Source organism: Nocardia sp. NPDC059228 (genome assembly GCF_042754245.1).
GTDB lineage: Bacteria > Actinomycetota > Actinomycetes > Mycobacteriales > Mycobacteriaceae > Nocardia.
Genome location: NZ_JBHZAL010000032.1, coordinates 1 through 56969, shown reverse-complemented (window position 1 = coordinate 56969; position 56969 = coordinate 1). Strand labels below are relative to the sequence as shown.

Genomic DNA, 56969 nt, shown 5'->3' with positions numbered 1-56969 from the left:
TGCAGATGTCCGGCGAGCAGTGCACTGATGCGCACCGGTTGCCCGGCGCTCCGCGCCAGGCGGATGATCTCGGAGTCCGGGCGGAACCGGCTGCAGGCGGCGTCGACCTCGGCGAGGTGGGCGCGGATCAGGGTGCGCGCCGGGCGCAGCGCCGCCGGGTCGGTGACGACCACGCGCGCGGTGGTGCTCCATACCGGCCATTCGGCCGAGGCCGTGCGGTCGGGGGCGGCGGTCACGAGCCGCTCGATCGGGCGTGGACGCGACCGGTACCCGAGCGCAGCGCCGGGGTGGGGTCGGTGGTGACGTTCGCCGGGGTGCCGTCGGAGGTCGCCGTGGCGTCGGGGGTGGCGGATTGGGTTACGCTGCCGCCGCTCTGGAGACTGCCGTGGTTGTCGGCGTAGGCCAGCGCGGTCGCGGTGAGCGTGCCCGCCGCGGTCACCGCGAGCAGGGTCGCGGTCGCGGTACGCCCGGCCCGCAGGCTCGGATGTGACGGCATGCTGATTCCTGTTCGCTCGGATCACCGGGGCGCTCCCGGTATGGGCTCGAACCTCAGCATGCGAACCGGCACTGTGAGGGCGCTGTGAAGCAGGGTCCTAGATGCTGCGAATACGCCGGGAGCCGGCGCTGCCCCGTCCTGGCCGCTTTTGTGTTTGTTCCTTAAATTCGAACAACGTTCGGACATGCACATGTCTGCATGCGAACATTTCATCATTGGGCAGACCCGGGCGTCTGCCGCCTAGCCTGCGGCGACGACCGCGGCCAGCCGCTCGATATCGGCGGGCAGCACCCGGCAGCATCCACCGACGATGGCCGCACCCAGCCCCGCCCACTCCTCCGCCAGGCCGGCCGGGAACCGCGCCTCCCCCGTCCAGCACCGTTGCCCGGCGTCCCATTTCTCCCCGCTGTTCGGGTAGACGATCACCGGTTTCCCCGTCACCCCCCGGGCCAGGGCGATCGCCGCCGCGACATCGTCCGGCGCACAGCAGTTCACCCCTACGGCCACGATCTCCGGAACCGCGGCGGCGATCGCGAACGCGTCCCGCAGCGGCTGCCCGGCCCGGGTCAGGGTGCCGTCGATGGTGTAGCTGAGCCAGGCGGGCACGCCACTGCCATCGAGCAGTCCGGCCAGCGCCTCCGCCTCGTCGATATCCGGAATCGTCTCCAGCGCAAGCACATCCGCCCCGGAATCGGCGAGCACTTCCAGCCGCGGCAGGTGCCAGCGCTTCAGCTCGGCCAGGGAAAGCCCGTAGCGGCCGCGGTATTCGGAACCGTCGGCCAGGGCCGCACCGTAGGGGCCGATCGAGGCGGCGATCCAGCGCTCACGGCCGTCGTCGATCTCGTCTCGTGCCGTACGCGCGAGCGCGACACTGCGCCGCAGCAATCGGGCGGTCTGTTCTCGATCGATGCCGCGCGCCGCGAATCCCTCGAACGAGGCCTGGTAGCTCGCGGTGGTCGCGATGACCGCGCCCGCCCGGAAGAACGCGGTGTGCACGGCTCGGATCTCGTCGGGCGCGTCGACGAGCAGTCGCGCCGACCACAGCGCGTCGGACAGATCGTGTCCGCGCGCTTCGAGTGCGGTCGCGACTCCTCCGTCGGCGACGGTCACCTCGCCCACCGGGATTCCGAACTCGGCCATCGGCCTCCAAACTGAAACCTGTTCTACTGTGGGTGGCGTGGATGTCACCTATGAGAGCACCCGACGCGAAATCGCCACCGACAAAGGCGTCCTGCGCTACCACGAGGCCGGCGACGGTCCTCCTCTGATTCTGCTGCACGGCTCCGGAATCGGCGTCAACGGCTGGCGCAACTTCCGCGGCAACCTCGGCTTCTACGCCGACCATTTCCACTGCTACGTCCTGGAATTCCCGGGCTTCGGCGTCAGCGATCCGGTCCCCGGGCACCCGGTCCTCACCGCCGTCGACTCCGTCGTCCGGTTCATGGATGCGTTGCACATCGACTCCGCCGCCATGATCGGCAACTCCATGGGCGGCGTCGTCGCGGTGAATGTCGCCGTGCACCATCCGCAGCGGGTCGAGAAGATCGTCGCCATCGGCGGTGTCGGCCACAGCCTGCTCGCCGCCAACCCCAGCGAGGGCACCCGGCTGCTGTCGGAATTCGCCGACCAACCCAGCCGCGAGGGCCTGGAGCGCTGGCTGCGCTGCATGATCTACGACCCCAAGATGATCACCGACAGCCTCATCGAGGAACGCTGGACCGCGGCCACCGAACCCGCCGCGCAGGCCAGTCTCAGGGCCATGTACGGGTCCGAAGCACTTGCGCTGCAACAACAGTTCCTGGAGAACTCCCCCACCCCGCCCTACTGGTCCATGCTGCACAAGATCAAAAGCCCGGTGCTCATGACCTGGGGCGCCGACGACCGCCAATGCCCCACCGATATGGCGCTCATCCCGCTGCGGCAGATCCCCAACGCCGAACTGCACGTGTTCCCCAAGTGCGGACACTGGGTCATGTACGAGGCCAAGGAGGCCTTCGAACGCGTCACCCTCGAATTCCTGCACCGCTGAAGCGGATTCCCGGGTGGGCTCACCGGCCCACCCGGGCGGCGGGTCAGCGGTCGCCGAACACGGCCAGCTGGCAGGCGTTCAGCAGCGTCACCAGCTCCTCGCCCTCCTTGTCGTCGAGGACCGCGAACGCCGGTGCGATCAGATCCTCGGTGATCGACTCCGCCTGCATCCAGCGGCCCTTCAGCTCCGCGGTGATCTCGTCGAACGGCTCCGGCCAGCCGAAATTGCGGGCCTGATCCGGACCCGGCTTCAGCGGGGAGCCCGCGATCAGCACCGCCTGCAACGGGGTCAGGCCACTACCCAGCACGCCGATCAGGTGCAGGCCGCCACGCAATTCCCGCAGCACATGGATCAGCTGCAGCACCAGGCCCGGCCCGTCCTCGGCCTGCGGCAGCGCACGCCAGCCCGCGAACAGCGGCGTGCCCACCGGATCCGCGGCCGCCACCACCCGCTGGAGCAGCTCGGCCAGGCGCCCGGAGTCCTCGAAGGAGGCCAGCTTCCGGCGGCCGAAGTCCTGGCACGCCGTCAGATATCCCTGCGCTGCTGCCGCGGCCGGCATCGAGGCCGTGGCCTCCCACGCCTCCCGGATCGCCTCGGGACGGAAGAAGCCGAAGGCCGCGGTCACCACATCGGCATCCACATCACCCAGAACGCCGGCGCGACCGCGGGTGTAGCCGGGCATGAAGCCGGGGACACCGGTGCTGTCGGCGAAGGCTCGGGCTTCCCGGGAGAACATGAATCCCCCACCGATCGTCTGGATCTGATCCTTCACCGCGGACGCTACCGACATGTCCGTTCCTCTCTGAGCGGAAAGCGCAATCGATCCGAGACTATTTCAGGCCGCCGACCGGCCGCACACGGGCCACCCGAATGTGACCGGGAGAGCACTCCCAACACCAAACCGACTGTCCTGAAACATATTTGCCTCGCGGTACCGGAATCCGCTGCCCAGCAAGGTCCCTCACCGCACCACGCAGCCGGAAAGACCTGTCGGTTACATCCGCTAACCTTCAAGCGGTGCTAGGACATTCACATGCGACCAGCGGCGCGCTCGCCTGGTCGGCGGCGGCCGCGGCGCTACCGTTCACCGTCTTGACCTATCCCGCAGTGCAATCCGGGGCCATCGGCTCCGTCGATCTGGTGATGGGCACCTTCCTCACCGCGGGCGCCGCGCTGCTGCCCGACGCCGATCACCCCTCCGGCACCATTTCCCATGTACTGGGGCCGATCTCGCACTACGCGTGCAAGTTCATCTCGTGGATCTCCGGCGGGCACCGCCACGGCACCCACTCCTTCGCCTTCGTCGCCGCCGTCACCTACGGCACCTGGGCCGGCGAACACCTGCTCGGCCGCTACTTCACGCTCTCGCTGGTGTTCTTCCTGCTCGCCCTCGCCATCAAGGCGCTCGGTCTCGCACCCACCGGCGACGGACTCAAATCCTGGGGCACCGTCGTCATCCTCGCCGTCTGCGGCACCTTCGCCATCGACCACTGGATCAGCGACAAACCCACGTGGCTGCCCTTCTCCGTCGGACTCGGCGCCCTCGCCCACCTCGTCGGCGACTGCCTCACCGACCGCGGCTGCCGGCTGCTGTGGCCGCTGAAGATCCGCACGCGCGTCCCGATCATCGACCGCACCGGCAACAAGATCGAGACCATGGTGCTGGTGCCCCTGTTCGCCCTCGGCACCCTCGCCCTGCTCTGGTACACCCTCACCCACCATCCGTGAGCAGAACGGCGCCGGACCGGGCAACGACCGGCAACCCGGCTCGTATGATCCGAAGACCACCGCAGCGGGCAGAACGGAGTCGGGCATGAGCGATCGCGAGGAACTGAGCTGGGAACTGTTCGGGGACGCCAGCCGCGAACTATCCCAGGCCATCGCCGACGACGGCTTCGAACCCGACCTCATCCTGTCGATCGCCCGCGGCGGGCTCTTCGTCGCCGGCGCCCTCGGCTACGCCCTCGACGTCAAGAACCTCCACGTCATGAACGTGGAGTTCTACACCGGCGTCGATCAGCGCCTCGACATGCCGGTCATGCTGCCGCCCGTCCCCAGCGCCGTCGACCTCACCGGCGCGACCGTCCTGGTCGCCGACGACGTCGCCGACACCGGCAAGACCCTGAAACTCGTGCGCGACTTCTGCTCCCACCACGTCGCCGAGGTGCGCTGCGCGGTCATCTACCAGAAGCCGCATTCCGAGGTCGACTGCGAATACGTGTGGAAACGCACCGACAAGTGGATCAACTTCCCCTGGTCCGTGCTCCCGCCCGTCGTCAAACGCGAAGCGCGCGTCCTCGACGCCTGACCCGAAAACCACTACGCGCCAACGACAACGGCCCGGAACCATTCGGTTCCGGGCCGTTTGTCCAGTTGCCGCAGGGACTGATCAGACCAGTTCGGCGGACAGGATGGTGATCGGCTCGACCGGCACATCCTGGTGGCCGGCCTTGTTGCCGGTGCGCACACCCTCGATGGCGTCCACGACGGCGGTGCCGTCGACGACCTTGCCGAACACGGCGTAGCCGAAGCCGTCCTGGCCCGGGTAGTTCAGGAAGGCGTTGTTGCTGGTGTTGATGAAGAACTGCGCGCTGGCCGAGTGCGGGGCCGAGGTGCGCGCCATGGCGACGGTGTACTTGTCGTTCTTGAGGCCGTTGGCAGCCTCGTTCTCGACAGTCTGCTTGGCAGCCTTCTGCTGCATGTCGGCGGTCAGGCCGCCGCCCTGGATCATGAAGTTCGGGATCACCCGGTGGAAGACGGTGTCCGCGTAGTGGCCCGCCTTGACGTAGTCGACGAAGTTGGCGACGGTCTTGGGTGCCTTGGCCTCGTCCAGTTCCAGGGTGATGTCCCCGGCGGAGGTCTTCAGGAGCACTTTGGTCATGCGGACCATCGTATGGGAGCCCCCAACCCAGCGACCGAGCGGCATCGAATAGCCCTTCCCCTCTTCGAGGTTGGGTGGCGATGGGTGTGGTCTGGCGGGTTTGCGCAGTGGTGAGCGCCGGAGTCTGCTCGAAACGGAGCAACATGCTTAGATGCGCATATTTCCATTTTTTGATGTTCAATATAGAAAGCCTCCGACGGAGGCCCTGACCTCAGGCTTCGTACAGCTCGAGCGGCAGGCCGTCCGGATCAGCGAAGAATACGAACCGCTTCCCCGTGTACTCATCAACCCGCACCTCTTCCACCGCCACTCCCCTACCCCGCAACTCGGTGACCGCCTTTCCCACATCCGCTACCAGGAACGCCAGATGCCGCAACCCAGCAGCCTCGGGTCTCGACGGTCGCGCCGGCGGCTCCGGAAACGAGAACAACTCCACCTGCCCACCATCGGGCAACGCGAGATCCAGCTTGTACGAACACCTTTCGGCCCGATAGTTCTCCGCAATCACCCGCAACCCGAGAATCTCGGTATAAAACGCCTTCGATCTCTCAAAGTCCGACGCAATGATCGCGACATGATGAATCCGCTGCAGCTCCACTCCCCCGACGCTAGCCCACGGCCAATCCCACCAAGCAGAGGTTGCCGCAACAAATGCCTGCTTCGACCGTCCGATGAGGCTTCCAAGATCCAGAAGAAGCGGGGCTTCCGTGTCGGGCCGCCCGGCCGGTAACCATCGGCCCCTCCGGCCGGGCACGAGTCCTCTCTTCGGAACCGTCACGCGGGGCGCACGCTCGGCACATGGAGAATCGCAAACCTGCAGTCAGCATCGTTTTCGCTTCGGCTCAGGGTCGCCCCGGGAGATCGCCGAATACATCGGCAACGATCTCGCCGCCCGGGGTGCGACCGTCGAGGTCGCCGACGCCGAGCACGCACCGGACCTGTCGCGTTTCGACGCCGTGGCCATCGGCAGCGCGGTGCACGATATGGCCCTGCTGCCCACCGTCGCGGAGTACGTGGCATCCCACCGCAACGAACTCAGCGCTCGGCCGGTCTGGCTCTTCAGTGTCGGCATCGAACCGGCGCTGCGCGGACCGATCGGACATCGGATCGACCGCATGGTGCCGAAACGCATTGCCGCCGTGCGTGACTCGATCAGTTCGCGCGAATATCAGGCCTTTGCGGGGCACTACGAGCGCGTCGGCGTTTCCCTCGGCGCACGCGTCCTCTACCGCCTCCTCGGCGGCGGTCGCTACGGCGACCTGCGGGATTGGACCGCTATCAGCACCTTTTCGGATTCCATCGCGCAGGGTCTGAATCTGCACGCACCGCACATCATTCCGATTCATCCCTGACGGCCACACGGACACAGGATTCGACCGCGTCGATCCCACAATGGTCACGGCGAGGTTGCGTGGCCGCTCGGCCGACAGCCGAGTCGGTGGCATCACGCAGACCGACCATCCTGGCGTGGGCAGTGCTATCGGTCGGCCGAGTCGACCGGTTGCAGCGGGTGAACCACATCGTCCAGCGCGAGGCGCGGGCTGGCCGGGACCGGGTCGGCGCTGGTTGCCGCCCAGCCCATTCGGATGATCACTTGCGGGTGGCCGAAGCCGCCGAGGATGTTCGTGCGGATTTGTTCCCGGATGGCCGGCAGCTCCAGAGGTTCGGTGAGAGCACAGGTGGCCAGGCCGCGGACAGTCGCGGTCAGCAGGGCGGCGCTGGTGGATTCGCCGGCGCGCAGCCACGCCAGGGGATCGTCGGACCCGGTGCTGAGCAACAGCATTCGCGAGAATTCGTCGGTGTCGCGAACCACGGCTTCGGGGAGCCGAGGATCGGAGAACGGACGTACCGTCGGGTCCGTGGGGACCACGGCGTTGCGGGCGGGGACGCCGGATGGTGCGGCATGGTGGCCGCTCCAGGCATGCAATTCCGCGATGTAGTCCGGGTCTTGGGTGTGGCTCGCCGACGCTTGTTCGAAGGCCTGCGCCAGTGTCCCACGCGCCTCGAGGGCGTCGACGTCGCGAATTTCCACGCCCACGACGCGGGCGGCGTCGATGACCTTGTCCGCGTGCACGGCGGGCACCTCCCAGGAGGTGAAATGCCGCCGGTCGCTGCGGCGTCGAGCGATGGCCTGCGCCAGCTGCACCGTGGTGGGATCGGTGACCCCGGAGTGAAATTCGATCGCGGCCAGATGTCGCGGATCCGCGCGATTCGGGAGCCGATGCACGATCGTCTCCCATCCGACCGCGCCGATCGCCACCCGCAGGTGATGCAGCGCGGCGCCGCAGCTGAGCACCAGCTCGCGGCGGTCGGGGTCGGTGTGCTTCAGCCAGCGGGTGTCGTCGGCGTACAGATGCAGGGTGCTCTCCCCGATACGCCACTGCCAGGGTTGCGTGTTGTGCACCGACGGGGCGCGCACGGCCAGGGCCAGTGCCGCGCGGATGGTCTCGGTATCGGGATGCGTGCTCGACATCGCCATTCCTTCCTCGGGATTCGCAGCTTCGTACTGTTCAGCATGTCCCGGTGGGTGGCCGTTGGTGACGGCCGAAAGTCACCGATACCGAGGGCTGACGCCATGCCTTCGGTCGGCGCTTCGGGTGCTCCGGAGAGTCGCAGCACGGCGGCACGGACGGTCCGCCGGAACGGCACCCCGCTATCAGCAATCCAATGTCTCGGAGGGTGTCGTGGGACCAACGACTCTCCCGGCCGGCGACAACCGGTTCTGCCGGTGGCGGTCGGTGGCTGTGAAGATGGAAGTACCTGCCTCAAGGAGGTTTCGATGGTCTTCGAGGATCGTGCCGAGGCGGGCCGTCTGTTGGCTCGCGCTGCCGCCCCGGATCCGCGGCCACAGCCGGGACCGGTCGCGGATCCGCCGCTGCGCGACGGCGAGGTGTGTGTGCGGGCCGGGGAAGCCATGCTGTCAGGGTGTCTCACCATTCCAGAGCATCCGATCGGTGTGGTGGTGTTCGCGCACGGTAGCGGCAGCGGACGCCACAGCCCGCGCAACCGCTACGTCGCCGAGGTCTTGCAGCAGGCCCGACTCGGCACGCTGCTGTTCGACCTGCTCACCACGGCCGAGGAAATCAACCGCGCCAACGTGTTCGACATCGACCTGCTGGCCCGGCGGCTGGTGGCGGTCACCGACTGGTTGAGCGGACAGGAACACGCGGCGGGGCTGCCGATCGGGTATTTCGGGGCGAGTACCGGTGCCGCCGCCGCCCTGCGCGCCGCAGCCGATCCGCGCGTGCACGTGCGGGCGGTGGTGTCTCGCGGCGGGCGACCCGATCTGACCGGCCACGCACTGTCGGCGGTACGGGCGCCGACTCTGCTGATCGTGGGCGGTCACGACTACCTGGTCATGGATCTGAATCGCCAGGCGGCCGCGGCAATGTCATGTGAGACCGCGCTGGCCGAGGTGCCCGGCGCGACCCATCTGTTCGAGGAACCGGGCACCCTGCGTAAGGCCGCGGAGCTCGCGCGGGACTGGTTCATCGCCCGGTTGCCCACGACGACGGCCGAGCCGGAGGGGCCGGCGTGAGCGGCCCGGAGGCCGGGTATCGGTTCCGGATGGGCACAGGTGCGCTACCGGCCGATTCGTGGTCGCGTAGTTCATCATGCGGGCAGCCAGGTCCTGTGCGGGGACTTCCGGCCCTACCCGGGGATCGCATGGCATTACCACGATGGAGATTCCAGACACGAGTTTCCGGCCGCGGATAAGGAGGTCGTTCGATGCGAGCACAACCAGGGGACTGGCTGATCGTCGAAGGACGCGCGGTCGGAGGCGTGGTCCGTCGCGGTCTCATCGAAGAGGTGCACGGCACGGACGGCGCACCGCCGTATCTCGTGCACTGGACCGACACCGGGCATCGGGCCTTGACCTTTCCGGGCCCCGACGCGTATGTGCGGACCAGCGCGGAACTGCGCGCCCAGGAGGAGATCGCCGCCGCACGGTACTCGTCGATGCAGCACGTACCCGCCTCCCGCTCCGATGCGGACAGCCGGGGCTGACCGATCTCGCCACTGACTTTCCGACCCGGGCACTCCGGCCCCGTGCCGAGGACCTTCGACGCTGTTGGCGGGCGCGCCGCGCCGCCCAGACTGGAATCGAACGACGCGCGAGAACGGAGGCTTCCGTGACCATCGGCGACACCGTGACGATCGACCGCGACGGGCTGGACCGGCTCGTCGTGGTGTTGCGGGAGAACGGATATCGGGTCATCGGCCCGACGACGCGCGACGACGCGATCATCCTCGACGAACTCGACACGCCGGCCGCACTGCCCGCCGGGTGGGGCGTGCACACCGAGCCGGGCCGGTATCGCGTATATCGCCGCACCGACCAGGCGGTCTTCGCGCATTCGGCCGGGCCGGGATCGTGGAAGCAGTTCCTGCATCCACCGCACCGCCTGATCGCACGACTCGACGCCGACCTGAATCTCGTAGCGGCCGGAGATGGTCCGACGCCGACACCGGCGACCGAGCCGTCGTCGCAGCCACCGCAACCGAATCGCCCCGCCGCATTCCTCGGTGTGCGCGGCTGCGATATGGCCGCCATCCGCATTCTGGAGCGGGTGCTCGGTGGAGATGCGTACCCGGACTCGGCTTTCGCGGCCCGCTGCGCCGGTCTGTTCATCGTCGGCGTGAATTGCACCGAGCCGGGCGGGGTGTGTTTCTGCGCGTCGATGGGCACCGGGCCGGGCGTCTCGGCCGGATACGATCTCGCGCTCACCGAACGCATCGACGACAGCGGGCATCGGTTCCTGGTCGAGGTGGGCAGTGCGGCGGGCGAACGCATACTCGCCGAGCTCCGCTCACACCCGGCGACCCAGGCCGAGATCACGGACGCCCGCGCCGAGGTGGCGGCCGCAGCGGGTCGCATGGGCCGCAGCATGCCGGATGCGGACCTGCGCACGGTGATTCGCGAATCCCACGAATCACCGCAGTGGGAGGACGTGGCGAGCCGCTGCCTGACCTGTGGCAACTGCACCATGGTCTGCCCCACCTGCTTCTGCACCACTACCGAGGACGTCACCGATCTCGCCGGCGACCATGCCGAACGCTGGGAGCGCTGGGCGTCGTGCTTCGAATTGGATTTCTCCCATGTGCACGGCGGCAGCGTCCGGCAGTCGGGCGAGAGCCGGTATCGGCAGTGGCTCAGCCACAAACTCGGCACGTGGTACGACCAGTTCGGCAGCTCCGGCTGTGTGGGCTGCGGACGCTGCATCGCATGGTGCCCGGCCGGTATCGATCTGACCGCTGAGATGGGCCGGCTCGTCGAACTGCGCGAGGAGGCCGGCGATGGTCACCGCTGAGGAACTGTCCGCGTTCGCCTCGCTGGCAGCACTCGACCGCGCGAAGCTGGAAACGCTGGCCCGGGCCGGGCATGCGGTGCACTATCCGGCCGGGCAGCGCCTGATCGTGGAAGGCCAACGGGCCGACCGCTGCTGGCTCATTCACGAGGGACGGGTGGTGCTGGACGCCGGGGTGCCGGGGCGTGGCGATGTCGTGGTGCAGACGCTCGGCCCTGGCGATCTGCTCGGCTGGTCGTGGCTGGTTCCGCCGTACCGATGGCATTTCGGCGCGATTACCGCCGAACCCGTGCAAGCGATCGAATTCGATTCGACTCGGCTGACCGAATTCGCCGACGCCGACCCGAGTTTCGGCCATGCACTGACGCTGCTGCTGTTCGAGGCGCTCCTCGAACGATTGCAGGCCACCCGCGCCCGGTTACTGGATCTCTACCGCAATCCCACCGAAACCTGTACCGCCACACCGATACGCCTGGGCACGTCAGGTGACGGCCGATGATCGCCGAGGCCCGCGCCGGCGCGTCCGCGGATACCATGCTCCCGTATCGGGTGGCACGCCGCATCCTGCAGACCAGCGATACCGCGACCCTGGTGCTCGCCCCGATCGACGCTGCCGCGCAACGGTTCCGGGCCGGGCAGTTCATGATGCTCTACCGCTTCGGCGTGGGCGAGGTCGCCATCTCGGTCAGTGGAAATCCCTGTGTCGCAGTCGATTTCCTGGAGCACACCATCCGCTCGGTCGGGGCGGTGAGCGCGGCCCTGCACGACGCTCCGGTCGGCGCGACGATCGGAGTGCGCGGACCGTTCGGGACCGGTTGGGATCTCGGCTCCGCCGCCGGGCGCGATCTGGTGATCGTCGGCGGCGGAGCCGGGCTGGCGCCGCTGCGGCCGGTCGTGCTGGAAGCGCTCGCGCGGCGCACCGAATTTCGGAGGATCGTCCTGATCACCGGTGCTCGCACACCCGATGACATCCTCTTCCGGGACGACCAGCAGATCTGGGCTCGCGACGGCCTGCTCGAACTGCACCAGACCGTCGACCATCCGGGTCCCGGCTGGACGGGACCGATCGGCTTCGTCACCGAACCGCTCGCGAAACTGGTCGTCGATCCGGGCAACACCACGGCATTCCTCTGCGGTCCCGAACCGATGATGCGGTTCTGCGCGAACGCCCTGCTGCGCAAGGGCGTCCCGCCCACCGATATCCGGGTCACCCTGGAACGCAATATGCAATGCGGTGTCGCCCGCTGTGGCCATTGCCAGCTCGGTCCGCTGCTGCTGTGCCGTGACGGCCCGGTCGTGGACTACGCGGTGGCCGAACCCCTGCTTTCGGTACGGGAGCTCTGATGACGACACCCACTCTCGCGGTCTGGAAGTTCACCTCCTGCGACGGCTGCCAGCTCACCCTGCTGGATTGCGAGGACGAACTGCTCGCGCTGGCGGGCCGGGTCCGCATCGCTCATTTCATCGAGGCGAGCAGCACGGTCGAGCCCGGGCCCTATGACGTCTCGCTGGTCGAGGGTTCGGTCAGCACGCCCGACGAGCAGCGCCGCATCCTCGAGATCCGCGCGCAGTCACGGATTCTCGTGACGATCGGCGCCTGCGCCAGTCACGGCGGCATCCAGGCGCTGCGCAACTTCGCCGACATCACCGAATTCGCGTCGGTGGTATATGCCAGCCCGCAATACATTTCGACGCTGGACACCGCAACGCCGATCGCAGCGCATGTGCCGGTGGACTACGAGCTGCGCGGCTGCCCGATCGACCGGCACCAACTGCTGGAAACCCTGTGCGCGCTGCTGGCCGGGCGCAAACCCGACCTGCCGAACACCAGCGTCTGCACCGAATGCAAGCGCCGCGGCAATACCTGTGTGATGGTCGCCGACGGCATTCCCTGTCTCGGCCCGGTCACCCAGGCGGGATGCGGCGCCCTGTGCCCGTCCTACCATCGCGGCTGCTACGGCTGCTTCGGCCCGATGGAACGGCCCAATATCGGTGCGCTGCTGCCGATCCTGCGGATCAACGGCATGGATACCGCCGATATCGACCGAGTGTTCAGCACGGTCGCGGTCGCCGCGCCGGACTTCGCCGAGAGGAGCCGGGATGAGCCATCGCAGTAGGCAGTTGCGGGTCAGCTCGCTGGCACGCGTGGAGGGCGAGGGCGCGCTGCGGGTTGTCGTCGAGGACGGCCGGGTGGAGCGGGCAGAGCTCGATATCTACGAACCGCCGCGCTTCTTCGAGGCCTTCCTGCGCGGCCGGGCGTACACCGAGCCACCCGATATCACGGCCCGGATCTGCGGCATCTGCCCGGTGGCGTATCAGACCAGCGCCTGCAACGCGCTCGAACGGATATGCGGCGTCGCACTGGAGCCGCCGCTGACCACGCTGCGCCGGCTGCTCTACTGCGGCGAGTGGATCTCGAGTCATACCCTGCACATTCACCTGCTGCACCTGCCGGACTTCCTCGGCTACCCGGACGCCATCGCCCTGGCCGCCGACCATCGCGAACTGGTCGAGCACGGGCTGGCCATCAAGAAGGCGGGCAATACGCTGCTCGAACTGCTCGGTGGCCGTGCCATCCACCCGATCAATGTCCGGGTCGGCGGTTTCTACTCGGTGCCCGGCCGCGCCGATCTGGCACCGGTCGCCGAACAGCTGCGCCGGGCCCAGGACTACGCGATCGAAACCGCCTGCCGGGTGGCGCAATTCGACTTCCCGGATCTGGAGCTCGACCACGATCTACTCGCGGCCACCGCACCGGACCATTACGCCATCGAGGACGGCACCGTGTCGACCAGCACCGGACTCGACTTCCCCGCAAGTGAATTCGGCGAGCACGTGGTCGAGGAACAGGTTCCGCATTCCACCGCGCTGCACGCGCGATTGGACGGGCGACGCTATCTGACCGGTCCCCTGGCTCGATACAGCCTCAACTCCCGGCGTCTCTCCCCGGTTGCCCGCGAGGTCGCCGCTGCGGCCGGGCTCGGTCCGGAGTGCCGTAATCCCTTCCGCAGCATCGTGGTTCGCACCGTCGAGGTGGTGTACGCCATCGATGAGGCGCTACGCCTCATTGCCGACTACGAGCCGCCCGCGCACCCCGCGGCGCCCTGCGCGCCACAGCCGGGCGTCGGCCACGGCATCAGCGAGGCCCCGCGCGGATTGCTCTATCACCGTTACGAAATCGACGACGCGGGTTCCATCCGGACGGCCACCATCATTCCGCCGACCTCCCAGAACCAGGCTGTCATCGAGGACGATCTTCGCCACATGGTGTCCGAGCACCTCGACCTGGACGATGCGGCGCTGACCACCCTGTGCGAACGCACCATCCGCAACTACGATCCGTGCATCTCCTGCTCGGCCCACTTCCTCGAGCTCGACGTGGTGCGCCGATGAGCGGTCCGCGAGCCGTCGTCATCGGCGTCGGCAACGAGTACCGGCACGACGACGGCATCGGCCCCGCCGTGGCCACGGAACTCGAAAGGCTGGGCCTGCCCGGCGTTCTCGTGGCATCGAGCGACGGCGAGCCGACGCGTCTGCTGGATCTCTGGGCCGACGCGGAGCTGGCGATCGTGGTCGATGCCGTCCTCTGTGAACCTTCCACCCCCGGCCGGGTCTGGCGCACCACCGTCGATGCCCTGCGCGGCCTCACCCACGCCGCCAGCTCCCACGCCATGGGCATCCCCGACGCTCTCCCCCTGGGCCGCGCCCTCGGCCGCGTCCCCGCCGAACTCGTCGTCATCGCCGTCGAAGCTCACCGCCTCGACCTCGGTGTCGGCCTCTCCACCCCGGTCGCCGCCGCACTCCCCGACGTCATCGCTACCGTCCGGACCGAACTCGCCCGCCTCGGCATCCCGGCGGATGAATGAACGCTCAGCCGGGTCGGCTGCAATCGGGCCGATAGTCGTCACAGTCAGCGAACCAGCGGTCGGTCGGCGAAGTCGGTCAGACCGTGTAGCCGCCGTCGACGTCCAGTGTTTGGCCGGAGATGAAGTCCGCTCGGTCCGATGCGAGGAATGCGACTGCTTCCGCGATGTCGTCCGCATTCCCGAAGCGGCGCAATGGAATATTACGGCGGGCGACCTCGAGCGCGGTTTGGTCGAGATCTCCGGAATCGATGAGGCGTTCGGCCATGCCGTCGGTCAGCATGCCCGGACCGACGCAGTTGACGCGGATGCCGTAGCGACCTTCTTCGGCCGCCAGGCCGCGCGCAACGGCTTCCACTGCCCCCTTGGTGCCCGCGGAAAGGCCATCCCGGACGGGATAGCGTCGGGTTGCGGCGGTGGTCACCGCGACGACGGAGCCCTGCGACCGGCGCAGTAGCGGCAAGGTGGCGTGCATCAGGTTGAAGAACGCGGCGGCGTCGGAAGTCAACTGCTCCCGGTACTGCTCCGGCGACACGCTGCTCAGATGAACCATCGGGACGTGGGGTCCGGCGGCGTAGACCACGGTGTGCAGACTGCCGAATCGCTGTTCGAACTGCGCGACGACATCCGCGACCGCACTCGGATCGGTGAGATCCAGCGCCCAGGCGCGGCAGGAGCGTCCGACCCGCTCGACGTCCTTCGTCAGCAACTCGGCCGCGTCTCGATTCGCGCGATAGGTGAGTCCGATATCGCTGCCCCGGTGCGCCAGCACGCGGACCACCGCGGCACCTATCCCACCGGTACCACCCGCGACCAGCGCGGCGCCGTCACGTCCCCGGAAGTCATCGCTCACTACTTCTCCCTCTACCAAGCAATTGCTTGGTCAATCGTAGCTTGCGTTCGATCTGCCCACTCTCGAACCAACATCAGTGCCCTGCGGCAGGGTCACATATTCGGGTGATGGAGCGTCCGGAACCGACTCCGGATACTCGAGCCGTGATCCGGCTACCGGGTCGTCCAGACCACCGATTGCCCCTTGCGAGCGAAAGCAATTGCCATGTCTCTCACGATCGACGTCTTCAACACCGGATACCTGCCGATCAACGGTGGACCGGGATGGGATCCGGACACCGCGGCCACCTGGCCCGCGTCGACCGCCACGCTGATCTCCGGTGCGCGCGACGCCATCCTGGTCGACGCGCTCATGACGGTCGAAGAAGGCCGCCGCCTCGCCGCCTGGATCGGCGAATCCGGCAAGAACCTGACCAGCATCGTCATCACCCATGGTCACGGCGATCACTTCTTCGGCGCGGGCCCGGTCCTCGAGGCTTTCCCGCAGGCCCGGCTGCTGGCTCTGAACACCACCGTCATCGAGGAAGCGCGCTACAACCTCGGACCCGAGGTGCAGCAGAACTGGGTCGCGTGGTTCGGTGACCGGTTCGACCGGACCCCGGCACTCCCGCAGCCGGTGGAATCGGAAACCCTGACCTTGGACGACCACCCGGTGCGGTTGGTCGAAGTCGGGGGCGCCGACGGCGTCCTCAACACGGTGGTCCATATCCCCGAATTGGACACCGTCTGCTCCGGCGACGCCGTGTACAACAACATCCATATGTGGCTGTGGAATTCGACGCCCGACAGCCGCCGGACATGGCTGGCGACCATCGACAAGATCGCCGACCTGCACCCCGCCACGATCATCGCCGGGCACAAGGATCCCGGCGCGCCCGACGACGACGCCGAACGGCAAATCGCGCAATCCCGTTCCTACATCGAGGCATTCGACCGGGCTGTCGCCAAACTGTCGTCCGCGCAAGAGGTTATCGACGAGATGACCGGTCTCTTCCCCGGTTACGGGAACCCCTACACATTGTTCGCCGCCGCCTATTCGCAATTCCAGAACTGATCTTCCAGAGCTGATCGACCTCACCACCGGAGGTTCAGCTGTCGGCACGGATGATCTCGATATCGCTGAATGCCAGTCCGATCAGCATTGGTTCGGTTGCCGCGCTGCCGTCCGGGTAGCGCGGCACTCTCTTTCGTTGATGCTCACCGTTTTTCATCGATGGAGTCGATCGATTCGACGAACTCGGTGATGGCTCGGGCCAGCGACGCCGGTTGTTCCTCGGCCGGCCAATGCCCGGCATCGGGGATCATGGCGGTGCGGACGTCCGCGACTCCGACGTCATGGAGCCCTTGCGCGACGGTGTCGGTGACGGTCGCGTGGGAGAACTCGCTGAACGCGAGCAGGATCGGCACCTCGAGCGCCTCGGTGGCGTGCTGATTGTCGGCGATATCGAGTGGTAGCGCACGAAACATCTTGAACCCAGCGGTAAGACGATCGGCACCCTGATAGCCCGACGCGTAGGTGGCGATGTCGGTGTCGCCGATCGCCTCCGGGTGCGCGGCGAAGCGGTCGATGAATCGGCGGAAGTACTCACGCTCGTTCCCCTGGACCAGCCGCTGGGCGGTGAAACGGCCGCAGCAGCTGTCGCTGTGGAAGCCGAGATGCCAGTAGGCCGGCGAGCGGGTGACGTCCTCCCATCCGGCGATGCCGGGCAGCGCCGTATCGACACTGACCAGTCCCCGGACGGCGGCGGGATACCGTCGGGCGAAGGCATAGCCGACCAGTGCACCCATGTCGTGCCCGACCAGGAGCACCCGGCCCAGGCCCAGATCCTCCAGCGCGGCATGCACATTCGCGGCCATCGTAACCTTGTCGAACGCATGCGGTTGGGGCGTGGATCGGCCCACTCCCGGCAGATCCAGGGCCACCGCGGAACAGAGTTCGTCCAGCAGTGGAAGCACCCGGCGCCACGCGTGGGACGTCTGTGGCCAGCCGTGAAGGAACACCGTCGAATGCGCGCCGCGGCCACTACGCTGCCAGCCCAGCTGCGGTCCCGCCCCGGCAGGCTGCGACGCGGACGCGCCATGCGCGTCGTGCATGCCTCCTCCTCGGTCCAGCCGCGCATGAAGCCATACGACAGCCTGCATGGTCCACACGGATCGTCGCCCCAGTATCGAGCGAGCGGGTCGGGGCGTCTCTACCGCAAACAGGTGAGGCGAGCCGCCCCGTCGAACACGGATTGGTCGAATTAGCGATGCCGGAGCTCGAGCGGCCGCGCAGAATGGGTATTCCAGGGTGGCTGCGGGGAAAGGCGGTGTCCGTTGCATTCCGAGCCGTTGCGAGGCCGGAGCGAACCGATGCGGCGTGCGCTGGCGGTGCTGCGAGGCGCGAGCAGGCACGGCACCGGCGCGATCATCTGGATCACCGGCGCCGCCGGGCTCGGCAAGACGGCACTGCTGTCGGAGATATGCCGCCAGGCCGAGCGGACCGGTATGCGTGTCGCGACCGGTCGCTGCGACATCGCGGAGCAGGTCCAGCCGGGTGCGCCGGTGCTGGGGCTGCTACGTTCCGGACGAGATCCCTTGCTGGCCATCGCCGACTATGCGGGCATCGTCGCGCACTCGGCAGAACCGCTCCTCCTGGTCGAAGCCGTCGCCTCCGCGCTCGAGAACCGCGCCGCCACCGATCCACTGTTGCTCGCCGTCGACGATGTGGACCGCGCCGATCGGATCAGCCAGTTCCTGCTGCGGAGACTGATTCCACGCCTGGTCGGACTGCCCGTCGTGTGGGTGCTGACAACCCGCGATGACGATGTGGAAGCCGATCTCCCCGGACACGGACTCGCCGCCGTCGAGCAGATTCGGCTGGGCCCGCTGGCGCTGCCGGACCTGGTCATGATCGCGCAGGATCGGCTGGGCCGCCTGCCCGACCAGCGGCTGCGCGGATACCTCGATGCCATCGATGGCAATCCCACATTGGCCGTCCAGATCATCGACAATGTCGCACGAGCCACCGCCCGCGACGACTCCGACACCGTATCGGTGGAATTCACGGCGGCCATTGCCGCCGGGCTGGCACAGCTCAGCGCCGCCGCGCGGGATCTCGTGCAGACCGTCGCCATCGCAGGCCGTGCGGTTCCGGTGTCCGACCTCGGCAGGATCGGTACCGCGAGCTCCGAACAGCAGCTCCCACAGGCCATTTCCGGCGCCTTGGAGTCGGGATTGCTGCGCGCCGAGGGCGAGCGTGTGGACTGCCGGCATGACCTGGTGCGTGCCGCGGTGTGCGCCGGTATTCCGGCCGCACACGCTCGACGGCTGCATCGCAGCTGCGCCGTCTACTACCTCGCAGCCTCCGAAGAACTCTTCGCCGCCACGCACGCGCGGGAAGCGATCGGTCCGGGCGATCTGCCCTGCGCCACGACCATGGTTCAGGTCGCCGAATCCCTGGTGGCTACCCACCCCGAGGAGGCCGGAGAACTGGCGGCGCTCGCCTTCCGGACCGTTCGCCCCGACCAGACCGCATGGCTCGACCTCAGCAAACGGTGCCTGTCGGTGCTCTGCCGTACCCAGCGTTCCACCGAGGCCATCACCGTGGCCGACCTGATCCTCGCTCGCCTGGACGACAACACCCATGCCGCTGAAGTGGAAACCCAAGTGGCCCAGGCACTGTGGCTGAGCGGTCGCATCAGCGATCTTGTCGCGCGCACCGAGCGGGTCCTCGGCACCCGAACCCTCGAGCCCACGGTCACCGCCCGCCTGCGCGCCGCCGCTGCCCTGGCCAACACCCGCATCGCCCGCGGGCCCGCCGCCATCCGCGTCAGCGAGGCCGCACTCGACCTGGCCCGTACGGTCGACGACCGCGAGGCGCTCGGCCTGGCGCTGCAGGCCGCCGGTGAGGCCGCGAAGAACGATGCCCGCCACCTCACGGCACTGGGCCATTTCCGCGAGCTCCGCGCTCTCGGCGGGGTCTCCTACCTGGCCGAGGAGATCATCGAGCTGCAGTTCCTCGACCGCTACGACCACGCACAGGCACTGCTCGATCAGGCCCGCACCGACCACTGCGCGACCGAAGCCATCCTGCCGGCCTTGTGTGGCAGCGAAATGTGGCTGCACTTCAATCTCGGACGCCTCCACGAGGCAGATGCCGCAGCCCGCGCGCTCATCGACCTCGGCCGCACCCTCGGCAACACCGAGCAGGCCTGCGACGCCGCCATGGTGAGCGTCGCGGTGGCGTTGTTGCAGGGCGACATCGAGCGCGCGGACCAGCACATCCGGACCACCGACGAGATCGTTCGAGGCGGCGACCACACCCGCAAGCCCGTGGTCGGGGTCATGCGCGGCTGGCTCGCCGCCGCCCGCGGTGAGTTCGAGAACGCCATGGCCACCTGGCGGCCCGTCCTGGACGGGGCCGGTGTGTGCAACGGCTACTGGCCACTGTGGCCGTGCTGGACGGGCCTGTTCTTCAAGATCGGCGACACCGCCATGGATCACGAATTCACTGCTCTGGCAACAGCGGTCGCGGAAGTGGCGGCGAGCCGGAATCCGGGGGTCGCCAGTTTCGAGGGCATGGCGTCGAACCTGCGCGGCCGCGACAGTGGCGATCTGGACCTCATCGGCCGTTCCGCACAGGTACTGGCCCGCAGCCCGCGTCCCCTGCTGCGGGCCTGCGGAGCAGAATCCTACGGGCGGGCCCTCCTCGCCGCCGGTGACCGCAGCCGCGGCCTGGCCGAACTGGACCGCGCGTGGGACGAATTCCACACCATGCATGCCCTGGCCAAGACCGCCGAGATCCAGAACGTGATGCGGGCTGCCGGTGCTCGTCGTTCCAAATGGCTTGTCACACTGCATCACTCGACGGACGGCTGGGCCTCGCTCACCCCCTCGGAACGCCGGGTCGCGGCACTGATCGGCGCGGGGCACACCAATAAATCCGCGGCCGCCGAGCTCGGCATCTCGGTCAACACCATCGGCACCCATCTGCGTTCGGCGTTCACCAAGCTCGGCATCCAGTCCCGGGTCCAGCTTGCGAACACCCTGCACAGCTTGCCGTCACGCGAATAGGTGAGTGATCGTCGTGCTGGGAAATGGCAACCTGGTCCGACCGATCGGCAACGGCCCGCTGACCGACAGTCCTGCGAAGGGAAGCGACATGACCTCCACCGTGCTCAGCTACGCGGCCGCCCCCAACAAGGTGGTGCGCGCGGGCAATGGCATCGACTACGCCTATCGCGAAATCGGGAGCGGCACAGTGCCACTGGTGTTGCTGCAGCACTTTCGCGGCAACCTGGAGAACTGGGACCCGACGCTGGTCGACGCCCTCGCCGCCAGGCGGCGCGTCATCGCGTTCGACAACACGGGCGTGGGCGCCACCACCGGCACGACTCCCGCCACGATCACCGAGATGGCCCGCGACGCCATCGCTTTCCTCGCGGCCCTCGATATCCCGCAGGCGGATATCCTCGGCTTCTCGATCGGCAGCTTCGTCGCCCAGGAGATCGCCCTGATCCGGCCCGACCTGGTGCGCAAGCTCGTCCTGGCGTCCTCGGCGCCACGCGGCGGCGCGGGAATGCACGGGTGGGCTCCCGAGGTGATCGGTGCGGTGGGCACACTCCAGACCGCACCGAAGGGATATCTCGATGTCTTCTTCACCTCCTCCCCCGCCAGCCGGAAAGCGGGTGAGGAAACCCTCGGCCGCATCTACGGCCGCACCACCGACGCCGACCAGCCCACCTCCTGGGAGACCCGGCAGGCGCAGTACGACGCCGTGTGCGAGTGGGGCATTCCCGATCACGCGGCGCTGCAGCGGGTCAGCGCGATCACGCATCCGGTGTTCGTCGCCAACGGCGACAGCGACCCGATGATCCTGCCCCACTTCTCGTATCTGCTCGCCGGGCTGATTCCGCAGGCGCGCATCAAGATCTATCCCGATTCGGCGCACGGATTCCTCTTCCAGCACGCCCGGGCATTCGCCGCCGACGTCGGCGACTTCCTCGGCGACACCGACGGGTCGACCCAGTGACCCCTGCCGCGCCCGCGCACGATCCCGAAGCCGACCGCTTCCCCGTCCTGTCCGATGCACAACTCGAGCGGGTGCGCGGATACGGCAGCGTCGAGGTCGTGCAGCCGGGCGCGGTGCTGTACGGGACCGGGCAGCGGACCTACGACTTCATCGTGTTGACCACCGCCGCCGCGGAGATCGTGCGAGTGGCGACTACGGATCTGCCCGAGGCACTGGTGGTTTCGTGCACGCCGGGTCAGTTCCTGGGCGAGCTGAACCTGCTCACCGGGCAGTCGACGTATCTGACCGCACGTGTCACCGCGGCAGGCTCCATCATCCGGATCGACCCGGCCGCCTTCCGCCGGCTGATGGACGAGGACACCGAACTGTCGGACCTCATCCTCACCGCATTTCTCGCCCGCCGTAGCGAACTCCAGTCCGGCGCCGCCGCGCTCAGTGTGCGCATGCTCGGCAGCGAACTGTCACGCGAGTCGCTGGCATTGCGGTCCTGGGCCGCGCACGCGCGCATCGCCTATACCTGGTTCGACATCGACAGCGCCGCGGGCGCGGCGCTCGCGCGGACGATCGGCGTCACCGGCGAACGGCTGCCCGCGGCGGTGACGCCGACCGGGGTGATCACCGGCGCGAATCCGGCGCAGGTCGCCGCGGCCCTCGGCCTCGCGTATTCGGCCGAATCCGAACCCGATTCGGCCGCAACGGATCTGATCATCGTGGGGGCCGGGCCCGCAGGGTTGGCCGCAGCCGTCTACGCCGCCTCCGAAGGGCTGCGCACGGTCGTGTTCGACGCGGTCGGGGTCGGCGGGCAGGCCAGTTCCAGCTCCCGCATCGAGAACTATCTCGGATTCGAGCACGGCATCAGCGGCGCGGACCTCACCGGCCGGGCCATGGTGCAGGCGCAGAAGTTCGGCGCCTCGCTGAACAGTCCGTGCCGGGTCGTCTCGGTGCGACGCACCGGTGCGCTGTTCGAGGTGACGCTGTCCGACGGCGCTGTCGCCTACTCGCGGGCGGTCATTCTCGCCGGAGGGGTGAAGTACCGGGCGCTGGATCTGCCGCGCTGGACGGACTTCGAAGGGCGCGGAATCTATTACGCGGCCACCGAAATCGAGGCCCGCACCTGCTCCTGCACCCCGGTGGCGGTGATCGGCGGCGCGAACTCGGCCGGACAGGCCGCGCTGTTCCTGGCCGGCCGCGGGTGCATGGTCACCCTCGTGATCCGATCGGGAGATCTGTCCGCCGGGATGTCGAGCTATCTCGCCCACCGCATCGAGGCCAACCCCGCGATCGACATCCGGCTCGGCACCGAGGTCACCGCACTGCACGGCGACGATCGGCTGGAATCGGTCACCGTGTCCAGCAAGAACGCACCCGAACCCCTGCGGCTCCCGTGTTCCGGCCTGTTCTGTTTCATCGGCGCCGACCCGGAGACCTCCTGGCTCGCCGATATCCGCCTCGATTCCGACGGATTCGTTCTCACCGACATCGCGCTCGGCCCCGGCACCGCGGAAGACATGTGGGACACCCTGGGCCGCGGCCCCCTCCCGTTCGAGACCAGCGTGCCGGGCATCTTCGCGGTCGGCGACATGCGCGCCGGATCGATGAAGCGCATCGCCGCCGCCGTCGGCGACGGCGCCGGCAGCGTCCGATCGGTACACGAATTCATCGGCCTCGCCGGCATGTGACCCGAAACCACGGCGTGACGTCGCGACCGATCCGATCGGTCCGGTACGTAGGCTGTGGTGACGACCGGCAACGAACGGGCGAGTTCCCGTGTGGAAGAGATCGCCGTACTCACCGGGACCACATCTCGGAAACACACTCGTTAACAGGCAGCCTGGATTGCGGTGGGGGCCAGCACTATTCCGTTGCAAAGCCCTCATTGCCGCGGCAGCCGCATGGAACTGGGGTACCGCCGAGGTTGGCCGCACAGCACCGAAGGTGCTGTTCACCTTCGGTCTGACCCCGGAGATTCCGCCCAAGGAAGTTGGGGCACATGAACTTTCTGAAATTGACAGCTTTCACAATTGATGAACGTTAGATTCTGTCGACCCCATACCAAGGGTACGAACGAGGACTTCACACATGCCTATCACCGACCGCCCCCTGCACCGAATAGCCTGGGGCACAACCACTGTGGCACTGGCTGCGACCATCGCCACATTGTCCGCTCCCTCCGCCTCCGCCGACCTCGGACCCATCACGGTCAACGAGTGCACGGGCACGAGCGCGAGCACGTGCGGGCCGGCATCGTCGATCGTCGTGGGCCACACCTACCAGATCGTGTCGGAGGCCAACGTCTACCTGATCTCCAAACCCACCGTGAATTTCTACGACAACGGCCAGTGCATTGCGAGCGCCCCGTCGCCGTCGACCTTCGGCCACGCGGGAATCGGCTACCACACATCGGTCTTCTGGGTGCCGACTACCGCCGGAACACACAACCTCAGCGTGGAGCAGGCCTTCAAAACCGCCTCCACCCCGGTAACCGTGGTCGCCGCGCCACTGGGATCCACCCCCGCACAACCGCCCTCACAGCCCGGCTGTGGAGGCGGCATCGGTTCCGGCAGCTCGAATCCGCTCGAATCCGGCAGCGTGGATCTCCTCCCCGGTTCCTCCGGCATCTGAGGCTTCACCCTGACTCGACGGGCACGAAAGCGAAGCGAGGACGGGGCACCCCGAGCGGCGCGCGCATGCACGCCGCTCTCGATCCTGCAGAGGGAGATTCGGCAAGCCACGGCACGGACTACGGATGTATCCCCATCGGCGACGAGTTCGGTTGGCGTGAAGTTGAATACGAACCGCGCGACCGCGAGCACCGATCCCGCCATAACCACAACGGATGTCGCGAAGGCGGCCACGATCGCCACGAACAACTCGGTCCAGCGCATCGACCGGTGTTCCCCGTCATGCCCCATCCGTACGTGCAGACGGGAGATCCCGAAGGGGTGGCATCGGTCGTCGGGCGTATGTCTCTTCGGGGTTCACGGTGATCACGTCGAGTTGCTCGACCAGCGTCCCGGGTACCTCCCCGCCCTCGAAGTGCTCAGGACCAGGGACAATGACCGCTTCGACATCCAAACGGGTCGCTTGCGCCTTCAGTCGAGCCAACGGGGGACGGCCGAACTTCGGGTCATAGATCACCATGTCGGCGAAGTCGTAGCCCAGACGTGTTGCGAGCTTGCGGATTTGGCTCTGGTCCCACAGCTGCGCCACCCCGGACACGTCAGTCCGAAGGTAGCCCAAACACGTTGGCTTGTAACGCATGTCTGACCTTTCCAGCGATAACTCGTGCTCGCCGACACCCTCGTTGAACTCGAGAAAATCCAGGTAGAACCCCGGACAGTCCTCGGACTCGTCCCCGATGGCCTGAAGTTCCAACACACCCCCGGGGAACCTGAAGACCCTGCCACCTCGGTGCATCAGCGCTCCCTCATCGCCCGGGTGTGAGCCGCGCAATTCGCGGCGTCGTCCACAACGAGGAAACCGCGGCACTCGCCAGGCAAGAAAGATGGCGAGTCGCTACGAAAGCCGACTTGCCATACCTGCTCGGTAGACCAGAATGAACCCATGACCAGGGGTGAGGGTGACCCGGCGACCGAACCCGATCGGCAACCGCCATCGGTTGCCGACGATCTGGCGCGCGAAATCAAACGCCTCCGACAAGAGGCGGGCATCTCTCAGCGCGTACTGGCATCCAAGATCGGCTATTCGCGCCAGTACGTCACCATGACCGAGTGGGAAGATTCCAATCTTCCCTCGCCTGAGCTTGTTGCCGCGATCGACAACGCCCTCGAGGCAAACGGAGCGCTTGTCACCCTTCGCGCCCAGGCGGACGGCGATCGACGAGAGAGGCGGCGTGCTGGCGCGAGCTCGCTCACCAGCGCTGATGAACCCGGCAAATCGCTCGCCGCCAACGTGTTCAGCCCATTCAACCTGGAGTCCGTGCCCGCCGGCTACGCACCTGATACCCGGTACGCCGAAAGCGTCGCATGGTCCGATGTCGAGCGAGTGAAAGAAGCCGCCCGCCACGCCGCAACCACGGAAAACCTTCATGGCGGCGGATCGGCCAATACCGCTGCCAGCCAACAGCTTTACTCGTTCGCACCGCTCGTGCGAGGAAAGACCGCACCCGAAACGCGCCGAGCACTGTTCGAGGCCGTTGGCAACCTGAGCGGCGTCGCAGCCTTTGCCGCCTTCGATATCGCCGACTTCACCACCGCAGAGCGACACTCCCGATTCGCCCTCTGGTGCGCAGACTCCGCCGGATCGTGGGAACTACGCGCGAGCACGCTCGCCGACATGGCCCGAATGACGGCTTACACCAGCGGCGCCGACAACGCCCTGTCATTGATCGAACTCGCCCAAGTTCGGTCCGACCGGCTTTCTGCCACCACCCGCGCCATGCTCAGCGCGCTACGCGCACAGTTCCTCGCCGCCCTCGGTCGCACCGACGAGACGTTGAACGAGGTCGCGCGCTCAGACGATTACTTCGCCGACAGCGTGCCCGGCGAAGATGCGCCGTGGATGTGCTACTACGACGAAGCCGAGCACTTGGGCAGCACCGGCAAGGCCCTCATACCGGTCGCGTTGGCCCGAAATCAAATGGATTTGGCCGCACCACGGATTGGCCAAGCCATCCGGCGACAAGGCCAGAGCTATCCTCGGTCACGAACTTTCTCGCTGACGCGACTGGCCACGCTGACCATGCGGATAGGCGACCCCCAGGAAGCAGCCGAGCTCGGATTACAAGCCGCGCGAAAAGCGAAAGAGCTTCATTCCCAACGTATTCGCGACGAATTGCAAGTGCTGACTCGTGCGTCGATCAAGCACCTTGGCATCCCCGAGGTGTATGGGCTGTACGGCGTGCTCACCGACGAGCGCGAGGCGTTCGAGGTGTCCTCGTGAACCGACCTGGACCGCAGATCACCGCCGCCGAGGTGCTGTCCCGGGCGGCGAAACTCGGCAACGTCGATGCGCACGGCCCGGTGACAATCCGCGATGGCTCGCATGCGATCTTCGAGTTGCCCAACGGGATCGTGGCACGGATCGGCGAGCCGCACAGCTACAGGACGGCACAACGAGAACTGTCTATCTCCCAGTGGCTCAACCGAAATGGCATCACGACAGTGCGAGCGGTGAACTCGATTCCACAGCCCACGGTGGTGGACGAACGGCCCGTAACCTGGTGGACACTGATCCCCGACCACAGGCCGTCCACACCTGAAGAGCTGGGCACGATGCTCCGCCAGTTGCACGCGTTGACGCCCCCGACCGAGTTCCAGCTGCCGAGCTACGCGCCATTCGATCGACTGCCGGAACGCATCGAGTCCGCAACCACGATCGAGGAAGCCGACCGCTCGTGGCTTTTGGAGCAGTATGCGCGGCTACGCCAGCAGTACGACGAACTGGACGATCCGTCGCCGCCTTGCGTCATACACGGCGACGCCTGGCAAGGAAATCTCGTGGTCCCGCACTCCGGTGATCCCACTGTGCTCGATCTCGACAAGGTGTCCCTGGGCTGGCGCGAATGGGATCTCATTCAACTGGCGGTCGACCACACCGACTTCCGACGGATCACCGCCGGCCAGTATCAGAGCTTTGTCAACGCCTACGGCGGCTACGACGTGACCCGATGGCCGGGCTATCGGGTACTTGCCGATATCCAGGAGCTCCGATGGGTCGGTTTTGCGCTCGGCCGATCGGATACGAGGCAAGCAGCCGCGATAGAAGCCGAGCACCGCATCGCGTGCCTCCGTGGACTGGTGCCGAAGCCCTGGACCTGGCGAGCGCTCTGAGTCCCGGTGTCGGCTGCGAGCTTACGAGCAACCCCGCCGCCCCCATATTGTGCTGGCTCGTTTACGTGATTGCTGTGTTCAATGTCGATGGCGCCAGGCCATAAGAGCGGCGATTTCCGTTGTGGCAGTGAGGATTCGGTCGGTTGGTAATCCCTCACTGGATAATTCTGGCGATTTCGTTGACCTTGATCCGAAACCACGGCGTGGTGTCGCGACCGATCCGATCGGTCCGGTACGTAGGCTGTGATGATGACCGGCAACGAACTGGGCCAGTTTCCGCGCGGAAGAGGCCGCCGGACTCACCGGGGTCAGCGCCGACTGCTACGCCCGGCTCGAACAGCGCCCGGAAAATGATCTACCAGACCTTCGACGTGCGGCGAGCGTCAGGCCAACAGCTCCCGGTCGGCACCGCCGCACCGGGTAGTGAGACTTCCCTGGCCGAGCTCGCACCCGCGGCCCGGGATTGTCCCGTACGGGCACACTCGATCGCGAATCGCAACGTCCACCCATATGAGAGGACCTGCCGTGACGCTCTCCCCCGCCGACCTCATGCGCCGCAACCTCCTCGATGTCTTCAACGAGCCCGATCCGGCACGCCGTGCCGCGGCCATCGCCGAAACCTATGCCGCGGACGTGATCTGGCACGAGGCGGAACAAATCATGCACGGGCGCAAGGAACTCGAGCATCGCGCCGAGGAGCTGCGCGCCGAGAACCCGGACTGGGTCTTCCGCCCGGCGGGCCCGGCGTCCGAACTCGACGACATCGGCCACCTCGGATTCCACTACGGTCCCGCAGGGCAGTCCCCGGTGGTCGTCGGCATGGACATCGCTCGCACCCAGGACGGCACCATCATCGAGCTGTACACCATCGTCACCGAAATTCACCCGCCGGCCTGAGTGCTACTCCGGCTTCGGGAACACCAGGATCGTGCCCGTTGCTCGCCGAGGACGTGCTACGAGGCTTGCAGTTGTTCCAGCGCGGTCGCCCAGTTCTCGACGTGATAGCCCGTGGCGAGTTTTCCGCCGCGGACGGTGAACACGTCGATGGCCATGGTGCGGAAGGACTTTCCGGTGGGGGCGGCACCCCAGAACTCGGCCACGGGCGTCCCTGTCGCCTCGCCGCGCACGATCATCATGTCGTCGACAACGTGGATGTCGACGACCTCCCACGCCAGATCCGGGACGGTCTCCCCCATCCGCGTGAACACCTCACCCAGCTGGTCACGCGTCAGGAAATCCTGGTTGGTGTGGAACGACCGGTAGTCGTCGTTGCACGCCTCGGCCAGCAGTGCTGCGACGTCCTTCTCGGCCGGCCTGTTCAACGCGGCATACAGCGGCGCAGAGATCTTCCGCGCCTGATCCACCGTCATCGTCGATTCGTCGCTCTTGGTCATGGAGACGCTCCTCGTCACAGGCACCATCTGATCCGGGCCATACCGGCGGCCGAAACGACAGCGTGCCCGATTCGCGCGGCCCGAGGCATCACACATTCAGGTGACGGGTCACTCGTCGTGCCGAGCCGATACCGGCGTGACCGCTAGAGTTCGGGAATGCCGGAAAAGATTCTCCGTAACACGTTCACCGTCCCTGCTCCGATGGAAGCGGCCTACGAGCATCTGATCCGGCCCGAGAACTACATCGGCCTGTCGCCACTCGTCGTGGCGGTCGAGGATGTCCAGGAAGGCTCGTACGTTGCCGTCGAACGGTTCCGGCTCCTCGGGCTGAAATACGACAACCGAATCCGGGTGTCGCTCGAGGGGACGCCCGGCAAGGCGGTCTGGGGTGAGGTAAACAGCCCCGGCGGCGTTCACATGGCCTACCGCTTCGAGTTCGCCGACGGCCCGGAAGGCACGCGCATCGAGGACGAACTCCGGCTACGCACCCCGCTCGGACTGATGGCCTTCGCCTCCGGCCAGGCCCGCAAAGTCCAGCTGGCCCGGGCCACGATCCTGGCCGAGCGCCTAGGCCGGTCCTGATCGGGTCCCGGATGCGCTGGCACTCATCGAATTTCGGCGGCAACCGACGTGGTCGAGGTCCGGATGGGAATTCAGCCATCCGACCTCGAACCCACCGTCGCGGCGGAGCGGTCGAACGCCAGCCGATCGTTGGTCACCCTGATCTGGCGCACGGTCGTGGTAGCGAGCGCGGCAGCCTGGGCGGGTGACAGCCGCCCGCACAGGTGATCCCAGTGCACCGCGAGGATGTCGCCGACCTCGACGTCGGGCACGGCGGCGTACCCGTCGTGCCAGACGGGCAGGGTCCGGTCCTCGGGCCTGGACAGGCCCAGGCTCGAGCCATTCCAGCTCAACCGGCGGGACCGGACCAGAACCTGCGAGTCGCTCCGATCGATCACTCGCGCCCAGGTGATCCGGCAGTCGTCGAGAATCCGCAGGGCCGGGCCTGCACCCGCCGCATCGAGCAGCCGGGACCAGGGATACACGCCGAGCACGTGGAAGCTGTGGTTGGGCGCGGCCTCCACGGCCAGGCGGGCGCTCAGGTGCGCCCAGTACTGTCCGGCGACCGGCCCGATGCGCGCGAGCAGGGCCGCGCCGAACTCGGCCGGATCCAGCGCGGCGCCGATTCCGCCACCGAGCCAATAGGATTCGACAAGCCGGGCGTCGAGTGGATCCGCGATCCCGGTGAGCGCGGACATCACGCACAGATACGGCCATGCCCCGGAGAACAGCGGTGCCGTCGCCCGCACCGCCGCGCTCGACCCGTCACGCAGCCCGGCGGAATCGGGCGGCCCGCAGTAGCCGAGCGCGTTCGGCGCGTAGGCGTAGCGCGCGAACATCTCGGTCCCGTCGATGTGGACCGGGTCCATGGGCGAATTCCCTTCCGCCTCAGCAGATTCTGGGTAACTGTTCGCCGGCCGGCAGATCCACCACCCGGGTACCGCCGAGGGCGGTCCTGGCCACCACCATGCCCGGATGCTCGGACACACAGACGCCGATGGCAGCGGCCCGCGTCCCGAGTGGATGGGCGTGCATGGCGGCCAGCACCCGATCCGCGTCCTCGGCCGCGACGAAGGCGACCAGCTTGCCCTCGTTGGCCACGTACATCGGGTCGAGGCCGAGCAGCCCACAGGCGTCGCGGATCTCGGCCGGGATGGGGATGTTGTTCTCCTCCAGTGCCACACCGACTTTCGCCGTATGGGCGATCTCGTTGAGCGAGGCGGCCAGACCGCCGCGCGTGGGGTCGCGCAGCACGTGCACGTCGGCGCCGGTGGCGAGCATGGCAGCCACCAGGCCGTGCAGCGGTGCGGTATCGCTGCACACCGTGGTGCCGAACTCCAGTCCCTCGCGACAGCTCAGCACCGCGACGCCGTGCAAGCCGATATCGCCGCTGACTATCACCACGTCCCCGACACTCGCGCGCTGGGGACGGATGTCCACGCCCTCGTCGATCACGCCGATACCCGTGGTGTTGATGTACACCCGGTCGCCGTGCCCGGCGTCGACCACCTTGGTGTCACCGGTGACCAGGGTGACGCCCGCGCCGAGTGCGGCGGTACCCATCGCCCCGGCGATCTGCGCGATCTCGGCCAGCGCGGTGCCCTCTTCGAGGATGAACGCCGTCGACAGCGCCAGCGGTCGCGCACCGGCCATGGCCAGATCGTTGACCGTGCCGTTGACCGCGAGCTCGCCGATCGATCCGCCCGGGAACACCATCGGTTTGACCACGAAGGAGTCGGTGCTGAAGGCGAGCCTGGACTCCCCGACGGTGAGCACCGCCGAGTCCCCCATCCCGGCCTCGGCGGCCGCGCCGAAGGCGGGCAGGAACAGATGCTCGACCAGTTCCCCCGACATCGCGCCGCCGCCACCGTGCCCCATGACGATGGTGGGTGAATCCCGTAATGGCATGGGGCACACCCAGTTCGCCAGGTCGACGGGCGCCGAGATCTCCTCACGCATGTGCCACCTCCGCGGGCAGGTCCAGGCGCCGGTACAGGTAGTAGGCGGCGCACGCGCCCTCGGAGGAGACCATCGTGGCTCCGAGGGGGTTGCGTGGCGTGCACTCCTTCCCGAAGGCCGCGCACTCGTGCGGCTTGATCAGCCCTTGCAGCACTTCACCGGAACGGCAGATCGAGGACTCGGCGGTGTGCAGGTCGCCGACGGCGAATCGCTGTTCGGCGTCGAACTCGCTATACCGCTCCGAGAGCCGCCACCCACTGCGCGGTATGACGCCGATCCCGCGCCAGGCGCGGTCGGTGACCTCGAAGACGTCTTCGAGCATCGCCTTCGCGACCGGGTTGCCCGCCTCGGCGACGGCTCGCGGGTAGGCGTTCTCCACCTCGTGGCGTCCGGATTCGAGCTGAATGACGGTGCGCCGGATGCCTTCGAGGATGTCGAGCGGCTCGAACCCGGTGACCACGATCGGCACCCGGTACTTGTCGGTGAGCGGCGGGTATTCACGGGTACCCATCACCGTGCAGACATGTCCGGCGGCCAGGAACGCCTGCACCCGGCACGACGGTGATTCCATGATCGCGGCGATGGCGGGCGGCACCAGCACGTGCGAGACGAGCAGCGAGAAGTTCCGTATGCCAAGGCGTTTCGCCTGATAGACGGTCATCGCATTGGCGGGCGCGGTGGTCTCGAAGCCGATGCCGAAGAACACCACCTGCCGATCGGGGTTGGCCTGCGCCAGCTCGAGCGCGTCGAGCGGCGAGTACACCACCCGGACGTCCCCGCCTTCGCTCTTGACCCGGAACAGGTCCTTGGAGCTGCCCGGTACCCGCAGCATGTCGCCGAACGAGCAGAAGATCACGCCGGGCTGCGCGGCGATGTCGAGGGCCTTGTCGATCATGCCGAGCGGGGTCACACACACCGGGCAGCCGGGTCCGTGGATCATTTCGATCGTCTCGGGCAGCAGTTGATCGATGCCGTGGCGGATGATCGAATGCGTCTGCCCGCCACACACTTCCATGATCGCCCAGCGGCGCGTTGCGCTTTCCCGGATCCGCTCGAGGAGAACCCCGGCGAGCTGCGGGTTGCTGAATTCATCGAGGTACTTCACGACCCCACCTCCGGTTCATCCGACTCCTGTCCTGTCGACTCCTGCACTGCTTCGGGATTCGCCAGGCCCGCCTGCGCGGCCGCGATCTCGAATCCGTTCCCGAACTCCTCCTTCAGAACACCCAGATGCTCGAACTCGGCGAGTGTCCGCAGGGCGGATTCCTCGTCGAGCCGCTGAATGGCGAAACCGACGTGGACCACGACGTAGTCGCCGACCGCGGCGTCGGGGATGTATTGCAGGCATACATCCTTCTGCACGCCGCCGAAATCCACGATCGACATCAAGGTGCCATTGCGTTCTTGCAGGCTGAGAACCCTTCCCGGGACTGCCAGGCACATTTGCTGCTCCCTTCGCTCAACCCGCCTCGGCGGCGAGTAGTTGCCCGAATGCCAGGCCGCCGTCGTTGGGCGGCAACCGATGAGCGGTCAAGACTCGAAAACCGTTGTCCACCAGCAGTCCACGCGCGGCCGACAGCAGCAGCGCGTTCTGGAACACGCCGCCGGTCAGCACGACCGGGGTGGCTGGGGTGGCGTAGTCGGCCGCGAGGCCCAGGACCAGCCGCGCGACCGCGTCGTGGAAACGCGCCGCGATGATCCCGACCGGGATGCCCGCCCGCACATCCTTGATCACGGCGCCGATCACCGGGGCGGCGTCGAACACCGACGGACCGTCCCCGTCTCCGGCCCGATCCGGCCTCGCGAACCGGTAGCGATCGGACCCCGGGTCCACCCCGCGTGCATGCCATTCCAGTTCGATCGCGGCCTGCGCTTCGTAGTCGACCTCGAACCGGACCCCGGCCAGTGCCGCGACGGCGTCGAACAGCCGGCCCATGCTCGAGGTCGGCGCGCTGCCCAATCCGGTGTCCAGCTGGTGGGCGAGCACGGCGCGCTCGGCGGGCGGGCACGCGGCCACCGCGGGAAGATCCTCGGTCCATTCGATTCCGGCGGCGCGCAGGTGCGCCAGCGCCATGCGGTAGGGACGGCGCACGCTCACGTCGCCACCGGCCAGCGGTACGTAGCGCAGGTGCGCCAGCCGACGGTAGCCCTTGTATCCGGCCGCCAGCACCTCACCGCCCCAGATCGCGCCGTCGGGCCCGAATCCGGTGCCGTCGAAGGCGATTCCGAGGACGGCGGCGGCCGGATCGAGTCCGTGTTCACCCATGACCGCCGCGATGTGCGCGTGATGGTGCTGCACGGTGCGTACTGGCCGCTCGCCCGCCTGTTCCCGGGCCCACGCGGTCGAGCGGTAGCGCGGGTGGGCGTCGGCGGCCAGGACGACCGGTCGCACGCCGGTCAACTCCTCGAGATGGCGTTCGGCGTCGGTGAAGGCGCGCAGCGTCGCCAGATCGTCCATATCGCCGATGTGCTGGCTGAGCCAGGCATAGCGCCCGTCGCCGACGGCACAGGTGTTCTTGAGATCCGCACCCACCGCGAGCGTGGGCTGGACCGGCAGCGGCAGGGCCAGGGGCAGCGGGGCGAAGCCGCGGGAACGGCGCAATGGCAGTTCCATGCCGTCGACCACCCGCAGTACCGAATCGTCACAGGGCACCAGGATGGGACGGTCGTGCGCGAGCCAGGCGTCCGCCAGACCCGCCAGCCGGGTCCGGGCGTCGGCATCGTCGTAACAGATGGGTTCGCCACCGAGGTTCGCCGAGGTCATCACGAGAACCCGGGGGCCGGGCGGGTCGCCGGGCAGGCCGAAGAGCAGCAGATGCAGCGGCGTGTAGGCGAGCATCACACCGAGATCGGGGTTGCGCGGGGCGACCGACGACGCGATGGCGAGTTCCGGGGCGCGCCTGCCGGTTTCGGTACCAGCGGCGCGGGCGGCGCGTGGCAGCAGCACGATGGGCCGGGCGGGCCCGGTCAGCAGTCGGGCGGCCGTCTCGTCGATTTCGGTGATACGCCGTGCCGTATCCAGATCCGCCGTCATGACGGCGAACGGCTTGTCCCCGCGGCGTTTCCGCCGGCGCAGCTCGGCGACTGCCGTCTCGTTGCCGGCGTCGCAGGCCAGGTGGTACCCGCCGATGCCCTTGACGGCGAGAATTCCGCCGGCGCGCAACAACTCTCGCGCGGCGGCGACCGGGTCACCGGCGCCCGGGCCGGTGTAGGACAACCGGGGACCACAGTCGGGGCAGGCGATGGGCTGCGCGTGGAAGCGCCGGTCGGCGGGATCGGCGTACTCGCCGGCGCACCGCGCGCACATCGGGAAGCCGGCCATGCTGGTGCGCTCGCGGTCGTAGGGCAGGCTCGCGATGATGGTGAACCGGGGACCGCAGTTGGTGCAGTTCACGAAGGGGTGCCGGTAGCGCCGGTTGCCCGGATCGCACAGATCGGCGACACACTCGGCGCAGATCGCCACATCGGGTGAGGCCAGTGTGCGCCCGGTCCCGTCCCGGCTGGTCGCGGCGATATGGAAGCCGGTGCCGCCGCGCACCGGAATCTCGAGGCACTCGACGGATTCGACGACCGCCAGCGGCGGCGCATCCGACCGCATCCGCCGCACGAACTCCGCCAGATCCGCTGTCGCGCCCTCGATTTCGATGATCACACCGCAGCTGTCGTTGGACACCGAGCCGGCCAGCGACAGTTCAGCGGCGGTGGTGTACACGAACGGCCGGAAGCCGACACCCTGAACCACGCCGCGCACCACCACGCGGCGCCGGCCGCGCGCGGCGCTCATGGCGCGTCTCCCTGGCGCAGCAGCCGCAGCCCGTCCAGGGCCGCGGCCGCGCCGGCCGCGTCGGTCTTCTCCACCGCCAGGCCCATGTGAATGATCACCCAGTCACCGGGCCGGACCGGATCCTGGTCCAGCAGGCCGACATTCACCTTCCGCTGCTCACCGGAAACGTCGACGAGCGCGATCTGGTCGTGATAGCCGTCGAGAATCTCCACGACCAGGCCGGGAATTCCGAGGCACACGGCTCACACCTCCTGCCGGGCGAGTAGTTCGGCCAGCACGTCGCCGACCGCGGCGACCGCGGCGGGCACGGCGGCGGCGACCACGTCGGTCAGTCCCATACGCTCGTCGACCGACCACACCTGACAACCCACCACGACCGTCGGCGGCACCGCGCCGCCGAGGGCGCGCACGGTCTCGAAGACGGCCTCCGGGTGCATGGCGTGCCCATCGAATCCGGCAGCACCGCCACCGGATTCGGCACGGAAGACCTCCACGCGTCCCGGTTCGCCGCGATCGGGGATCGCGTCCACCAGCACCAGCGCGTCCCATCCGTCGAGCAGGTCGTAGGCCAGGTGCAGGCCCCGGATGCCGTAGTCGGTGACGCGCACGCCGGGGTCGCGGTCCGGCGGCAGCCGCCGAACCACCTCGGATCCGAATCCGTCGTCGCCGAGGAACATATTGCCGATCCCGGCGACCAGTACCCGTGTCGTGCGATCACCCGCTCACATGTGCCGTATCCGGAAGTACCTGCGGATATCGGGGATGGACACAAGGCCCACAGCGACCGCGAACAACGCGGCCAGGGCGACGATCACTATCGCGACCACTCCTACCGTTGCCATCTCCGGCCCTTCCTTTCACTCGGGCGAGCCGTCCAGCGGCTCGATCTCATCGGGGGCGAAATACAGGTAGCGCCCGTACCATTCGTGCAATTCGGCCGCGGGGTCGTCCTCTGCGACCACGCCGACGTGCACCCCGCCGTCCACGTCCTCGTGCACCGTGACCACCCTGGCGGTGCGGCCGGCGTAGAACAGGTCCTGCGCGTCGGCGCGGCGCCCGGGATGCAACCGCACCCGGCTGCCCTTGCGCACCAGCACCCCGGCCACCGCCACCGCGTCGGTGTCGGGCGCAACGGCACTGTCGGCCAACGGATCCCACCAGTCGACGCCGTCGGCCAGCGTGGGCAGCACCCGTGGGGACGGGTCCTCCCGCAGCACTCCGTGCAGGGATCCCATTCGCTCGGCGTCGAGGCGCTCGCAGCGATCGATGATCTCGGCGGCGAGCGGGTCGGTGGCGCGGGCCTCGCGCTTCTCGTCGTCGGTCATGGTCAGCACGCGCAGCGCCAGGATCTCGTCGATCTCGGTGGAGTCGAACAGCGGGCCCTGGCTCTGCGGGGCGATCTCGGGATGGTCGTAGAGGATGATCGGGGAGACCAGCAGCAGCTCGTCCTGGCCGGGCGGGCCCGCCAGCACCGGGAAACAGCGGTGGTGGCAACAGCTCCCGACGACGTCCTCGGCGTCGGGAGGCGGATCGGTGAGCGAATGGAACCGCCCGCCGTCGAGCTCGACGATCAGGTGCGCGCCCAGCAGCGAGCGGGCCAGCGCGTCATCGGGGTCGGTGGCCGCCGCGCCGGTGTTGCGCAGGACGATGCTCACCCGGCGGTAGCCGCCGATGTCGTCCACCGACAGTTCGAGTTCGCCGCGCAGCGGTTCCCGGGTGCGCTGCAACGTGCCGACCACGCCGCCGGCGTCGTCACTGATCGCCGCACTCTCCGCGGCGGCGGGGACCGTGAACGGAAAAACGCCGTCCGCCAGCGGCATCGGGCCGATGTCGTGCTCGTGTTCGACGGCCTCGTCCCAGCTCAGCCAGGACCGACCGGCGGCATGGAGTTCCGCGACGGCGGTGCCGTCCGGGCTCCGGACCGTGCGCCGCTGCCGGTGCAGGAACCGCACCGCGACACTGATCCGCGCCGGCTCGCCGGCCGTGACCGGGAACTGCGTCGCGAGCTCGGAATCCTCGCCCAGCCCGTCGGCGTCCGCCCGCTCGGGTCCGAGCACACCGAACTGCCAGCGGCACACGTTCTTCCGGGCGCTCGCCCGGTACGGGTACAGCAGGTACCCCTCGTAGAGCACCGCGTCGGCCACCGCGCGCGCCGCTGCCCGGGCGGCGACATCGGCGCTCATCACGCACCCCCCGCGGCGAGCAACTCGCGCACCGCCTGGTCGTAGCCGAGCAGGCCGCGACCGGATTTGAAGGCGGACAGCGCATCCAGGGTCTCCCGCGACAACCGCACCCAGCCCGTGTCCGGGAAGTGCGCGGCCATCAGATCCCGCCACACCGACACCGGCATGTTGAACCGGTCGTCGCGGTCCCACGGCACCTGCTGCACCGCGAAACCGGTTTCGCCCCTGATGAACACGGTGCCACTGAACAGGAACGACAGCGGTACCGTGCCATCGCGCAGCGCGTGCAGGTACTTCGAACCCGCGACCTCGAGGTCGTAGGTGCACAGCATCGGCAGATCCACCTCGGTGCCACCGCTGGCGAAGCCGGGAACCATTGTCGCGCAATGCATCCACAGAAAGGAGCGTTGGGTGTCCGACCAGCGCTCCCGGGGACCGAACAGATCGGTCAGGCCCGCGGCCTCCTCGTCGGTGTAGGAGCGCCGGTTCGGGTCGATACGCACCTGTGCGCGCAAGGCGATGGCGTGCACGGGCTCCTCGGACAGCGCGGCGATGCCGATCCGCGCCGACAGGGTCGGCGTCACGGCATACGGTTCGGGCCGGATGCCCAGGACCGCGAAGGTGATCGAGTACGCCGGGCTCACGACGTGCCTCCCACCACGCGAGCCCGCGCGGTCATGGCGGCGAGGAATTCCTCGATGTAGCGCCGGGCTTCCTGCCCGCCGTCGAATCCGCGCCACAGCAACCGCATCCGCCCGACGAATTCGTAGCAGGCGTCGATCGGCAACAGCAGGCAGGTCGGGGTGCCGCCGCGCTCGGGCAGGTGGATCAGTACCGCCTCGACATCGTCGTCGGCCTGTGCGAGCTCGGGATGCCGGTCCAGGATCGCGCTCCACTGGTCCATCGGCAGTTCGGATTCGGTGGCGCCGGCCGGGCCGGGATAGAACGCCACCGTGCGTCCGAGCGTGGAGTTGCGGAAGAAGAAGGCCAGGCCGACCGGAATCTGGAGCGCGTCCCACTCCCCCGGGCCGATGCTGACCCCGGGGAAGGCCAGGCAGCGATCCGGGACCGCGCGATACCGCAGGTTCGCGGTGCGGTCGGTGAACAGCAGATAGCAGGCTCGGCAGACGCACATGAGTTGTCTGCCTTCGACATTCACGACGTGGCTGTGCGCCTCGGCGATGGCTTCACCGCACATCTCACAGCGCTCCCCGGCCGGCGCCGGGGCGGGCCGGGACGTCGCGAGCCTGCGCAGCACGCCGAAGGCGGGATTCATCCGGCCGCCTCCATCGGCACCGCCACCTGCGGTGTGCCCGAACGGATCAGGACCGGGAGCGGTTCCAGATGACCGTCGCCGTCCAGGCGCGCGCCCGCGTGCACGACGTCGAAGTGGGCCCGGCAGACCGGGCAGCGCAGCACGGCCGCGCCGGCCCCGAACCCGGCCCGGCGATGCAGCGCCGCTCCCGCCATCGAATTCCCGCACGACGGACAGTGATCGCGGTAGACGAACAGCTCCTCGCCGACCCGGCAGGCCACGACGGCCGCGCCGGCCAACGCGAAACCGCCCACCTCACCCGCGCCGAGCTGTGCCAGCTCGGGCGCCCCGATCCAGGTTCCGCCGTGCTCGCCGTTGGCGTGGACGCGAGCCAGCAGCGACTCGGCCGGAATCACGCCGGTATTCGAATCCGGTTCGGACGCAACCACTTCGATGGTCTCGATCTCCGGCGCGGCGGCACGCACCGCGTCCTCCACCGCCAGCTCCAGGGTCACCCCGGAGGACGGGCAACTGCGGCAGCTACCGGTGAAGGCCAGCCGCAGCACGCCGTCGGTCACCGCCACCACCGTCACGTCGCCACCGTGCGAGCCCAGGTACGGGCGCACGTCATCCAGCGCCGCACGCACGCGGGTCAGCGTGTCGTGCGGGTGCAGTCCGTGTACCAGCAGCAGGCTGGCGACCAGGTCGTCGGCCGCCAGCCGTTCGACGGTCTCGGGATCGAGCTGCCGGATGGTCCGCTCGAGTCCCGCACCGTACAGGCCGACGATCTCACCGACCAGTTCCTCGGCGCGCTCCCGCGCCACGGGCCCGGCGGCGGAAATCGCACCCAGCAGGGTGTCGATCCGCTCGCCGGCCTCGCGCCAGCGATCGGTGTCCGCGGCCTGAGCGCGGTGGTCCTCGGATCGGTCGTTCACCGCGCTCGCCTCCCGGTACCGGCTCGACCGCTACTCAGCGGTCAGCGCCTGGGTGGGTGAGTGGAGCAGGTCCAGGGACTTGCCACCACCCAGGTACATGTGCACACCGCAGGGCAGGCAGGGATCGAAACTGCGGACGGTGCGCATGATGTCGATGCCCTTGAAGTGCTCCCGATCGTTCTCCTCGAAGATCGGCTGTCCCTGCACCGCGTCCTCGTACGGTCCCGGGGTTCCGAAACTGTCGCGCGGGCTGGCGTTCCAGGGTGTGGGCGGATACGGATGGTAGTTGGCGATCTTGCCGTCCCGGATCACCATGTGGTGCGACAGCACACCGCGCACGGCCTCGGTGAAACCGCAGCCGATGCTCTCGTCCGGCACCTCGAAATGCTCCCAGGTCTTGGTCCGCCCAGCCCGGATCTCCTCGAGCGCCTTCTCCGCGAAGTGCAGCGCGCACGCCGCGGCATAGGCCTGGAAGTAGGTGCGGGCGCGGTTGCGCTCGATGGTGTTGCTGCCGAAAGCCGGTATCGTCCACTCCAATTCGACCGGACCCTTGAGCGCCGTCTTGGGCAGATTGATCTGCACGCTGTGGCCGGTCGACTTCACATAGCCGATATCGACCATCCCCGCCAGGGCGGTGGACCACAGTCGCGCCAGCGGTCCGCCACCGGTGTCGAGCGCGAGATGTTCCTTGCCGTCGAACCAGCGTGGCGACATCACCCAGCTGTACTTGTCCTCCAGGTCGCGCTTCTGCGGGCTGGGGTTCGTGTGCTGATTCCAGGGGTGGCGGCGGTCTATCGGATTGCCCAGCGGATCGGTCTTGACGAACATCTCCTGGTCGGTCCAGTCCTCGTAATACGAACTGCCCAAGAGGATTCGGAGACCGAGATTGATGTCCAGCAGCGAGTGGGTGATCAGTTTCCCGTCCACCACGACGCCGGGGGTCACGAACATCGCGTTGCCCCAGTTCTCCATGTCCTTGTAGTTGAAGTTGCACACCTCCGGATCCTGGAACGAACCCCAGCAGCCCAGCAGCGTGCGCCGCAGGCCGACCCGGTTGTATCCGGGCAGCGCCGCGTAGAAGAAGTCGAACAGGTCGTCGTGCATGGGGACGACCTTCTTCATGAACTCGACGTAGCGCATGAGCCGGGTCATGTAGTCGGTCATCAGCTGGATGGTGGCGACCGTGCCGACCCCGCCGGGGTACAGCGTCGACGGGTGCACGTGGCGGCCCTCCATGAGGCAGAACATCTCTCGCGTGTAGCGGCTGACCTGCAGCGCCTCGCGATAGAACTCGCCGGTGAAGGGGTTGAGCGCCCGCATGATGTCGGCGACGGTGCGGTAGCCGTGCGCCTGCGCGTGCGGCGCCTCGGTCTTCTCGGCCAGGGCCAGCACGCCCGGGTTGGTCTCGGAGACCATCTTCTCGCAGAAGTCCACGCCGACCAGGTTCTCCTGGAAGATGTTGTGGTCGAACATGTACTCGGCGGCCTCACCCAGATTGACGATCCACTCGCCCAGATTCGGCGGCTTCACCCCGTAGGCCATGTTCTGGCAGTAGCACGAACAGGTGGCGTGGTTGTCGCCGCAGATGCCGCAGATGCGGCTGGTGATGAAGTGCGCGTCACGAGGATCCTTGCCGCGCATGAAGATCGAGTAGCCGCGGAAGATCGAGGAGGTGCTGTGACACTCGACCACCTCCCGATTCTCGAAGTCGATCTTGGTGTAGATGCCCAGACTCCCGACGATGCGGGTGATCGGATCCCAGGCCATCTCGACGAGGGCATCCGGTTGGATCGTGCGGTGCGAGGGCTCGGGAATGATCTCGGTCATCGGATTGCCTTCCCTACCAGGTCCGGACCGCGCCGGAATCCAGTTTGTCTCCCTTGTGCCGCCAGCTCGGCTCCTTGTCCACGGTGCGGCCGGTGATGTGCCGCAGACTGCGAATCACCGAGCCGTACAAACCCGACGCGGTGGAGGAGAACTTGCCGCCCGGCGGCGGGTCCATGAAGGGCATGAACTTGTCCGGGAATCCGGGCATGGTGCAACCGATACAGATACCACCGACATTCGGGCAACCGCCGACACCGTTTATCCAACCGCGTTTGGGCACATTGCATTTCACGACCGGGCCCCAGCACCCCAATTTCACGATGCATTTCGGCGAGCCGTATTCTGTGGCGAAATCCCCTTGCTCGTAATAGCCCGCGCGATCGCACCCCTCGTGCACCGTCGCACCGAAAAGCCATTTGGGGCGCAATGCCTCGTCGAGCGGGATCATCGGGGCCTGGCCGGTGGCCATGTAGAGCAGGTAGGTCAGGGTCTCGGAGAGATTGTCGGGCTGGATCGGGCAACCCGGCACGCACACGATGGGAATGCCGGCCTTGCTCTTCCACTCCCAGCCCAGGTAGTCGGGGACGCCCATGGCGCCGGTCGGATTGCCGGCCATGGCGTGGATGCCGCCGTAGGTCGCGCAGGTGCCGGCCGCGACCACCGCGGTCGCCTTCGGTGCCAGCCGATCGACCCATTCGCTGGTGGTCATGGGCTGGTTGGTCTCGGGATTGTTGCCGAATCCGCACCAGTAGCCCTCGACGTGCAAACGCTCGTTCGGGATCGACCCCTCGACGACCAGGACGAAGGGTTCGAGCTCGCCACGATCGGCCTTGAAGAACCATTCGAGGAAGTCGTCGGCTCCCCCGGTCGGGCCACATTCGTAATCGATGAGTGGCCAATGAACGGCGATCTTGGGCAGGCCAGGCAGGGATCCGAGAGCTATCTCCTCGACACTGGGCTGGGTGGCGGCAGTCAGGGCCACCGAGTCGCCATCACAACTGAGTCCCGCGTTGATCCAGAGAACGTGGATCAGCGTCTGCTCCGCATTGACTGCTTCTTTAGTCGGCATGGAGAGGTGCCACCCTTCGAAGCGAAAAGCCAGGGGGTCGGGCGTCGCCGCTTTCTCGAAAACGACCGGCCGGTATGTGAGCCTGATCACGTAAGTTTAGGCTCGGCCAGAGACCGCCTCAAGGGTTCACCGAACGGGCACGCGCTGAGCGGACAGCCACTCGTACCACTGCGCCAGACCCGCCCCGGTGGACGCCGAGATCTCCAGGATTCGGACTCCGGGATTCACCGATCGCGCGAGCTCACCGAAGCGGCCCGGGTCGAAGTCGACGTAGGGCAACAGATCGATCTTGTTGATCAGCACCAGGGTCGCCACCGAGAACATGTGCGGATACTTCAGCGGCTTGTCGGTGCCCTCGGTCACCGAGATCACCACGACCTTGCCGCTCTCACCCAGATCGAACAGCGCCGGGCACACCAGGTTTCCGACGTTCTCGATGAACAGCAGGCTGCCGGACTCCGGCGCGAGCAGGTCGAGGGCGCGCCGGGTCATGGCCGCGTCCAGGTGACAGCCGGCACCGGTATTGATCTGTGCCACCTTGCATCCCGTGGCCATGATCCGCTCGGCGTCGAGCAGGGTCTCCTGATCCCCCTCGATGACGGCGATCGGTGCTCCACCGAGTTCACGAATGGTGCGCACCAGCAGCGTGGTCTTTCCCGCGCCCGGCGAGCTCGTCATATTGAGCGCGAGGATGTCGCGTTCGGCGAGCCAGGCCCGGTTCTCCTGTGCCAGCCGGTCGTTCTTGGCCAGGACCTGCTGTTCCAGCGTCACAGTCTCGGTGATCGGCAGGTGCACGTGGTCACCGCCGTGTTCGTGGCCGGCATGGTCGTGCCCGGGGTGCCCATGGTCGTGATGGGTGTGGTCGTCATGGACGTGGCCGTGATGGTCATGGTCTTCGCCCGGGTCGTGCGGGTGGGGGACGGTGATCAGTCCGCCCGTCTCGCCACCGCATCCGCAGGTAGCACACATGGGTCGCTCACCTCCATGGATCGGATTCGCAACTCCCGCCCGGCGGTCACCTCGACATCCGCACTGCCGCAACGGCACAGCAGCACAGGATCGGGCAGGACGAAGTCCCGGCCGCAGGCCCGGCACCGGGCCATCCCGGGAATGAGATGGATGTCCAGACGTGCGCCCGCCGCGACGGTTCCCTCGGCGGCCAGATCGAAGCAGAATCGCAGGGCGTCGGGGACGACGGCACAGAGCGCGCCGATCTCGAGCGTCACGCTATGGACGGTGCGGCCGGCCGCGTGTTCGCCGACGGCATCGATGACACTCTGGGTAATCGCCATCTCGTGCACAACGACTCGTCTCGTCGAGAAGAACCCCTACCGAGAAGGACCCCTCTCAAGCTACTCCCGAGCCGCTCCCCGCACACCACCTCACCCCTGCGGTTCATTCCCCGGCGCCAGGTTGCCGCGCGGTGGTCCATTTTTCCTCGAGGCCACCGTAGTGCCAGGTCAGCAGCGCAATGGCCCAGGTGAGGACGAACAGGCCGACCACCAGGAAACCGACCACGTCGAGGTCGAGTCCGCCGACCCAGTCCCAGACACCGCCGGTCCAGCCCAATTGGCCGGCGAGCAGGCCGAGCAGCTCGATGGTACCGATGATCAGCGCGACCGCGACCGACAGCGCCGTGACGGTGATGTTGTAGTAGACCCGGCGCACGGGTTTGGCGAAGGCCCACCCGTAGGCGAAGTTCATGAAGCCGCCGTCGATGGTGTCGAGCAGGCTCATGCCGGCGGCGAACAGAATCGGCAGGCACAGGATCGCGTACCAGGGCAGGCCCACCGCCGCGCCGGTGCCGGCCAATACCAGCAGCGCGACCTCAGTGGCGGTGTCGAAGCCGAGACCGAACAGCAGCCCGATCGGATACATCTGCCAGGGCTTGGTCACCGACCTCGTCACCGGCCCGAGCAGCCGATTCACCAGACCGCGCTGCGCCAGCTGCTGCTCCAGCTCGGCCTCGTCGTGGCCGCCGCCGCGCATGCGCCCGAAGACCCGCAGAATACCCACCAGCACAACGAGATTCAGGATCGCGATGAGGTAGAGGAACGTCCCGGACACCGTCGTGCCGATCAGTCCGCTGTAGTGGTGCAGGGCCGAGGAGTCGTTCTCGATCGGGCCAGCGACGACCCGCACGCCCAGCGAGAGCAGCAGGGCCAGCACCAAGACGACCGTGGAATGTCCGAGGGAGAAGAAGAACCCCACCGACAGCGGACGTTGCCCGTCGTGCATGAGCTTGCGGGTGGTGTTGTCGATGGCGGCGATGTGGTCGGCGTCGAACGCATGCCGCATACCGAGGGTGTACGCGGTCAGGCCGACTCCGATGCCGAGGGTGCGGTCACCGACGCTGAGATGCTGCGGGACGACGAGCGCGACCAGCGTGAACCAGCCCAGCACATGCAGGCCGACGATCACCCCGGCCATCGCCACCATGTGCAGCGATTCCGGCCGGGTCAGTGCCAGGGGCTTCGGCAACGCGCGAAAGGGCCTGCGCTGCTGCGTTGTTGATGCCACGATCTGCCAATCGACGCACACCGAACTCTCTGACGGTAAACCCGCGCTCGCCGATGCTGCAACCGATTGTTCGCGTATCGCGGGGTGCTGCCCGCAAACCGCCGGCAGTCATTGCTCAGGTACTCGCTCGTGGGCCGTCAGCAGCAGGTGGTCGAAGTGGGTGCGAATCGGCTTCGCCGCGTCCGCCAGAGCTTGCAGGTCCTCCATCAATTGCGCGGCCAGGGCACGCAGCTTGGTGTTGGTCTCCTGCGATCGCCAGGCGAGCACCCGGAACGCCGCCTCGGCGCTGACACCGTAGACCAGCATGATCGCGCCCTTGGCCTGCTCGATCACCGCACGCGCGGCATACAGCTCGGGCAGGCTGTCGTCGAGGGCCTCCTGACGGTGCTCAGCGAGCGCATCGGTCACGTCGATGTAGAACCCGGCCGATCCGACAACCCGATCCTGGCCGTCGACCATCTGATCACCCACCACGATCACGTCGTGCACGTTCCCGTCGGTATCGATGATGCGGTGGCGGCTCGAGAACGGCAGCGCATCGTTCACCGAACGCGCGATCATGCTCGCGACCTGGGCACGATCCTCGGGATGCTTGTGCGAGAGCAGCAGATCAGTGGTCGGCGACACCGCGCCCGGCCGGTAGCCGTGCATCACCGCCACCTCATCGGACCACTCCCACCGCTGGTCACCGAACCAGAAGCGGAAGCTACCGACGCTCTGTGGGCGACCGGCGCCCATTACCCGTTCGAGGATCTGCGCATCGTCCGGATGAGCCTCACCGCCTTGTGTCACAGCCGAATTATGCGTTGCCGCACCGGCACGGGGAGCAATTCGACGCGGCCGACACCACAGCGAGACGCCGGCCGGTCATCCCGGACTGCCGCCGGAATTTTCCGCAGCCCACGCCGCTATCTGCGCGCGCGAGGTGAATCCCAATTTGGCCAGGATGTGTTCGACGTGCCCCTGCGCGGTGCGTTGCGAGATCACCAGCCGAGACGCGATCGCTCTGTTCGTCAGACCTTCCGCGACGAGGTCGGCGACCTGCCGTTCACGTTTCGTCAACTGCTGCGGCGAACTCTCGGGCGCGGGGGACGGTTGGTCGAGCGCGAGCCGTACGGCCGTGTCCAGACTCATCGCCGAGCCTTCCTGGCGGGCCCGGTCGAAGGCGCGTACGCCGAGCGCTTGCCGGCTGCTCCGCATGCACTCGGCACGGTATTCGAGCAGATCACGGACCATGAGCGTATCGGTGCCGGCAAGGCCCCCCAACTTGTCCGCCGCGCCCATCAGGACCGCCGCACGGCGAGGTTCGTTCCGGTCGGCCGCAATCCAGGCCAGCGTCTCCAGACAACCCGCGGCGACGAGCGGATCGGAAGTCAACGCGGACAGCCGAACGCCTTCCTCCAGCAGTCGCTTCGCGCGTTCGACATCGCCGCGGCGCCACACGGCGAAGCCCGCCGCGAACAACGCCCATGAGCGATAGATCGTTTCGCCGCAGGCTGCTGTCATGGCGAGCGTCTTCTCGTGGCAGGCGACGGCCCGGGCAACGTCACCGCCCAGGGCGTAGGCCCAGCCGAGAGAGAGTTGAGCGTCCAACTGCATGGCAAGCTCACCGCACGCCTCGTAACTACGGACCACATCGGTCAGCAGGGCCACCGCGTCGGACTCACCGACATTGCCGCGGGCGAGCGCCTGATTTGCCTCGGCGTGGTTGACCAAGGCTCCGACCAGCGGTTCCACCGTCTGCTCGGCCAGTACGCGAAGCTCCGTGAACCGGTCGTTCGCGGTCCGCAGGTCGCCGTTCAAACCCGCGATCGAGCCGGCGGCGAACAGTGCCCTGGCTCGACCCGTGGTCCGGCCGTCGAGCGAATGGCCGAGCACGCGCTCATACCAGCGACGACCCTCGTGGAGCCGCCCGCGCGAGCCCCAGAACAGGTAGAGGTTCGTGATCATCCCGAGCCCGCCTTCCTCGGACTCGGACAGGCTGAACTGCAATGCCTGTCGAAGATTCGGCAGTTCCCGCTCGAGCCGGGCAACCCAATCCAGTTGATGCGGGCCGATGAAATTGGCGTCCGCCTCGCGGACCAGTCGTTCACACCAGTCCCGATGCCGCCAGTGCAGGTCCGGGAACCGACCGGACTCCTCGGCCTTCTCCCGGCCGAATTCCTGCACTGTCTCGAGCATCCGGAAGCGCACCGCCCCATCGGCTTCCTGCCGGACCAGGATCGATTTGTCCACCAGCGCGGACAAGGTATCGAGCACCTGGGACTCGGTCATGTCATCGGCACACACCTGCTCGACGGCGTCGAGTTCGAAGCCGCCGGTGAACACGGACAGGCAAGCCCACAGCCGCTTCTCGTCGGGCGTGCACAGGTCATAGCTCCAATTGACGCAGTACCACAGCGTCTGCTGCCGCTTCGGCGTTCCCCGGCCACCCCGGGTCAACAGGGCGTACCGGTCGCTGAGCCGGGTCTGGATCTGCTCCACCGACATCGTGCGCAGCCGCGCCGCGGCCAGCTCGATCGCCAGCGGCAATCCGTCCAGCCTGGTGCAGATCTGGGCGATGGCACGCTGGTTCGCTTCGGTCATCTCGAATCCCGGCACCGCCGCGGCGGCGCGTTCGACGAACAGTGCCACCGCGTGGGAGTGCGCCAGCGCCCGCTCACTGGTCGAATCCGGAATCCCGAGCGGCTGCACCGGATACACGGTTTCCCCGCCGATCCCCAGTGCCTCCCGGCTGGTGGCCAGGATTCGCACATTCGGACACGCCCGCAGCAGCGCCTCCGACAGCTTCGCGGCCGCGTCGACCACGTGCTCACAGTTGTCCAGCACCAGTAGCAGGTCATATGGTTCCAGCGCCTCGACCAGCGTGTCGAGCACGGATATGACACCTTGGCTTCGTATTCCGAAGACAGCGGCCACCGCATCGGGCAGCAGAGCGTCATCGCGGAGCTCCGCCAACTCGACCAGCCACGCCCCGTTCGCGAACTTCTGCCGGACCTTGTGAGCGACTCGCTGTGCGAGCCTTGACTTTCCGACCCCGCCAATCCCGGTCAAGGTCACCAGGCGCGACCCTGGCAGCAGATTGCCGACCTCGGACAACTGGGTCCGTCGATCGACGAAGCTGGTCAGCTCGAGCGGCAGGTTTCCCGTACCCTCATGCAATCCGTCGCTGCGGATTCGCGGAACTCCTTGCGGCCCTGACGGTTCCGAACTCATCAGCGATTCGGATTCGGAGCCCGATTCGTCGCGAACCGCCATCTCGTCGACCGCGAAACCGTGCTCTCGCTGTATTCGGCGCAGCTGCTCGCCCAATCGCGCTGCGGTAGGCCGGTCGTGCGGGTCGCGAGACATCGCGGCCTCGATCCCTGCGCGTACGTCCCAGGGGATACCGATTTCACAGCGGTCGAGATTCGAGGGGGCGGTGATCCGCACGAATTGGGTCGCCGCCTGCTCACCGCGGCGGCGTTCGAACCCGACGTGGCCGGTGAGCGCACCGAGCAAGGTGGCTCCCAGCCCGTAGACGTCCGAGCTACGGCTGGGCGCCTGTCCACCGAGCACCTCGGGCGCGGTGAAGGCCGGCGAGCCGGTTTCGGCCTCTGTCTCGAACTCGCCGGAGACGTGGGCGATACCGAAGTCGGTCAACACCGGCTCGTCGTAATCGGTGAGCAGTATGTTCGCCGGCCTGATATCGCGGTGGAGAACTCCCGCCCGATGTGCGGATTCCAGCGCCCCCGCGATCCTCACACCGATATGAAGCGTGTCCGCGAGAGACAGCGGACCGTCGTCCCGGAGACGTTCGGCCAGCGAGCCCCGGGAAAAGTACGGCATGACCAGATACGGGCGACCGCTGCCCGTTTGCCCGATCTCGAACATGCTGACGATGTTCGGATGCCCGGTCAGACGCCCCATCGCCCGCTGCTCGCGAAAGAACCGCTCCCGATCCTCCTCCAGTTCACCGGTCAGGACCTTCACCGCCACGGTGCGGTCAGCGGCAACCTGCGTACACCGGTAGACAGCCCCGAGACCGCCCCGCCCGATCTCGTGGGCGTCGTCGAACCCGGCAGCGCTCAACTCCGTGACGACGTCGGGACCGGCATCACGCTGCGTTTCGAATGGAACACTTTCAGCCATCGGTAACTCGTAAATCGCCAGCAGCGGACACCAGCCAGAATATCCCTGCGCGAGTGGTCCGACCATCACGAAAAATGCTCGCGACCGGCCGTGACCGCGCTGCGAGGATGCTGTTGGTTCCCGGGTGGCAACCTCTGCCATGCCCGATACGGGTGCTGGCGGGGCGGCGGATCGAGCCAAGAGCCGGAAAAGGGTGAGTCCTGGAAATAGGTATATCTCCGGGAGATCGGCCGTCGTGCCGAAACAGACCCGCAATCGATGCTGTCTTCACTGCCGAGCGCGGCCGATTCCCCCGAAACGCCGCCAGGGCTCACTTTCGCCCCGCAGGTCGCAAAGGAGCGACATGTGCTCGGCATCGAAATTCCTGAGGAGGAACTCAATGGCCACCGGACGCCGTCCCCGGACCGCCCTTCGTCTCGCCATCTACGCCCTGGCGGCCGCATCATTGTCGATCGCGGCAACCGCCGAGGCCTCGGCACTCGTCCCCGAAACGTCGGTGCAGACCGTTCCAGCAGCCATGAGCACTACCGGCACAAAGGTTTTGGCCGAGTCCGGCGTGTACAGTTCCGACCTCGATGGCTGGATCCTTCAGGCACTGGATATCATGGCGGCGCAAGGCATTCCGGGCAGCTATGACGCGATCCACCGCAACATCATGCGTGAATCCGGAGGCGACCCCGGCGCGATCAACCTCTACGACTCCAACGCAGTCAGCGGCACCCCGTCCAAAGGCCTGCTCCAAGTCATCGATCCGACGTTCCAGGCCTACCACGTCGCCGGAACCTCCTGGGACATCTACGATCCCGTAGCCAACATCACCGCCGCCTGCAACTACGCCGCCGCACGCTACGGATCGATGGACAACGTCAACTCGGCATACTGATCGTCGATAACCCGGCCCTCGATGCAAGGGCGGGATCCTCGACTTCGGCCCGGCAATCTCGCAGTGTCGCGAGGTTGCCGGGCCGAGCCTCGACCAGTCACCCCGTGGCGTCACGCTCACAGGTGCGGAACAGGTCGGCTCGGTTGCCGTCGGCGGTGCCTACGCTGCCGATCTGGCGGTATTGCGGTGTGGGCCAGGGCTTTTCGGGCTGGTGGCCTCGACCTCGATGATGTCTCGATCCTTCGCCCTCGAGCTTCCCCGGGTACCGGATCCCATTGCCGGTCGGCAGGTCAATGAAGCTGTCGTTCGGCGTCTTCTGCGATCCAGGCCGCGATCTGCGCGCGGGAGGTGAATCCGAGTTTGGTGAGGATGTGCTCGACGTGGCCTTGGGCGGTGCGTTGGGAGATCACCAGTTTGGCGGCGATCTGCTTGTTGGTGAAGCCTTGCGCGATGAGGTCCGCGACCTGGTTCTCACGCTTGGTGAGCGCCACGGCCGGACCCGATGCGGGCACGGTGTCGGCAGGTTTCTCGCCGAGTGCATAAGCTACGGCGTCGTCCATCCCCATCGCTCTGCCTTTGCGGAATGCCGCATCGAATCTGCGGGCGCCGAGAGCGGATCGCGTTGTCCGGACACACTCGTCGTGATTGTCCACCATTGGCAAGATGGGCGCAGGGTTACCGAAGGACCGCCGTCCTTCTTGTGCGGCTCCCATCAGTACGGCTGCACGCTCGGCGTCACCGTTGGCATCGGCGACCCAGGCCAGCACCTCGAGGCTCAACGCGGCAACGAACGGACTGCGCATTCGCCGGTTGACTCGCAGTGCATCCTCGAACAATTCGATTGCCCGGGACCGTTCAGCTTGCCGCCAGGCGGCCACGCCCAGTCCCCACAACGCCAGCGATCGGAAGTACGATTCACCGACCTCTTCCGTGATGGAGATCAACTGCTGGTAACACTGGATCGCCACTTCTGTATCACCGGCCAGTGCGTGCACTCCACCGAGTCGGGCCAAAGCGGCAGCGTAAAGGGATCCGTGCCGATTCGAGTTGAGCATCGCGACAGCGCGTTCCAAGCAGGAGACCGCTAGAGCAAGCTCACCGCGATAGAGCGCCACGATACCGTCGGCGTAGACGATCAGTGCCTGGGTCATCGGGGTGGGAACCTGTTCGGCGAGCACGCGTCCCTCCTCGGCAAGGGCGGCAGCCGCCGGCACGTCGCCCTGCACCGCTGCCATGATGCAGCCGGCGTGAAGGGCTTTGACACGGTCGGGTACCGATTGCCGGGCCGGGTGGTGCAGAAGCTGGTCGATCCAACGGCGACCTTCGCTGTACAGACCTCGGAAAGTCCAGAACATGAACAGGGCGGCGGCGATCTGTAGTCCGGCTTCGGCCGCCTGCTCGGTGTTTTCGGCCAGGCTGTATTCGAGCGCGTCGCGCAGGTTGGGTTGTTCGCGTTCGAGCCTGGCGGACCAGTAGGGCTGCCGGTCGCTGATCCACCCGGCCTCCGCGGCGAGCGCCAATTGGTGGCACCAGTCGCGGTGCCGACGCCGTAATCGATGATCCTCGCCGGACTCGCGCAGCTTTTCTCGGCCGTAATCGCGGACTGTCTCCAGCATCCGGAACCGCACCACACCACTCGACTCCTCGCGGATCACGATCGACTTGTCCACCAGCGAGGACAGCACATCGAGCAGATCCTCGGGACCAAGATCGGCGCCGCACACCTGTTCGGCCGCATCGAGTTCGAAGCCTCCGGCGAATATCGACAGCCGGGCCCACAACCGCTGCTCGGCCGTTGTGCACAATTCGTAGCTCCAGTCGACACACCATCGCAGGGTCTGCTGCCGGGTGGGCGCGGTCCGGGTGGCGCGTGTCAGCAGCGCGTATCGATCGTCGAGACGGTGCAGGATCTGCTCGGGCGACATGGCGCGCATCCGCGCTGCGGCCAGCTCGATCGCCAACGGCAAACCGTCCAACCGGGCGCAGATCCGAGCCACGGCCGCCTTGTTGTCGTCGGACAGTTCCAGACCCGGCACCACCGCGCTCGCACGGTCGGCGAACAAAGTCACGGCATCGTAGCGTCGCGATTCCCGCGGCGACGGCTCCCGATCCGGGTCCGGAACCGTCAGCGGCGCCACCCACAGCACCGCCTCGCCGGCGATATCGAGCGGCTCGCGGGTGGTGACCAGAATCCGCAGGTCCGGAGAGGTCCGTAACCATGTCCCGACCAGTTCCGCCACCGCCGCCACCAACTGCTCACAGTTGTCCAGCACCACCAGCGACTTCCGCGTGGACAGGAACTCGACCAACACCTCGGACAACGGCCGCGCCGGATCGTCGCGCAACCCCAGGACGGCCGCCACCGCGTTGACCAGCAGCGACGGGTCGTGGACATCGGCCAGCTCGACCAGCCACACCCCGTCGGCGAACTCCCGGCGCGCCGTCGCCGCCGCCCGCAACGCCAGCCGGGTCTTGCCGACACCACCGATCCCGGTCAACGTCACCAACCGCACCGCCGACAACAGATTCTTCAGCTCCGCCAGCTCAGTGCGGCGGTCCACGAAACTGGTCAACTCCAGCGGCCAAGTACCGCCTCCGCGTGGAGCCGTCGTCACGGGCGGACGCCACCCTGGTGGCTCAGCCGACTTGCGGTCCTGGCGCTCTCGGGCCGGTTCGGGGTGCAACGCCATCTCGTCGACCGTGAACCCGTGGTGGCGTTGCGCCTGCCGGATCGCCTCACCCAAAGCCGCTGCTGAGGGCCGCTCGCGCGGATCGCGGCTCATCGCCGCCGCGACCACCGCGGACACGTCATCAGGGATACCGCTCTCGCGCAGGTCGGGCACCGGCTGGGTGGTGATCCGCAGGAACTGTGTCACCACGTTCTCCCCGCTGCGACGTTCGAATGCCGCATGCCCGGTCAGTGCGCAGAACAGGGTGGCGCCCAGCCCGTAGACATCCGCGGCGGGCGTGGGGTCCTGGCCCTCGAGCACCTCCGGGGCCGTGAAGGCTGGCGACCCGGTCAGAGTTCCTGCGGTCGTCTGGAAGCCCCCGGCGATCCGCGCGATACCGAAATCCGTCAGCGCGGGCTCGCCATAATCGGTCAGCAGCACATTGCCCGGCTTCACATCCCGATGCACGATGCCGAGGCGATGCGCGCTCTCCAGCGCCCCGGCCATCTTCACCCCGATCCACAACACGGTCTCGACCGGCAGCGGACCTTGCCCGCGGATCCGTGCATCCAGCGAACCGACCGGGTGATACGGCATCACCAGATAGGGTCGTCCGCTCGCGGTGACACCCGCCTGCAGCATCGTCACGATGTTCGGATACCCGGTCAACCGCCCCATCGCTTGCTGCTCCCGGAAGAACCGCGCCCGGTTCTCCGCGTCCAGCTCGGCGGTGAGGATCTTCACCGCCACCGTCCGATCCAGCTCGGTCTGCGCGCAGCGGTAGACCACACCGAAACCGCCCCGCCCGATCTCCTCGGCATCCTCGAACCCGGCTGCGGCCAACTCCTCCGTGACCCGATCGAACACGTCACGAACTGTCAGGAACCGATCGTCCTCACTCATCAGCGGCCCACCATCCACCGGCGTCCCGGCACCGAGCAACACCCGCCAGATCTTCGTCAACGCACAGCGTATCCCCGCCGAACCTCGGCAACCGAGCTATCGGGAAGGCGCTCCAGAGTTGGAAAACGCGATTCGACCAGCCGAATTCAGGGACACGGGCCGGCCCGTTCCCGCAGCTGGGTGATAGGGCTCCGCCGCTACGTGCGGACCCCCGCACGCGGATTGAGCAAGAAGCAGAAATAGGTATGTCTCCGGGAGATCGGCCGTCGTGCCGATACAGGCCCGCGACCAATGCTGTCATCACTGCCGAGCGCGGCCGATTCCCCCGAAACGCCGCCAGGGCTCACTTTCGCCCCGCAGGTCGCAAAGGAGCGACATGTGCTCGGCATCGAAATTCCTGAGGAGGAACTCAATGGCCACCGGACCCCGTCCCCGATCCCGGAGCGCCCTTCGCTTCGCTGTCTACGCCCTGGCGGCCGCATCATTGTCGATCGCGGCAACCGCCGAGGCCTCGGCACTTGCCCCCGAAACGTCGGCACGGACCGTTCCAGCAGCCATGAGCACTACCGGCACAAAGGTTTTGGCCGAGTCCGGCGTGTACAGTTCCGACCTCGACGGCTGGATCCGCCAAGCACTCGATATCATGGCCGCACAAGGCATTCCGGGCAGCTACGACGCCATCCACCGCAACATCATGCGTGAATCCGGAGGCGACCCCGGCGCGATCAACCTCTACGACACCAACGCAGCCAACGGCACCCCATCCAAAGGCCTGCTCCAAGTCATCGACCCCACCTTCCAGGCCTACCATGTCGCCGGAACCTCCTGGGACATCTACGATCCCGTAGCCAACATCACCGCCGCCTGCAACTACGCCGCCGCACGCTACGGCTCCATGGACAACGTCAACTCCGCATACTGACCCCCGGGAGCCCGACCCCGCCGACTCGCGCCCGCATGACGTATCTTCGCGCGCGGGTTCGGGCTCGGCGGGGCCGCGCTGTTTCACGAGGTATTCATGCCGACGACGAGACCTTGCTGCGCGCGGATGGCGAACTGGGCGGACCTCATCGACTTCGAGGTTTTCCCGGTCATCACCTCGGGCGGCGTGCGCTCCCGCCTCGAATCGGGCTGAGCCGCACCATAATCCGCGCGGTTGCCGGAGGCCGTCGGTGCCGGTGCTGCCTCGAGATGGCGGCACCGGTACCGGGTGGTCAGCGCGCGCCGTGCGGGAGCGTGGTGCGTTCGACGCGGCTGGCGGCGATCCGCTCCGCCGCCAGCTTGGCGGCCCGTGCGTCGTCACCGGTCAGCCTGCCGAGAATACGGCTCAACGGCCGGACTTCACCGAATCCGCCCCAGTGCCCCTCGGGAATCTCGGTGGGGAACACCCAGATTCGGCCGGGATCACGCGGCCACGCTCCGTCCTCGGCGTCGAGTATCGCCTCGGTGATCTCTGCGATGACGCCGGCTCGCTTGGCGGTGTCCAGTTGTCCTTCCGGGACCGACGGGACCACTTTGTACCGCGGCATGTCGGCGGGTGCGCCGCCGACGTAGACCGCTGCCGGGCGGTGCAGGAACACCCACGAGACCGAGCGCGTGACCGGATCGGCGGGGTCGAATCCCTCGTGGCGGATGAGGATTTCGGTGATCTGATTCATCAGCGCCGCTTCCCGCTCGGCCGTGAAGGTGCCCTCGGGAATGTAGACATCGAGCATCGGCATGCCGACGACCTCCTAGATTTAGTTTCTAAACTCAGATGAACGAACGCTAGGGCCGCTGAGTGGAGATTGTCAACCTAGCCCGATAGGGTGGCCACATGGACCCGGATCGCCGAATCGACACCGTCAACTGCTCGGTGGGACGCGCACTGTCGGTAGTCGGGGAACGCTGGTCACTGCTGATCGTTCGAGAGGCCATCGATGGCGCGACTCGCTTCAGCGACTTCCGTGACCGCTTGGGCATCGCCAGCAACCTGCTTTCCTCCCGGCTCGACAGCCTGGTCGAAGCCGGTGTGCTGCAACGCATCCCATACCAGGAGCCGGGCTCCCGGCAGCGCTACGAGTACCGCCTCACCGAGCGCGGCCTGGACCTGCGGCCGACCCTGGTGGCGTTGCTGGAGTGGGGCGACAAGTATCTGGCCGATCCGCAGGGCCCGTCGGTCGTGATCCGCCATTACACCCCCGACACCGATCACGACTGCGAAGCCCCGGTCCGACTCATCCTGGAATGCGCCGCGGGCCATGCCCATCTACCCCCATCGGCCATCCACCGTACCCCCGGCCCAGGCGCCCAATTCGTGAAATCGTGATCAGTTACCAGCGCCGCCGTGATCGGTCCAGGCGATAGCGCGCAGCGGAAACGAGCCCATCCCGCGCACCGGCGCCGGCAGTGCGACCAGCCTGGCACCGATGTCGGGGACCACATCCAGGTTCGTCATCTGCTCGATGATCGGGATTCCCGCCCCGAGCAATGCGTGGTGACACGGACGCGTGGGCAGCGAGATATCGTCGATGTCGAGCGAGTCGATTCCGACCACCGCCACATTCGCAGCGACCAGCGCCTCGGCGACCTCACCGATCACGAACGGATGCCCGGGGCCCCGGTACGACGGCGACCCCCACCGAGCCGACCATCCGGTATGCACGAGCACCGCCTTGCCCCATAGCCGTGCCGGGTCACCGAGCACATCCGGTCCCACCGCGCGCATGCCCGCCGCGCGGATCATCACGATCGGTACATTGAGCAGCCGCTCCAGCGGCAACTCGGCGATATCGGCGCCATCGGCATGGAAATGGAAGGGCGCGTCGATATAGGTGCCGGTGTTGCCGACCATATCCACCCGCGCGATGTCATAGGCCATGTCGATCAGCGGCGACTGCTGACGCGAAATATCTGTGGTGACCCGCGGTCCCGTCAATCCCGGGTAGGTGAGCATGCCGTCCGAGATCGGATGGGACAACTCCACGGTTGTCCTGCTCATGCCAGGAACCGTACCTCGATCCCGCTGAAGATCTCGGATCGGAGGCGACGTTGCCAGGGCGAGCCTCCGCAGGCGGCTCTTGCCAATTTCTCCAGGAAGTCGGCTGCGGCCACAGCATCACCGGCGGTCCGAGGAATGCGGGAACCCGCCCGCCACGCCAGAGCCGGGTACCGGCGACGCGGCGGATTGATCGAGAAGCAGAAATAGGTATGTCTCCGGGAGATCGGCCGTCGTGCCGAAACAGACCCGCAATCGATGCTGTCTTCACTGCCGAGCGCGGCCGATTCCCCCGAAACGCCGCCAGGGCTCTTCTTCGCCCCGCAGGTCGCAAAGGAGCGACATGTGCTCGGCATCGAAATTCCTGAGGAGGAACTCAATGGCCACCGGACCCCGTCCCCGGACCGCCCGCCGTCTCGCCATCTACGCCCTGGCAGCCGCATCACTGACGATCACGGCAACCGCCCAGGCCTCGGCACTCGTCCCCGAAACGCCGGCACGGACCACTCCGGCAGCCATGAGCCTCTCCGGCAAGATTTCGGCGGAATCCGGCGTGTACGTTTCCGATCTCGATGGCTGGATCCGTGAGGCACTCGATATCATGGCCGCACAAGGCATTCCGGGCAGCTACGACGCCATCCACCGCAACATCATGCGTGAATCCGGAGGCGACCCCGGCGCGAT

57 protein-coding genes and 2 pseudogenes (1 of these 59 running past the window's edge) are annotated in these 56969 nt (G+C 67.3%); 25 read left to right on the top strand and 34 right to left on the bottom strand.

Going from position 1 to position 56969, the window contains the following annotated elements; translation table 11 throughout:
- From ACFXKA_RS34085 to mmuM, 3 genes are all read right to left on the bottom strand, one after another.
- On the bottom strand, positions 1–236 hold the start of the coding sequence (locus tag ACFXKA_RS34085; protein WP_379430446.1) for an FAD:protein FMN transferase. The gene continues 1018 nt to the left of window position 1, outside the view; the window shows 236 of its 1254 coding nt (coding positions 1–236); it begins with the start codon at positions 234–236; the stop codon falls past the left edge of the window.
- Positions 233–496: a hypothetical protein gene (locus tag ACFXKA_RS34080; protein WP_379430445.1), complete on the bottom strand. Its 264-nt coding sequence runs from the start codon at positions 494–496 to the stop codon at positions 233–235. The genes ACFXKA_RS34085 and ACFXKA_RS34080 overlap by 4 nt, the downstream gene beginning before the upstream one ends.
- A gap of 240 nt (positions 497–736) precedes the next feature.
- Entirely contained in the window at positions 737–1636 is a 900-nt protein-coding gene (gene mmuM / locus ACFXKA_RS34075) for a homocysteine S-methyltransferase (RefSeq protein ID WP_379430444.1), read from the bottom strand.
- A 37-nt stretch (positions 1637–1673) separates the two neighbouring features.
- Between mmuM and ACFXKA_RS34070 the strand changes: the two genes are divergently transcribed.
- Positions 1674–2525 (top strand): alpha/beta fold hydrolase, encoded by an 852-nt coding sequence (locus ACFXKA_RS34070; protein ID WP_379430443.1) that lies wholly within the window; start codon positions 1674–1676, stop codon positions 2523–2525.
- Positions 2526–2568: 43 nt separating this feature from the next.
- Here the strand turns inward: ACFXKA_RS34070 and ACFXKA_RS34065 are convergent, their stop codons facing one another.
- Entirely contained in the window at positions 2569–3315 is a 747-nt protein-coding gene (locus tag ACFXKA_RS34065) for a hypothetical protein (RefSeq protein ID WP_354832353.1), read from the bottom strand.
- Positions 3316–3542: 227 nt separating this feature from the next.
- On the opposite strand from ACFXKA_RS34065, the gene ACFXKA_RS34060 reads away from it, so the two are divergent.
- The gene (locus ACFXKA_RS34060; protein WP_379430442.1) at positions 3543–4253 is read left to right on the top strand and encodes a metal-dependent hydrolase; all 711 of its coding nucleotides are present in this window, start codon (positions 3543–3545) and stop codon (positions 4251–4253) included.
- Between the two features lie 85 nt (positions 4254–4338).
- Positions 4339–4833, top strand: a complete 495-nt coding sequence (locus ACFXKA_RS34055; protein ID WP_364610181.1) for a phosphoribosyltransferase — start codon at positions 4339–4341, stop codon at positions 4831–4833.
- Between the two features lie 81 nt (positions 4834–4914).
- On the opposite strand, the gene ACFXKA_RS34050 is transcribed toward ACFXKA_RS34055, so the two are convergent.
- Positions 4915–5406 (bottom strand): peptidylprolyl isomerase, encoded by a 492-nt coding sequence (locus ACFXKA_RS34050; RefSeq protein WP_379430441.1) that lies wholly within the window; start codon positions 5404–5406, stop codon positions 4915–4917.
- 211 nt (positions 5407–5617) lie between these two features.
- Positions 5618–6004 carry a VOC family protein gene (locus ACFXKA_RS34045; protein ID WP_379430440.1) on the bottom strand — a complete coding sequence of 129 codons (387 nt, stop codon included), beginning with the start codon at positions 6002–6004 and terminating at the stop codon, positions 5618–5620.
- A 109-nt stretch (positions 6005–6113) separates the two neighbouring features.
- On the opposite strand from ACFXKA_RS34045, the gene ACFXKA_RS34040 reads away from it, so the two are divergent.
- Positions 6114–6758: a flavodoxin domain-containing protein gene (locus tag ACFXKA_RS34040; RefSeq protein WP_379430439.1), complete on the top strand. Its 645-nt coding sequence runs from the start codon at positions 6114–6116 to the stop codon at positions 6756–6758.
- Positions 6759–6883: 125 nt separating this feature from the next.
- On the opposite strand, the gene ACFXKA_RS34035 is transcribed toward ACFXKA_RS34040, so the two are convergent.
- Entirely contained in the window at positions 6884–7879 is a 996-nt protein-coding gene (locus tag ACFXKA_RS34035) for an Acg family FMN-binding oxidoreductase (RefSeq protein WP_379430438.1), read from the bottom strand.
- Between the two features lie 243 nt (positions 7880–8122).
- Here ACFXKA_RS34035 and ACFXKA_RS34030 point away from each other — a divergent pair.
- From ACFXKA_RS34030 to ACFXKA_RS33995, 8 genes and pseudogenes are all read left to right on the top strand, one after another.
- A pseudogene (locus tag ACFXKA_RS34030) lies at positions 8123–8944 on the top strand (dienelactone hydrolase family protein); the annotation flags it as partial.
- A 191-nt stretch (positions 8945–9135) separates the two neighbouring features.
- A complete protein-coding gene (locus tag ACFXKA_RS34025; protein ID WP_379396158.1) occupies positions 9136–9414 on the top strand; it encodes a DUF1918 domain-containing protein in 279 nt (92 codons plus the stop codon).
- 125 nt (positions 9415–9539) lie between these two features.
- Positions 9540–10718: a 4Fe-4S dicluster domain-containing protein gene (locus tag ACFXKA_RS34020; protein WP_379430437.1), complete on the top strand. Its 1179-nt coding sequence runs from the start codon at positions 9540–9542 to the stop codon at positions 10716–10718.
- Positions 10705–11214: a cyclic nucleotide-binding domain-containing protein gene (locus ACFXKA_RS34015; RefSeq protein ID WP_379430436.1), complete on the top strand. Its 510-nt coding sequence runs from the start codon at positions 10705–10707 to the stop codon at positions 11212–11214. Before ACFXKA_RS34020 ends, ACFXKA_RS34015 begins: the two co-directional genes overlap by 14 nt.
- The gene (locus tag ACFXKA_RS34010; protein WP_379430435.1) at positions 11211–12059 is read left to right on the top strand and encodes an FAD/NAD(P)-binding protein; all 849 of its coding nucleotides are present in this window, start codon (positions 11211–11213) and stop codon (positions 12057–12059) included. Before ACFXKA_RS34015 ends, ACFXKA_RS34010 begins: the two co-directional genes overlap by 4 nt.
- On the top strand, positions 12059–12832 hold the full coding sequence (locus ACFXKA_RS34005) for an oxidoreductase (RefSeq protein WP_379430434.1): 774 nt from the start codon (positions 12059–12061) through the stop codon (positions 12830–12832). The genes ACFXKA_RS34010 and ACFXKA_RS34005 overlap by 1 nt, the downstream gene beginning before the upstream one ends.
- Complete coding sequence (locus ACFXKA_RS34000) at positions 12816–14108, top strand: Ni/Fe hydrogenase subunit alpha (protein WP_379430433.1); 1293 nt, start codon at positions 12816–12818, stop codon at positions 14106–14108. The genes ACFXKA_RS34005 and ACFXKA_RS34000 overlap by 17 nt, the downstream gene beginning before the upstream one ends.
- Positions 14105–14581 carry a hydrogenase maturation protease gene (locus ACFXKA_RS33995; protein ID WP_379430432.1) on the top strand — a complete coding sequence of 159 codons (477 nt, stop codon included), beginning with the start codon at positions 14105–14107 and terminating at the stop codon, positions 14579–14581. Before ACFXKA_RS34000 ends, ACFXKA_RS33995 begins: the two co-directional genes overlap by 4 nt.
- A 76-nt stretch (positions 14582–14657) precedes the next feature.
- Here the strand turns inward: ACFXKA_RS33995 and ACFXKA_RS33990 are convergent, their stop codons facing one another.
- On the bottom strand, positions 14658–15431 hold the full coding sequence (locus ACFXKA_RS33990) for an SDR family NAD(P)-dependent oxidoreductase (protein ID WP_379430431.1): 774 nt from the start codon (positions 15429–15431) through the stop codon (positions 14658–14660).
- Positions 15432–15635: 204 nt separating this feature from the next.
- Between ACFXKA_RS33990 and ACFXKA_RS33985 the strand changes: the two genes are divergently transcribed.
- Entirely contained in the window at positions 15636–16484 is an 849-nt protein-coding gene (locus ACFXKA_RS33985; protein ID WP_379430430.1) for an MBL fold metallo-hydrolase, read from the top strand.
- 34 nt (positions 16485–16518) lie between these two features.
- On the opposite strand, the gene ACFXKA_RS33980 is transcribed toward ACFXKA_RS33985, so the two are convergent.
- A complete protein-coding gene (locus ACFXKA_RS33980) occupies positions 16519–16641 on the bottom strand; it encodes a hypothetical protein (protein ID WP_379430429.1) in 123 nt (40 codons plus the stop codon).
- Entirely contained in the window at positions 16628–17524 is an 897-nt protein-coding gene (locus tag ACFXKA_RS33975) for an alpha/beta fold hydrolase (protein ID WP_379430428.1), read from the bottom strand. Before ACFXKA_RS33975 ends, ACFXKA_RS33980 begins: the two co-directional genes overlap by 14 nt.
- A gap of 222 nt (positions 17525–17746) precedes the next feature.
- On the opposite strand from ACFXKA_RS33975, the gene ACFXKA_RS33970 reads away from it, so the two are divergent.
- The 4 genes from ACFXKA_RS33970 to ACFXKA_RS33955 all read left to right on the top strand — a co-directional run bounded on the left by ACFXKA_RS33970 (position 17747) and on the right by ACFXKA_RS33955 (position 24065).
- The gene (locus ACFXKA_RS33970; RefSeq protein WP_379430427.1) at positions 17747–20485 is read left to right on the top strand and encodes an AAA family ATPase; all 2739 of its coding nucleotides are present in this window, start codon (positions 17747–17749) and stop codon (positions 20483–20485) included.
- Positions 20486–20573: 88 nt separating this feature from the next.
- The gene (locus ACFXKA_RS33965; RefSeq protein WP_379430426.1) at positions 20574–21443 is read left to right on the top strand and encodes an alpha/beta fold hydrolase; all 870 of its coding nucleotides are present in this window, start codon (positions 20574–20576) and stop codon (positions 21441–21443) included.
- Positions 21440–23122, top strand: a complete 1683-nt coding sequence (locus ACFXKA_RS33960) for an FAD-dependent oxidoreductase (protein WP_379430425.1) — start codon at positions 21440–21442, stop codon at positions 23120–23122. Before ACFXKA_RS33965 ends, ACFXKA_RS33960 begins: the two co-directional genes overlap by 4 nt.
- 400 nt (positions 23123–23522) lie before the next feature.
- The gene (locus ACFXKA_RS33955) at positions 23523–24065 is read left to right on the top strand and encodes a hypothetical protein (RefSeq protein ID WP_379430424.1); all 543 of its coding nucleotides are present in this window, start codon (positions 23523–23525) and stop codon (positions 24063–24065) included.
- A gap of 279 nt (positions 24066–24344) precedes the next feature.
- Here ACFXKA_RS33955 and ACFXKA_RS33950 read toward each other — a convergent pair whose 3' ends face one another.
- Positions 24345–24821, bottom strand: a complete 477-nt coding sequence (locus ACFXKA_RS33950) for a hypothetical protein (RefSeq protein WP_379430423.1) — start codon at positions 24819–24821, stop codon at positions 24345–24347.
- A 186-nt stretch (positions 24822–25007) separates the two neighbouring features.
- Between ACFXKA_RS33950 and ACFXKA_RS33945 the strand changes: the two genes are divergently transcribed.
- The 3 genes from ACFXKA_RS33945 (at position 25008) to ACFXKA_RS33935 (ending at position 28132) form a co-directional block, all read left to right on the top strand.
- Entirely contained in the window at positions 25008–26345 is a 1338-nt protein-coding gene (locus ACFXKA_RS33945; RefSeq protein ID WP_379430422.1) for a helix-turn-helix transcriptional regulator, read from the top strand.
- A complete protein-coding gene (locus ACFXKA_RS33940) occupies positions 26342–27235 on the top strand; it encodes a phosphotransferase enzyme family protein (protein ID WP_379430421.1) in 894 nt (297 codons plus the stop codon). Before ACFXKA_RS33945 ends, ACFXKA_RS33940 begins: the two co-directional genes overlap by 4 nt.
- A gap of 525 nt (positions 27236–27760) precedes the next feature.
- Complete coding sequence (locus ACFXKA_RS33935) at positions 27761–28132, top strand: nuclear transport factor 2 family protein (protein ID WP_379430420.1); 372 nt, start codon at positions 27761–27763, stop codon at positions 28130–28132.
- Positions 28133–28188: 56 nt separating this feature from the next.
- Here ACFXKA_RS33935 and ACFXKA_RS33930 read toward each other — a convergent pair whose 3' ends face one another.
- Positions 28189–28629: an ester cyclase gene (locus ACFXKA_RS33930; protein ID WP_379430419.1), complete on the bottom strand. Its 441-nt coding sequence runs from the start codon at positions 28627–28629 to the stop codon at positions 28189–28191.
- A 156-nt stretch (positions 28630–28785) separates the two neighbouring features.
- Here ACFXKA_RS33930 and ACFXKA_RS33925 point away from each other — a divergent pair, with 156 nt between their 5' ends.
- Positions 28786–29211, top strand: coding sequence for an SRPBCC family protein (locus ACFXKA_RS33925; protein ID WP_379430418.1), 426 nt, complete (start codon positions 28786–28788; stop codon positions 29209–29211).
- 71 nt (positions 29212–29282) lie between these two features.
- On the opposite strand, the gene ACFXKA_RS33920 is transcribed toward ACFXKA_RS33925, so the two are convergent.
- The 19 genes from ACFXKA_RS33920 to ACFXKA_RS33830 all read right to left on the bottom strand — a co-directional run bounded on the left by ACFXKA_RS33920 (position 29283) and on the right by ACFXKA_RS33830 (position 48853).
- On the bottom strand, positions 29283–30059 hold the full coding sequence (locus ACFXKA_RS33920) for a DUF6390 family protein (RefSeq protein ID WP_379430417.1): 777 nt from the start codon (positions 30057–30059) through the stop codon (positions 29283–29285).
- 19 nt (positions 30060–30078) lie between these two features.
- Positions 30079–31149: a hydrogenase expression/formation protein HypE gene (gene hypE, locus ACFXKA_RS33915; protein WP_354844197.1), complete on the bottom strand. Its 1071-nt coding sequence runs from the start codon at positions 31147–31149 to the stop codon at positions 30079–30081.
- Positions 31142–32254, bottom strand: a complete 1113-nt coding sequence (hypD, locus tag ACFXKA_RS33910) for a hydrogenase formation protein HypD (RefSeq protein WP_379430416.1) — start codon at positions 32252–32254, stop codon at positions 31142–31144. The genes hypE and hypD overlap by 8 nt, the downstream gene beginning before the upstream one ends.
- Entirely contained in the window at positions 32251–32592 is a 342-nt protein-coding gene (locus ACFXKA_RS33905) for a HypC/HybG/HupF family hydrogenase formation chaperone (protein ID WP_354844191.1), read from the bottom strand. Before ACFXKA_RS33905 ends, hypD begins: the two co-directional genes overlap by 4 nt.
- 16 nt (positions 32593–32608) lie before the next feature.
- Positions 32609–34933 carry a carbamoyltransferase HypF gene (gene hypF, locus ACFXKA_RS33900; protein WP_379430415.1) on the bottom strand — a complete coding sequence of 775 codons (2325 nt, stop codon included), beginning with the start codon at positions 34931–34933 and terminating at the stop codon, positions 32609–32611.
- A complete protein-coding gene (locus tag ACFXKA_RS33895; RefSeq protein WP_354844185.1) occupies positions 34930–35172 on the bottom strand; it encodes a HypC/HybG/HupF family hydrogenase formation chaperone in 243 nt (80 codons plus the stop codon). Before ACFXKA_RS33895 ends, hypF begins: the two co-directional genes overlap by 4 nt.
- 3 nt (positions 35173–35175) lie before the next feature.
- Positions 35176–35631 carry a hydrogenase maturation protease gene (locus tag ACFXKA_RS33890; protein WP_379430471.1) on the bottom strand — a complete coding sequence of 152 codons (456 nt, stop codon included), beginning with the start codon at positions 35629–35631 and terminating at the stop codon, positions 35176–35178.
- 24 nt (positions 35632–35655) lie between these two features.
- Entirely contained in the window at positions 35656–35775 is a 120-nt protein-coding gene (locus ACFXKA_RS33885) for a DUF6893 family small protein (RefSeq protein WP_379388039.1), read from the bottom strand.
- Positions 35776–35790: 15 nt separating this feature from the next.
- Complete coding sequence (locus ACFXKA_RS33880; RefSeq protein WP_379430414.1) at positions 35791–37116, bottom strand: hypothetical protein; 1326 nt, start codon at positions 37114–37116, stop codon at positions 35791–35793.
- Positions 37116–37760, bottom strand: a complete 645-nt coding sequence (locus ACFXKA_RS33875) for a DUF6084 family protein (protein ID WP_379430413.1) — start codon at positions 37758–37760, stop codon at positions 37116–37118. Before ACFXKA_RS33875 ends, ACFXKA_RS33880 begins: the two co-directional genes overlap by 1 nt.
- Positions 37757–38392, bottom strand: a complete 636-nt coding sequence (locus ACFXKA_RS33870; protein ID WP_354844177.1) for a DUF5947 family protein — start codon at positions 38390–38392, stop codon at positions 37757–37759. The genes ACFXKA_RS33875 and ACFXKA_RS33870 overlap by 4 nt, the downstream gene beginning before the upstream one ends.
- Positions 38389–39306 (bottom strand): NifU family protein, encoded by a 918-nt coding sequence (locus ACFXKA_RS33865; protein ID WP_379430412.1) that lies wholly within the window; start codon positions 39304–39306, stop codon positions 38389–38391. Before ACFXKA_RS33865 ends, ACFXKA_RS33870 begins: the two co-directional genes overlap by 4 nt.
- Before the next feature lie 30 nt (positions 39307–39336).
- Positions 39337–41133, bottom strand: a complete 1797-nt coding sequence (locus ACFXKA_RS33860; protein ID WP_354844171.1) for a nickel-dependent hydrogenase large subunit — start codon at positions 41131–41133, stop codon at positions 39337–39339.
- Between the two features lie 13 nt (positions 41134–41146).
- A complete protein-coding gene (locus ACFXKA_RS33855) occupies positions 41147–42202 on the bottom strand; it encodes a hydrogenase expression protein HypE (protein WP_354844168.1) in 1056 nt (351 codons plus the stop codon).
- A gap of 126 nt (positions 42203–42328) precedes the next feature.
- Positions 42329–43171, bottom strand: coding sequence for a hydrogenase nickel incorporation protein HypB (hypB, locus tag ACFXKA_RS33850; RefSeq protein WP_379430411.1), 843 nt, complete (start codon positions 43169–43171; stop codon positions 42329–42331).
- Positions 43129–43503, bottom strand: a complete 375-nt coding sequence (hypA, locus tag ACFXKA_RS33845) for a hydrogenase maturation nickel metallochaperone HypA (protein WP_364618352.1) — start codon at positions 43501–43503, stop codon at positions 43129–43131. Before hypA ends, hypB begins: the two co-directional genes overlap by 43 nt.
- A gap of 94 nt (positions 43504–43597) precedes the next feature.
- Positions 43598–44683, bottom strand: a complete 1086-nt coding sequence (locus ACFXKA_RS33840) for a HoxN/HupN/NixA family nickel/cobalt transporter (protein ID WP_379430410.1) — start codon at positions 44681–44683, stop codon at positions 43598–43600.
- Positions 44684–44830: 147 nt separating this feature from the next.
- Entirely contained in the window at positions 44831–45514 is a 684-nt protein-coding gene (locus tag ACFXKA_RS33835; RefSeq protein ID WP_379430409.1) for a PAS and ANTAR domain-containing protein, read from the bottom strand.
- Between the two features lie 75 nt (positions 45515–45589).
- The gene (locus tag ACFXKA_RS33830) at positions 45590–48853 is read right to left on the bottom strand and encodes a protein kinase (RefSeq protein ID WP_379430408.1); all 3264 of its coding nucleotides are present in this window, start codon (positions 48851–48853) and stop codon (positions 45590–45592) included.
- A gap of 379 nt (positions 48854–49232) precedes the next feature.
- Here ACFXKA_RS33830 and ACFXKA_RS33825 point away from each other — a divergent pair, with 379 nt between their 5' ends.
- A complete protein-coding gene (locus ACFXKA_RS33825) occupies positions 49233–49736 on the top strand; it encodes a transglycosylase SLT domain-containing protein (RefSeq protein ID WP_379430407.1) in 504 nt (167 codons plus the stop codon).
- 290 nt (positions 49737–50026) lie between these two features.
- On the opposite strand, the gene ACFXKA_RS33820 is transcribed toward ACFXKA_RS33825, so the two are convergent.
- Positions 50027–53308, bottom strand: a complete 3282-nt coding sequence (locus ACFXKA_RS33820) for a protein kinase (RefSeq protein WP_379430406.1) — start codon at positions 53306–53308, stop codon at positions 50027–50029.
- A 412-nt stretch (positions 53309–53720) separates the two neighbouring features.
- Between ACFXKA_RS33820 and ACFXKA_RS33815 the strand changes: the two genes are divergently transcribed.
- Complete coding sequence (locus ACFXKA_RS33815) at positions 53721–54230, top strand: transglycosylase SLT domain-containing protein (RefSeq protein ID WP_379430405.1); 510 nt, start codon at positions 53721–53723, stop codon at positions 54228–54230.
- A 292-nt stretch (positions 54231–54522) separates the two neighbouring features.
- Here ACFXKA_RS33815 and ACFXKA_RS33810 read toward each other — a convergent pair whose 3' ends face one another.
- Positions 54523–55029: a 4-oxalocrotonate tautomerase family protein gene (locus ACFXKA_RS33810; RefSeq protein WP_379430404.1), complete on the bottom strand. Its 507-nt coding sequence runs from the start codon at positions 55027–55029 to the stop codon at positions 54523–54525.
- A 95-nt stretch (positions 55030–55124) separates the two neighbouring features.
- Between ACFXKA_RS33810 and ACFXKA_RS33805 the strand changes: the two genes are divergently transcribed.
- Positions 55125–55616 (top strand): winged helix-turn-helix transcriptional regulator, encoded by a 492-nt coding sequence (locus ACFXKA_RS33805; protein ID WP_379430403.1) that lies wholly within the window; start codon positions 55125–55127, stop codon positions 55614–55616.
- Here the strand turns inward: ACFXKA_RS33805 and ACFXKA_RS33800 are convergent, their stop codons facing one another.
- Positions 55617–56288 (bottom strand): cyclase family protein, encoded by a 672-nt coding sequence (locus ACFXKA_RS33800; RefSeq protein ID WP_379430402.1) that lies wholly within the window; start codon positions 56286–56288, stop codon positions 55617–55619.
- Between the two features lie 376 nt (positions 56289–56664).
- On the opposite strand from ACFXKA_RS33800, the pseudogene ACFXKA_RS33795 reads away from it, so the two are divergent.
- A pseudogene (locus ACFXKA_RS33795) lies at positions 56665–56969 on the top strand (hypothetical protein); the annotation flags it as partial.

Excerpts from the sequence above, each read along its gene's own strand:
- ACFXKA_RS34080 (WP_379430445.1), bottom strand. The coding sequence starts at position 496 with ATGCCGTCACATCCGAGCCTGCGGGCCGGGCGTACCGCGACCGCGACC.
- mmuM (WP_379430444.1), bottom strand. The coding sequence starts at position 1,636 with ATGGCCGAGTTCGGAATCCCGGTGGGCGAGGTGACCGTCGCCGACGGA.
- ACFXKA_RS34065 (WP_354832353.1), bottom strand. The coding sequence starts at position 3,315 with ATGTCGGTAGCGTCCGCGGTGAAGGATCAGATCCAGACGATCGGTGGG.
- ACFXKA_RS34055 (WP_364610181.1), top strand. The coding sequence starts at position 4,339 with ATGAGCGATCGCGAGGAACTGAGCTGGGAACTGTTCGGGGACGCCAGC.
- ACFXKA_RS34050 (WP_379430441.1), bottom strand. The coding sequence starts at position 5,406 with ATGACCAAAGTGCTCCTGAAGACCTCCGCCGGGGACATCACCCTGGAA.
- ACFXKA_RS34035 (WP_379430438.1), bottom strand. The coding sequence starts at position 7,879 with ATGTCGAGCACGCATCCCGATACCGAGACCATCCGCGCGGCACTGGCC.
- ACFXKA_RS34025 (WP_379396158.1), top strand. The coding sequence starts at position 9,136 with ATGCGAGCACAACCAGGGGACTGGCTGATCGTCGAAGGACGCGCGGTC.
- ACFXKA_RS34015 (WP_379430436.1), top strand. The coding sequence starts at position 10,705 with ATGGTCACCGCTGAGGAACTGTCCGCGTTCGCCTCGCTGGCAGCACTC.
- ACFXKA_RS34010 (WP_379430435.1), top strand. The coding sequence starts at position 11,211 with ATGATCGCCGAGGCCCGCGCCGGCGCGTCCGCGGATACCATGCTCCCG.
- ACFXKA_RS34005 (WP_379430434.1), top strand. The coding sequence starts at position 12,059 with ATGACGACACCCACTCTCGCGGTCTGGAAGTTCACCTCCTGCGACGGC.
- ACFXKA_RS34000 (WP_379430433.1), top strand. The coding sequence starts at position 12,816 with ATGAGCCATCGCAGTAGGCAGTTGCGGGTCAGCTCGCTGGCACGCGTG.
- ACFXKA_RS33995 (WP_379430432.1), top strand. The coding sequence starts at position 14,105 with ATGAGCGGTCCGCGAGCCGTCGTCATCGGCGTCGGCAACGAGTACCGG.
- ACFXKA_RS33985 (WP_379430430.1), top strand. The coding sequence starts at position 15,636 with ATGTCTCTCACGATCGACGTCTTCAACACCGGATACCTGCCGATCAAC.
- ACFXKA_RS33980 (WP_379430429.1), bottom strand. The coding sequence starts at position 16,641 with ATGAAAAACGGTGAGCATCAACGAAAGAGAGTGCCGCGCTACCCGGAC.
- ACFXKA_RS33975 (WP_379430428.1), bottom strand. The coding sequence starts at position 17,524 with ATGCACGACGCGCATGGCGCGTCCGCGTCGCAGCCTGCCGGGGCGGGA.
- ACFXKA_RS33965 (WP_379430426.1), top strand. The coding sequence starts at position 20,574 with ATGACCTCCACCGTGCTCAGCTACGCGGCCGCCCCCAACAAGGTGGTG.
- ACFXKA_RS33955 (WP_379430424.1), top strand. The coding sequence starts at position 23,523 with ATGCCTATCACCGACCGCCCCCTGCACCGAATAGCCTGGGGCACAACC.
- ACFXKA_RS33945 (WP_379430422.1), top strand. The coding sequence starts at position 25,008 with ATGACCAGGGGTGAGGGTGACCCGGCGACCGAACCCGATCGGCAACCG.
- ACFXKA_RS33930 (WP_379430419.1), bottom strand. The coding sequence starts at position 28,629 with ATGACCAAGAGCGACGAATCGACGATGACGGTGGATCAGGCGCGGAAG.
- ACFXKA_RS33925 (WP_379430418.1), top strand. The coding sequence starts at position 28,786 with ATGCCGGAAAAGATTCTCCGTAACACGTTCACCGTCCCTGCTCCGATG.
- ACFXKA_RS33920 (WP_379430417.1), bottom strand. The coding sequence starts at position 30,059 with ATGGACCCGGTCCACATCGACGGGACCGAGATGTTCGCGCGCTACGCC.
- hypE (WP_354844197.1), bottom strand. The coding sequence starts at position 31,149 with ATGCGTGAGGAGATCTCGGCGCCCGTCGACCTGGCGAACTGGGTGTGC.
- ACFXKA_RS33905 (WP_354844191.1), bottom strand. The coding sequence starts at position 32,592 with ATGTGCCTGGCAGTCCCGGGAAGGGTTCTCAGCCTGCAAGAACGCAAT.
- hypF (WP_379430415.1), bottom strand. The coding sequence starts at position 34,933 with ATGAGCGCCGCGCGCGGCCGGCGCCGCGTGGTGGTGCGCGGCGTGGTT.
- ACFXKA_RS33885 (WP_379388039.1), bottom strand. The coding sequence starts at position 35,775 with ATGGCAACGGTAGGAGTGGTCGCGATAGTGATCGTCGCCCTGGCCGCG.
- ACFXKA_RS33880 (WP_379430414.1), bottom strand. The coding sequence starts at position 37,116 with ATGAGCGCCGATGTCGCCGCCCGGGCAGCGGCGCGCGCGGTGGCCGAC.
- ACFXKA_RS33870 (WP_354844177.1), bottom strand. The coding sequence starts at position 38,392 with ATGAATCCCGCCTTCGGCGTGCTGCGCAGGCTCGCGACGTCCCGGCCC.
- ACFXKA_RS33860 (WP_354844171.1), bottom strand. The coding sequence starts at position 41,133 with ATGACCGAGATCATTCCCGAGCCCTCGCACCGCACGATCCAACCGGAT.
- ACFXKA_RS33855 (WP_354844168.1), bottom strand. The coding sequence starts at position 42,202 with ATGCCGACTAAAGAAGCAGTCAATGCGGAGCAGACGCTGATCCACGTT.
- hypB (WP_379430411.1), bottom strand. The coding sequence starts at position 43,171 with ATGTGTGCTACCTGCGGATGCGGTGGCGAGACGGGCGGACTGATCACC.
- ACFXKA_RS33830 (WP_379430408.1), bottom strand. The coding sequence starts at position 48,853 with ATGGCTGAAAGTGTTCCATTCGAAACGCAGCGTGATGCCGGTCCCGAC.
- ACFXKA_RS33825 (WP_379430407.1), top strand. The coding sequence starts at position 49,233 with ATGGCCACCGGACGCCGTCCCCGGACCGCCCTTCGTCTCGCCATCTAC.
- ACFXKA_RS33820 (WP_379430406.1), bottom strand. The coding sequence starts at position 53,308 with ATGAGTGAGGACGATCGGTTCCTGACAGTTCGTGACGTGTTCGATCGG.
- ACFXKA_RS33815 (WP_379430405.1), top strand. The coding sequence starts at position 53,721 with ATGGCCACCGGACCCCGTCCCCGATCCCGGAGCGCCCTTCGCTTCGCT.
- ACFXKA_RS33810 (WP_379430404.1), bottom strand. The coding sequence starts at position 55,029 with ATGCCGATGCTCGATGTCTACATTCCCGAGGGCACCTTCACGGCCGAG.
- ACFXKA_RS33805 (WP_379430403.1), top strand. The coding sequence starts at position 55,125 with ATGGACCCGGATCGCCGAATCGACACCGTCAACTGCTCGGTGGGACGC.
- ACFXKA_RS33800 (WP_379430402.1), bottom strand. The coding sequence starts at position 56,288 with ATGAGCAGGACAACCGTGGAGTTGTCCCATCCGATCTCGGACGGCATG.